The 56,021-nt window shown below is 72.4% G+C and carries 55 protein-coding genes and 1 pseudogene (2 of these 56 only partly in view); 20 read left to right on the top strand and 36 right to left on the bottom strand.

What is annotated here, in order from left to right:
* A protein-coding gene (locus J4557_RS13930; protein WP_208266941.1) for a DUF3817 domain-containing protein crosses the window boundary here: on the bottom strand, positions 1-149 show its start. Its footprint begins 175 nt before the window's first position; the window shows 149 of its 324 coding nt (coding positions 1-149); the start codon lies at positions 147-149; its stop codon lies beyond the left edge, outside the window.
* Between the two features lie 259 nt (positions 150-408).
* On the opposite strand from J4557_RS13930, the gene J4557_RS13925 reads away from it, so the two are divergent.
* The gene (locus tag J4557_RS13925; RefSeq protein WP_208266940.1) at positions 409-1,197 is read left to right on the top strand and encodes a DUF2127 domain-containing protein; all 789 of its coding nucleotides are present in this window, start codon (positions 409-411) and stop codon (positions 1,195-1,197) included.
* A 44-nt stretch (positions 1,198-1,241) separates the two neighbouring features.
* On the top strand, positions 1,242-1,937 hold the full coding sequence (locus J4557_RS13920; RefSeq protein WP_208266939.1) for a DUF4230 domain-containing protein: 696 nt from the start codon (positions 1,242-1,244) through the stop codon (positions 1,935-1,937).
* A gap of 127 nt (positions 1,938-2,064) precedes the next feature.
* Here the strand turns inward: J4557_RS13920 and J4557_RS13915 are convergent, their stop codons facing one another.
* The gene (locus tag J4557_RS13915) at positions 2,065-3,264 is read right to left on the bottom strand and encodes an acetyl-CoA C-acetyltransferase (protein ID WP_208266938.1); all 1,200 of its coding nucleotides are present in this window, start codon (positions 3,262-3,264) and stop codon (positions 2,065-2,067) included.
* A gap of 106 nt (positions 3,265-3,370) precedes the next feature.
* On the opposite strand from J4557_RS13915, the gene mce reads away from it, so the two are divergent.
* The 3 genes from mce (at position 3,371) to J4557_RS13900 (ending at position 7,118) form a co-directional block, all read left to right on the top strand.
* A complete protein-coding gene (gene mce / locus J4557_RS13910) occupies positions 3,371-3,793 on the top strand; it encodes a methylmalonyl-CoA epimerase (protein WP_208266937.1) in 423 nt (140 codons plus the stop codon).
* 402 nt (positions 3,794-4,195) lie between these two features.
* Complete coding sequence (locus J4557_RS13905; protein ID WP_208266936.1) at positions 4,196-5,539, top strand: DivIVA domain-containing protein; 1,344 nt, start codon at positions 4,196-4,198, stop codon at positions 5,537-5,539.
* A 154-nt stretch (positions 5,540-5,693) separates the two neighbouring features.
* Complete coding sequence (locus J4557_RS13900; RefSeq protein ID WP_307799757.1) at positions 5,694-7,118, top strand: AI-2E family transporter; 1,425 nt, start codon at positions 5,694-5,696, stop codon at positions 7,116-7,118.
* 34 nt (positions 7,119-7,152) lie between these two features.
* On the opposite strand, the gene J4557_RS13895 is transcribed toward J4557_RS13900, so the two are convergent.
* The 4 genes from J4557_RS13895 to J4557_RS13880 form a co-directional block, all read right to left on the bottom strand.
* Complete coding sequence (locus tag J4557_RS13895; protein ID WP_208266934.1) at positions 7,153-7,944, bottom strand: alpha/beta fold hydrolase; 792 nt, start codon at positions 7,942-7,944, stop codon at positions 7,153-7,155.
* 116 nt (positions 7,945-8,060) lie between these two features.
* Complete coding sequence (locus J4557_RS13890; protein WP_208266933.1) at positions 8,061-8,783, bottom strand: alpha/beta hydrolase; 723 nt, start codon at positions 8,781-8,783, stop codon at positions 8,061-8,063.
* Between the two features lie 42 nt (positions 8,784-8,825).
* Positions 8,826-9,137, bottom strand: a complete 312-nt coding sequence (locus tag J4557_RS13885) for an Rv1322 family protein (RefSeq protein ID WP_208266932.1) — start codon at positions 9,135-9,137, stop codon at positions 8,826-8,828.
* Positions 9,138-9,215: 78 nt separating this feature from the next.
* Complete coding sequence (locus J4557_RS13880; RefSeq protein ID WP_208266931.1) at positions 9,216-10,820, bottom strand: 3-hydroxyacyl-CoA dehydrogenase family protein; 1,605 nt, start codon at positions 10,818-10,820, stop codon at positions 9,216-9,218.
* 35 nt (positions 10,821-10,855) lie between these two features.
* On the opposite strand from J4557_RS13880, the pseudogene J4557_RS13875 reads away from it, so the two are divergent.
* A pseudogene (locus J4557_RS13875) lies at positions 10,856-11,698 on the top strand (LLM class flavin-dependent oxidoreductase); the annotation flags it as partial.
* Between the two features lie 329 nt (positions 11,699-12,027).
* Here J4557_RS13875 and J4557_RS13870 read toward each other — a convergent pair.
* Together J4557_RS13870 and J4557_RS13865 are read right to left on the bottom strand one after the other, a co-directional pair.
* Positions 12,028-12,414, bottom strand: coding sequence for an SCO5389 family protein (locus J4557_RS13870; RefSeq protein ID WP_208266930.1), 387 nt, complete (start codon positions 12,412-12,414; stop codon positions 12,028-12,030).
* 218 nt (positions 12,415-12,632) lie between these two features.
* Positions 12,633-12,821, bottom strand: a complete 189-nt coding sequence (locus tag J4557_RS13865) for a hypothetical protein (RefSeq protein WP_208266929.1) — start codon at positions 12,819-12,821, stop codon at positions 12,633-12,635.
* A 169-nt stretch (positions 12,822-12,990) separates the two neighbouring features.
* Here J4557_RS13865 and J4557_RS13860 point away from each other — a divergent pair, with 169 nt between their 5' ends.
* From J4557_RS13860 to J4557_RS13835, 6 genes are all read left to right on the top strand, one after another.
* Positions 12,991-14,112: a HEAT repeat domain-containing protein gene (locus J4557_RS13860; protein WP_243775720.1), complete on the top strand. Its 1,122-nt coding sequence runs from the start codon at positions 12,991-12,993 to the stop codon at positions 14,110-14,112.
* Between the two features lie 40 nt (positions 14,113-14,152).
* A complete protein-coding gene (nucS, locus tag J4557_RS13855; RefSeq protein ID WP_208266927.1) occupies positions 14,153-14,833 on the top strand; it encodes an endonuclease NucS in 681 nt (226 codons plus the stop codon).
* Positions 14,834-15,663: 830 nt separating this feature from the next.
* A complete protein-coding gene (locus tag J4557_RS13850) occupies positions 15,664-16,938 on the top strand; it encodes an HNH endonuclease signature motif containing protein (protein ID WP_208266926.1) in 1,275 nt (424 codons plus the stop codon).
* A 1,034-nt stretch (positions 16,939-17,972) separates the two neighbouring features.
* Positions 17,973-18,377, top strand: coding sequence for a DUF3224 domain-containing protein (locus J4557_RS13845; RefSeq protein WP_208266925.1), 405 nt, complete (start codon positions 17,973-17,975; stop codon positions 18,375-18,377).
* Between the two features lie 45 nt (positions 18,378-18,422).
* Positions 18,423-19,007 carry a TetR/AcrR family transcriptional regulator gene (locus J4557_RS13840; protein WP_208266924.1) on the top strand — a complete coding sequence of 195 codons (585 nt, stop codon included), beginning with the start codon at positions 18,423-18,425 and terminating at the stop codon, positions 19,005-19,007.
* Positions 19,008-19,087: 80 nt separating this feature from the next.
* The gene (locus tag J4557_RS13835) at positions 19,088-19,873 is read left to right on the top strand and encodes a site-2 protease family protein (protein ID WP_208266923.1); all 786 of its coding nucleotides are present in this window, start codon (positions 19,088-19,090) and stop codon (positions 19,871-19,873) included.
* Positions 19,874-19,875: 2 nt separating this feature from the next.
* On the opposite strand, the gene J4557_RS13830 is transcribed toward J4557_RS13835, so the two are convergent.
* Complete coding sequence (locus tag J4557_RS13830) at positions 19,876-20,580, bottom strand: TetR/AcrR family transcriptional regulator (RefSeq protein ID WP_307799754.1); 705 nt, start codon at positions 20,578-20,580, stop codon at positions 19,876-19,878.
* A 109-nt stretch (positions 20,581-20,689) separates the two neighbouring features.
* Between J4557_RS13830 and J4557_RS13825 the strand changes: the two genes are divergently transcribed.
* Positions 20,690-21,499 (top strand): SDR family oxidoreductase, encoded by an 810-nt coding sequence (locus tag J4557_RS13825; protein ID WP_208266921.1) that lies wholly within the window; start codon positions 20,690-20,692, stop codon positions 21,497-21,499.
* Positions 21,500-21,595: 96 nt separating this feature from the next.
* On the opposite strand, the gene J4557_RS13820 is transcribed toward J4557_RS13825, so the two are convergent.
* Positions 21,596-22,153 carry a PadR family transcriptional regulator gene (locus J4557_RS13820; protein ID WP_208266920.1) on the bottom strand — a complete coding sequence of 186 codons (558 nt, stop codon included), beginning with the start codon at positions 22,151-22,153 and terminating at the stop codon, positions 21,596-21,598.
* 100 nt (positions 22,154-22,253) lie between these two features.
* Between J4557_RS13820 and J4557_RS13815 the strand changes: the two genes are divergently transcribed.
* Genes J4557_RS13815 through J4557_RS13805 form a run of 3 tightly spaced genes read left to right on the top strand, consistent with a single transcriptional unit; the run spans position 22,254 to position 25,838 of the window.
* Complete coding sequence (locus J4557_RS13815) at positions 22,254-22,841, top strand: hypothetical protein (protein WP_208266919.1); 588 nt, start codon at positions 22,254-22,256, stop codon at positions 22,839-22,841.
* Between the two features lie 25 nt (positions 22,842-22,866).
* Positions 22,867-24,285, top strand: a complete 1,419-nt coding sequence (locus J4557_RS13810) for a carotenoid oxygenase family protein (protein ID WP_307799753.1) — start codon at positions 22,867-22,869, stop codon at positions 24,283-24,285.
* 53 nt (positions 24,286-24,338) lie between these two features.
* Entirely contained in the window at positions 24,339-25,838 is a 1,500-nt protein-coding gene (locus J4557_RS13805) for an aldehyde dehydrogenase family protein (protein ID WP_208266918.1), read from the top strand.
* Between the two features lie 54 nt (positions 25,839-25,892).
* Here the strand turns inward: J4557_RS13805 and J4557_RS13800 are convergent, their stop codons facing one another.
* Positions 25,893-26,573: an SDR family oxidoreductase gene (locus J4557_RS13800; protein ID WP_243775719.1), complete on the bottom strand. Its 681-nt coding sequence runs from the start codon at positions 26,571-26,573 to the stop codon at positions 25,893-25,895.
* Between the two features lie 70 nt (positions 26,574-26,643).
* Here J4557_RS13800 and J4557_RS13795 point away from each other — a divergent pair, with 70 nt between their 5' ends.
* Positions 26,644-27,198 (top strand): TetR/AcrR family transcriptional regulator, encoded by a 555-nt coding sequence (locus J4557_RS13795; RefSeq protein ID WP_208266917.1) that lies wholly within the window; start codon positions 26,644-26,646, stop codon positions 27,196-27,198.
* Between the two features lie 551 nt (positions 27,199-27,749).
* On the opposite strand, the gene J4557_RS13790 is transcribed toward J4557_RS13795, so the two are convergent.
* Positions 27,750-29,339, bottom strand: coding sequence for a GMC family oxidoreductase (locus J4557_RS13790; RefSeq protein WP_208266916.1), 1,590 nt, complete (start codon positions 29,337-29,339; stop codon positions 27,750-27,752).
* A 95-nt stretch (positions 29,340-29,434) separates the two neighbouring features.
* On the opposite strand from J4557_RS13790, the gene J4557_RS13785 reads away from it, so the two are divergent.
* Together J4557_RS13785 and J4557_RS13780 are read left to right on the top strand one after the other, a co-directional pair.
* A complete protein-coding gene (locus J4557_RS13785; RefSeq protein ID WP_208266915.1) occupies positions 29,435-30,076 on the top strand; it encodes a cob(I)yrinic acid a,c-diamide adenosyltransferase in 642 nt (213 codons plus the stop codon).
* A gap of 132 nt (positions 30,077-30,208) precedes the next feature.
* Positions 30,209-31,147, top strand: coding sequence for a DUF4097 family beta strand repeat-containing protein (locus J4557_RS13780; protein ID WP_208266914.1), 939 nt, complete (start codon positions 30,209-30,211; stop codon positions 31,145-31,147).
* A gap of 27 nt (positions 31,148-31,174) precedes the next feature.
* On the opposite strand, the gene J4557_RS13775 is transcribed toward J4557_RS13780, so the two are convergent.
* The 14 genes from J4557_RS13775 to J4557_RS13710 form a co-directional block, all read right to left on the bottom strand.
* The gene (locus J4557_RS13775) at positions 31,175-32,746 is read right to left on the bottom strand and encodes a M28 family peptidase (RefSeq protein ID WP_307799752.1); all 1,572 of its coding nucleotides are present in this window, start codon (positions 32,744-32,746) and stop codon (positions 31,175-31,177) included.
* A 249-nt stretch (positions 32,747-32,995) separates the two neighbouring features.
* Complete coding sequence (locus tag J4557_RS13770; protein ID WP_208266912.1) at positions 32,996-33,472, bottom strand: DUF2550 domain-containing protein; 477 nt, start codon at positions 33,470-33,472, stop codon at positions 32,996-32,998.
* A gap of 29 nt (positions 33,473-33,501) precedes the next feature.
* Positions 33,502-33,888 carry a F0F1 ATP synthase subunit epsilon gene (locus J4557_RS13765; RefSeq protein ID WP_208266911.1) on the bottom strand — a complete coding sequence of 129 codons (387 nt, stop codon included), beginning with the start codon at positions 33,886-33,888 and terminating at the stop codon, positions 33,502-33,504.
* A gap of 76 nt (positions 33,889-33,964) precedes the next feature.
* Complete coding sequence (gene atpD, locus J4557_RS13760) at positions 33,965-35,395, bottom strand: F0F1 ATP synthase subunit beta (RefSeq protein WP_208266910.1); 1,431 nt, start codon at positions 35,393-35,395, stop codon at positions 33,965-33,967.
* 2 nt (positions 35,396-35,397) lie between these two features.
* Positions 35,398-36,297, bottom strand: coding sequence for a F0F1 ATP synthase subunit gamma (locus tag J4557_RS13755; RefSeq protein ID WP_208266909.1), 900 nt, complete (start codon positions 36,295-36,297; stop codon positions 35,398-35,400).
* A 5-nt stretch (positions 36,298-36,302) separates the two neighbouring features.
* Positions 36,303-37,940, bottom strand: coding sequence for a F0F1 ATP synthase subunit alpha (atpA, locus tag J4557_RS13750; RefSeq protein ID WP_208266908.1), 1,638 nt, complete (start codon positions 37,938-37,940; stop codon positions 36,303-36,305).
* Between the two features lie 97 nt (positions 37,941-38,037).
* A complete protein-coding gene (locus J4557_RS13745) occupies positions 38,038-38,865 on the bottom strand; it encodes a F0F1 ATP synthase subunit delta (RefSeq protein WP_208266907.1) in 828 nt (275 codons plus the stop codon).
* Entirely contained in the window at positions 38,862-39,419 is a 558-nt protein-coding gene (locus tag J4557_RS13740; RefSeq protein WP_208266906.1) for a F0F1 ATP synthase subunit B, read from the bottom strand. Before J4557_RS13740 ends, J4557_RS13745 begins: the two co-directional genes overlap by 4 nt.
* Before the next feature lie 31 nt (positions 39,420-39,450).
* Positions 39,451-39,684 carry an ATP synthase F0 subunit C gene (gene atpE / locus J4557_RS13735; protein ID WP_173099009.1) on the bottom strand — a complete coding sequence of 78 codons (234 nt, stop codon included), beginning with the start codon at positions 39,682-39,684 and terminating at the stop codon, positions 39,451-39,453.
* A 105-nt stretch (positions 39,685-39,789) separates the two neighbouring features.
* Positions 39,790-40,584 (bottom strand): F0F1 ATP synthase subunit A, encoded by a 795-nt coding sequence (gene atpB, locus J4557_RS13730; protein ID WP_208266905.1) that lies wholly within the window; start codon positions 40,582-40,584, stop codon positions 39,790-39,792.
* 61 nt (positions 40,585-40,645) lie between these two features.
* Positions 40,646-40,870: a hypothetical protein gene (locus J4557_RS13725; protein WP_208266904.1), complete on the bottom strand. Its 225-nt coding sequence runs from the start codon at positions 40,868-40,870 to the stop codon at positions 40,646-40,648.
* A 78-nt stretch (positions 40,871-40,948) separates the two neighbouring features.
* Positions 40,949-41,365 carry a Cg1360 family ATP-synthase-associated protein gene (locus tag J4557_RS13720; protein ID WP_208266903.1) on the bottom strand — a complete coding sequence of 139 codons (417 nt, stop codon included), beginning with the start codon at positions 41,363-41,365 and terminating at the stop codon, positions 40,949-40,951.
* A 442-nt stretch (positions 41,366-41,807) separates the two neighbouring features.
* Positions 41,808-42,977 (bottom strand): glycosyltransferase family 4 protein, encoded by a 1,170-nt coding sequence (locus J4557_RS13715; RefSeq protein ID WP_190862025.1) that lies wholly within the window; start codon positions 42,975-42,977, stop codon positions 41,808-41,810.
* A gap of 163 nt (positions 42,978-43,140) precedes the next feature.
* A complete protein-coding gene (locus J4557_RS13710) occupies positions 43,141-44,127 on the bottom strand; it encodes a DUF2207 domain-containing protein (RefSeq protein ID WP_208266902.1) in 987 nt (328 codons plus the stop codon).
* A 339-nt stretch (positions 44,128-44,466) separates the two neighbouring features.
* On the opposite strand from J4557_RS13710, the gene J4557_RS13705 reads away from it, so the two are divergent.
* Positions 44,467-44,898, top strand: a complete 432-nt coding sequence (locus tag J4557_RS13705; RefSeq protein WP_208266901.1) for a hypothetical protein — start codon at positions 44,467-44,469, stop codon at positions 44,896-44,898.
* Positions 44,899-45,054: 156 nt separating this feature from the next.
* Here the strand turns inward: J4557_RS13705 and J4557_RS13700 are convergent, their stop codons facing one another.
* From J4557_RS13700 to J4557_RS13655, 10 genes are all read right to left on the bottom strand, one after another.
* Positions 45,055-45,975 carry an L-threonylcarbamoyladenylate synthase gene (locus tag J4557_RS13700; protein WP_208266900.1) on the bottom strand — a complete coding sequence of 307 codons (921 nt, stop codon included), beginning with the start codon at positions 45,973-45,975 and terminating at the stop codon, positions 45,055-45,057.
* Positions 45,976-46,062: 87 nt separating this feature from the next.
* The gene (gene prmC / locus J4557_RS13695; RefSeq protein ID WP_208266899.1) at positions 46,063-46,923 is read right to left on the bottom strand and encodes a peptide chain release factor N(5)-glutamine methyltransferase; all 861 of its coding nucleotides are present in this window, start codon (positions 46,921-46,923) and stop codon (positions 46,063-46,065) included.
* A 175-nt stretch (positions 46,924-47,098) separates the two neighbouring features.
* On the bottom strand, positions 47,099-48,163 hold the full coding sequence (gene prfA / locus J4557_RS13690) for a peptide chain release factor 1 (protein WP_208266898.1): 1,065 nt from the start codon (positions 48,161-48,163) through the stop codon (positions 47,099-47,101).
* A gap of 133 nt (positions 48,164-48,296) precedes the next feature.
* On the bottom strand, positions 48,297-48,515 hold the full coding sequence (gene rpmE, locus J4557_RS13685; protein WP_151544542.1) for a 50S ribosomal protein L31: 219 nt from the start codon (positions 48,513-48,515) through the stop codon (positions 48,297-48,299).
* Positions 48,516-48,721: 206 nt separating this feature from the next.
* The gene (locus tag J4557_RS13680; protein ID WP_208266897.1) at positions 48,722-49,375 is read right to left on the bottom strand and encodes a response regulator transcription factor; all 654 of its coding nucleotides are present in this window, start codon (positions 49,373-49,375) and stop codon (positions 48,722-48,724) included.
* A 60-nt stretch (positions 49,376-49,435) separates the two neighbouring features.
* Positions 49,436-50,821 carry a sensor histidine kinase gene (locus J4557_RS13675; RefSeq protein WP_307799750.1) on the bottom strand — a complete coding sequence of 462 codons (1,386 nt, stop codon included), beginning with the start codon at positions 50,819-50,821 and terminating at the stop codon, positions 49,436-49,438.
* A gap of 179 nt (positions 50,822-51,000) precedes the next feature.
* Positions 51,001-53,196, bottom strand: a complete 2,196-nt coding sequence (gene rho, locus J4557_RS13670; protein ID WP_208266896.1) for a transcription termination factor Rho — start codon at positions 53,194-53,196, stop codon at positions 51,001-51,003.
* A gap of 467 nt (positions 53,197-53,663) precedes the next feature.
* Positions 53,664-54,635, bottom strand: coding sequence for a homoserine kinase (gene thrB / locus J4557_RS13665; RefSeq protein ID WP_208266895.1), 972 nt, complete (start codon positions 54,633-54,635; stop codon positions 53,664-53,666).
* Positions 54,635-55,702 carry a threonine synthase gene (thrC, locus tag J4557_RS13660; protein WP_208266894.1) on the bottom strand — a complete coding sequence of 356 codons (1,068 nt, stop codon included), beginning with the start codon at positions 55,700-55,702 and terminating at the stop codon, positions 54,635-54,637. Before thrC ends, thrB begins: the two co-directional genes overlap by 1 nt.
* Positions 55,703-55,755: 53 nt before the next feature.
* On the bottom strand, positions 55,756-56,021 hold the end of the coding sequence (locus J4557_RS13655) for a homoserine dehydrogenase (protein ID WP_307799748.1). Its footprint extends 1,060 nt past the window's final position; 266 of the gene's 1,326 nt are visible here — the last part of the coding sequence; its start codon lies beyond the right edge, outside the window — the gene reads right to left on this strand; its stop codon occupies positions 55,756-55,758.

Genomic DNA, 56,021 nt, shown 5'->3' with positions numbered 1-56,021 from the left:
AGGAACAGGATGCCGTGGATGGGTCCCATCACCTGGACGGCCACCGGCAGGTCCGCGCCGTACTTCAGCGGCATGGCGATGAGCAGCAGCACCAGGAAGGAGGTCGCCTCGGCGATGGAGACGACACGGAACGCGCGCACGATGTCCACGACCCCCTCAACGCCCCGCCGCCGTCCCCGGTTCCCCCGCCCCTATGGCCCTGCTCACACACGCCGACCGGTCCTCCGGCCTGCGGCGATCCGGGCCGTCGCGATCGCGAGCGAAGCCGGAATCGAGCTTGCGAGAATCCGATCGCGCAGCGAGCCCCAAGGTCGAGCCGGAGCGATGCAGCGATCGCACGCATCGCCCGTTGAAGGAAGGCGCTCCAGCGCCTGACGCCAAGGGCAATGCAGACAATAGGGTGTGCGGGTGGACTGGAGCCTTCTGACCTGTGCGCGCAAGGGGCACATCACCTACGCCCCCGACGAGCGGCCGCTGCGCGAGCGGCTGGTGGTGGCGTCCCCCGTCGGCGACGCGTGGCGGTGCCTGCGCTGCGGTGCGTACGTGCACGGCGACCCGCACGGCTCGGGGCCGGCCGACGAGGCGCCGCTGGTGAAGCGCGGCAAGGAGCTGCGCGACGCCTTCATCATGCGGTTCTTCGCGGTGGAGCGGCTGATCCGCGGGCTGATCGTGGCGGTCGCCGCGTACGGGGTGTGGCGGTTCGCGAAGAGCCGCGGCTCCATCCAGGAGGTCTTCGACAAGGAGATCCCGCTGCTGCGGCCGATCGCGAAGCAGTTCGGCTGGGACCTGGACCACTCCAAGATCGTCACCTCGATCCGGCACGTGTTCGGGCTGGAGGAGCGGACGCTGCGCTGGCTCGCGATCGGGCTGCTGGTGTACGCGGCGATCGAGATCACCGAGGCGGTCGGGCTGTGGCTGCTGCAGCGGTGGGGCGAGTACTTCGCGGTCGTCGCGACGTGCTTCGGCCTGCCGGTCGAGATCTACGAGCTGTCCGAGAAGGTCACCGTGCTGCGGATCGGCGCGCTGGCCATCAATATCGGTCTGATCGTCTACATCATCGTCACCAAACGGCTGTTCGGGGTGCGCGGCGGCCGGGCCGCCCACGAAGCGCATCTCCGCAGCGAGTCGCTGATGGAGGTGGAGCACGCGGCGACCGATCCGGACGTCGCGCGGCCGCCTCACCACGCCGCGGGATGACCGGGATGAGGTGAGGGGGCGACAAGTCCGGGAATGTGGGGGACATGCCGAAGAACGACGCGGCCCGCGAGCCCGCCCCCCAGCGCGTGCGACCCGTCCCCCGGCGGGGTCTCCTCACCCCCCTGGTGCTCATCGTGGCGACCATCGCGGTCGTCCTCGTCGTGCAGCAGGCGGTGCACGGCCTGCCGCACTGGCTGAACCCCTTCCACGAGGAGACCAAGGACCGCAGCGGCCCGGTGCTGCTGCAGTCGATCCGCGACCTGAACCGGTACGAGGCCGCCAGCGGCAACTTCCAGGTCGTCGTCGACCTGGAGAAGGACGCGAAGTTCCTGCCGTCGTCGCTGCGCGGCAAGCGGACCCTGTTCGTGGGCAACGGCTCCGTCGACGCCTACGTGGACTTCTCGCGGATCGCCACCGGCGCGGTCAAGGTGAACGCCGACCGGACCGCCGCGACGATCACGCTGCCGCACGCCCAGCTCGAACCGACCAACCTCGACACGAAGCGCAGCTACGTCTACGCGACCGAGCGCGGCCTGTTCGACCGGTTCGGCGACTTCTTCAGCAGCAACCCGGACAACCAGCAGCAGCTGTACGTCCTGGCGAGCCAGAAGATCCAGACGGCCGCGCAGCAGAGCCGGCTGGCCGCCCAGGCGGACGCCAACACCAAGCGGATGCTGGAGGGCATGCTGAGGGCGCTGGGCTTCCGGACGGTCACCGTCCAGCAGCCCAACGCCCAGTAGCCCCCACATCGACCATCGCGCGGGCGCGACCGAAGGTCTGCTGGGCGAACGAGCCGGAGGCGACGTTCTCCCAGCAGGTCGCGGAGCGACTCAGCGCCCGCCCGTGGACCCGGTCGGGGCCGAGCCGCTAGGCGAGGTCCTGAGCCGGAACGCGAATCAAGAGCGCGTCGCCCTGGCCGCCGCCGCCGCACAGGCCGGCGGCGCCGACGCCGCCGCCGCGCCGCTTCAGCTCGTAGGCGAGGTGCAGCGCGATGCGGGCGCCGGACATGCCGACCGGGTGGCCGAGCGCGATGGCGCCGCCGTTGACGTTGACCTTCTCGGGGCCGACGCCGAGGTCGCGCATGGACTGGATGCCGACGGACGCGAACGCCTCGTTGATCTCGATGAGGTCGAGGTCGTCGACGGTCAGGCCCTCCTTGCCGAGGGCGTGATTGATGGCGTTGGACGGCTGCGACTGGAGCGAGTTGTCCGGGCCGGCGACGTTGCCGTGCGCGCCGATCTCGGCGAGCCAGGCGAGGCCGAGCTCCTCGGCCTTCGCCTTGGACATCACCACGACGGCGGCGGCGCCGTCGGAGATCTGCGAGGACGACCCGGCGGTGATCGTGCCGTCCTTGCTGAACGCGGGGCGCAGCCGCGCGAGCGACTCGGCGGTGGTGTCGGCGCGCACGCCCTCGTCCTTGGCGAACACGATCGGGTCGCCCTTGCGCTGCGGGATCTCGATCGGGGCGATCTCGTCGTCGAAGACGCCGTTCTTGATGGCCGCGGCGGCGCGCTGGTGGGAGCGGGCGGAGAACTCGTCCTGCTCCTCGCGGCTGATCCCGAGCTTCGCGTTGTGGTGCTCGGTGGACTCGCCCATCGCGATGCCGTCGAACGCGTCGGTCAGCGCGTCGTAGGCCATGTGGTCGAGGACCTCGATCGAGCCGTACTTGTAGCCGGCGCGCGACTTCGGCAGCAGGTGCGGGGCCTGCGTCATCGACTCCATGCCGCCGGCGACGACGATGTCGAACTCGCCGGCCCGGATGAGCTGGTCGGCGAGCGCGATCGCGTCCAGCCCGGAGAGGCAGACCTTGTTGATCGTGATGGACGGGACGCTCATCGGGATGCCGGCCTTGACCGCCGCCTGCCGGGACGGGATCTGCCCGGCGCCGGCCTGCAGGACCTGCCCGAGGATCACGTACTGCACCTGGTCGCCGGCCACGCCGGCCCGCTCCAGCGCCGCCTTGATCGCGTGGGCGCCGAGGTCGGCGGCGGAGAAGTCCTTCAGCGCGCCCTGCAGGCGCCCCACGGGGGTGCGCGCTCCGGCGACGATCACGGACGTGGCGGTCATGAGGGGGCCTCCAGGATGGTGCTGCGGCGACGTTTGCCACCATACCCAGGGAAGCGGCGCACGCTTCCGTTCGCCCCCGTTCGGCCGTCCGTAGGGAGAAACGTCCATGCTGACCCGTATCGACCACATCGGTATCGCCTGTCACGACCTGGAGGCCACCGTCGAGTTCTACAAGGCGACCTACGGCTTCACCGACGCGCACTTCGAGGTGAACGAGGAGCAGGGCGTCCGGGAGTGCATGCTCAAGATCAACGAGACCGGTGACGGCGCGGCCAGCTACCTGCAGCTCATCGAGCCGATCCGGGAGGACTCGGCGGTCGCCAAGTGGCTCGCCAAGAACGGCGAGGGCGTCCACCACATCGCGTTCGGCACCGACCGGGCGGTCGCGGACGAGGCGGCGGACATCGCCGGGAAGGGCGTCCGGGTGCTGTACGACGCGCCGAGGAACGGTTCCATGGGTTCCTTGATCAACTTTTTGCACCCGAAGGACTGCCACGGCGTGCTGACGGAGCTGGTCCAGAAGGCGTAGCCGGCGGGCGCGGGGGCCGCGAGGCCCGGCGGGACGGGGCGCGGCGGGCGCATCGGCGCGGCCTCGCGCGCGCGCCGCGCGGGCGCGATCGGATCGTGACGTGTTCGATATCACCCGGCGGGCCGGTGGGGTGCAAGACCGCCGCTCTGTGAGCATTCGGACACATCTGGTGCATTTGCGACCCCCGTACCTGGGCACCTGGGGCACGCGACACGGTAACCGCAAACCGGGACAAAGCACGCAGCGCGTCAAGATGAGCCCCCAACACGGCAGTGTCCGGAGTACGCTTCATCCACCGGAAGAGGTCTGGGGCACCGCGCCCGTTGACGGCGGCCGTCCATGCCAGGCGATCAACCGGTCCCCGGAACCACCCGTAGCCCCGTCACATCAGGATTGAGCCCTATGCAGTCCGACATCGACGCCCAGCTCAGCAACTTCTTCGAGGACACGCCCCCGCGCGATTTCGACGTGGTGCTCCGTGGCTACGACCGGCACCAGGTCGACGAGCACATCAAACAGCTCGAGAACGAGGGCCGGCAGGCACGCGAGCAGTCCCAGGCCCTCCAGAGGGAGCTGTCGGACGCCCATCGGCAGCTGCAGGAGCAGGAACGTCCCACCTACTCCGGCCTCGGCGCCCGCATCGAGCAGTTGCTGCGGCTCGCCGAGGAGCAGGCGACCGAGCTCGTCCAGGCGGCCCGGTCCGAGGCCAACGAGATCAAGGCCGCCGCGAAGGTCGACGCCGCCGAGCAGCGCGCCACCGCCGAGAACGACGCCGCCGAGCTGCGCGCCACCGCCCAGCGCGAGGGCGACGACATGCGGCAGGCCGCCGAGCGCGAGGCCGAGGAGGTGCGCACCTCCGCCCGCCGCGAGGCCGACGAGCTGACCTCGACGACCGAGCGCGAGGTCGCCAAGCTGCGCGCCACCGCCGACCACGAGGTCGCCGAGAAGCGCGCCAGCGCCGAGCGCGAGATCGCCAAGCTGCGCACCACGACCGAGCGCGAGGTCGCGCAGCTGCGCGCGTCCACCAAGCGCGAGCGCGACGAGATCCTCACCACCGCCAAGCGGCAGGCCGACGAGATGCGCGCGCAGGCCCAGCGCATCCTGGAGGAGAGCGAGGCGCAGCGGGCGCAGGCCGAGGCCGAGTTCGAGATCCAGCTGGCCGCCCGCCGCGAGGAGGCCGACCGGCAGGACGCCGAGCGGCACGCCGCCGCGCAGGCCGCCACCCAGAAGCTGGTCGCCGAGGCCGAGCAGCGCGCCGCGTCCGCCGAGCAGCGCGCCGCCAAGGCCACCCAGCAGGCCGAGCAGACCCGGCGCGAGGCCGACTCGCACGCCAAGCAGCTCATGGCCAACGCGCGCAAGAACTCCGACAACGTCATCGCCGAGGCCAAGTCGCAGGCCGAGCAGCTGCTCGCCGAGACCAAGGCCGAGGCCGACCGCGTCCGCACCGCCGCGCAGCGCCAGGTCGACGAGCTGACCCGGCAGCGCGACAGCATCACGAGCCACCTCAACCAGCTGCGCCAGCTCATCGGCGGCGTCGCCCCGGCGATGGGCGGCGGCGAGCCCGAGCTGGCCGCGCCGCCGGAGAAGGCCGCCATCCCGGCCGCCGAGCCGAAGCCGGCCCCGGCGCAGCAGGCCCAGCCGAAGCCGCAGCAGGCCGCCCAGCCCGCCGGCAAGGCCGCGCCCGCCAAGCAGGCCCCGCAGGGCAAGAAGTCCGACGAGGACGACGAGGACTGGTGGCAGGAGTGACCCTCCGGGCCGCCTGACGGCCCGGAGGAACGACGGAGAGCCTGGAGGCGGAAACGTCTCCGGGCTTTCCGTCGTCTACACCCGTAACGCGTGGTCGGCGGCCCTCCGTCCTGACCCGTGAACGATGACGGCAGGACGGCGAAGGAGAAGCGGCGTGCCCGACGACACCCCCAGCGAGGATCGGCCGGAGGCGGCGCCTGGGAAGGCGACCACCGGCACCGCCGGCAAGGTCCCCGCGCCCGCACCCCCCGCCGACACCACCGACACCACGGACGACGCGAGCGACGACACCGAACGCGCGAGCGGCGGGAGCGGCGAGACCGCGGGGGCGCCGACCGGGGCCCTCGACACGGAGGCCGCCGGGCAGGAGCCCGCCTACGAGCTCGATCCGGCCACCGGCGGCCCGCGGACGCGTCCGGCGCCACCGGACGAGCCCGCGGAGCAGCGGCCGCCCGAGCCCGGCGCGCCGGACCCCGCCCACGACGTGGAGCAGCGCCGCCGCGAGGCCGGCGTGAACCCGCTGTTCCCGTTCGGCAGGCCCGGGCAGCCGCTCGGCCGCGCCCACCCCTTCGTGTTCGGGTTCACCGCCGCGCTCGGCGTGATCACCGCGTGGATGCTGGTGAAGGCCGCGACGAACGCCAAGTCGGTGCTCGTGATGATCGTGGTGGCGATGTTCCTCGCGGTCGGCCTGAACCCGGCGGTGGAGCGGCTGCGCCGGCTCGGGCTGCCGCGCGGCGCCGCGGTCGGGACCGTGTTCCTGATCGTGATCCTGTTCTTCGCCGGGTTCGTCGCGTCGCTCGTCCAGCCCGTCACCGAGCAGGTCACCGAGCTGCGGCACAGCATCCCCGACTTCGTCGACCAGCTGCAGAACAACAAGACGCTGGCCGACTGGGACAAGCGCTACGGGCTGCTCAAGCGCGCGGAGAAGGCCGTCAACAGCCCGGGCTTCCAGAACGGGCTCACCGACACCGCCACCGGCATCGGCAAGGTCGCGATCAACGGCGTCTTCCAGACCATCACGATCCTGATCCTGACGCTCTACTTCATGAGCTCGCTGCCGCAGATCAAGACGTTCTTCTACCAGCTCGCGCCGCGCAGCCGGCGGGCCCGCGTCGCGCTGCTGGGCGACGAGATCCTCGACCGGATCGGCGGGTACGTCGCCGGCCAGTTCACGATCGCGTTCATCGCGGGGCTGTGCTCGTACATCTTCCTGTCGATCCTCGGGGTGAAGTACGCGCTGGCGCTCGCGCTGATCGTCGCGGTGACCGACCTCGTCCCGCTCATCGGCGCGACGATCGGCGCGGTGATCGTCTGCCTGGTCGCCTTCCTCACCGGGACGACCACCGACCTCATCGTCTGCGTGGCGTTCTACGTGATCTACCAGCAGGTCGAGAACTACCTGGTGTACCCGAGGGTGATGAAGCGGACGGTCGACGTCCAGCCCGCGGTGACGATCGTCGCGGCGCTGGTCGGCGCCGCGCTGCTCGGCGTCGTCGGCGCGCTGCTGGCGATCCCGACCGCGGCGGCGATCTCGCTGCTGATCCGCGAGGTGGTCCTGCCGAGGCAGGAGACGCTCTGAGCCGTTCCGGCCCGTCCGGTGCCGGCGGGCGGGGTCAGCGGGTGGTGCGGGCCAGCGCGGCGGCGAACTCGGCGACGGCCTGGTTGAACAGGTCGGGCTGCTCGACGGCGCACAGGTGCCCGGCGCGCGGGATGACGAGCAGCTCGGCGTTCGGGAGGGCGTCGGCCATGGCGCGCGCCTCGTCCTCGGTGGCGAGTTCGTCCTCGTCGCCGACCATCACCAGCGCGGGCACCTTGAGACCGCGCAGCGTCTCGAACGACTCGGGACGTCCCGCCATGGCGCGCAGCGCCCACGCCGCGGCGGGCGCGGGCGTCGCCTGGACGAGCCCCCGGACGCGCCCGTAGACGAGGGCGCGCTGCCGGTAGGTGGTCGGCCCGACGAGACCGGGCAGGACCTCGTCCAGCAGGACCCGGACGGTGCCGTCGCCGTCGATCGCGTCGGCCTGGCGCAGCCGGTTCGCGCGGACCGCGTCGGTGTCGGCGGCGGCGCGCGTCGAGGCGAGGACGACGCCGAGCACGAGGTCGGGGTGGCGGCGGCACAGCGCCATCGCGACGTACCCGCCCATGGACAGCCCGCCGACGACGGCGCGCTGGAGGCCGAGCCGGCGGAACAGGTGCGCGACGTCGTCGGCCATCAGGTCGACGGACGGGTCGTCGGTGCCGAGCCGCGAGCCGCCGAACCCGCGCAGGTCCGGGGTGACGACGCGGAACCGGTTCGCGAGACCCTGCCGCTGCTCGAGCCACATCGCCGAGGAGAGCGGGAAGGCGTGCAGCAGGACGAGCGGTGTCCCCGTCCCGACGTCCCTGGCGTACAGCTGCACGGTCATCCGGTTCCCTCACGTCCGCGTCCGCGAAACGCCGCCGCGTTCACGCGGCGGCCAGACAATCGTTACCCGCTATCGGGGGCGGTGGGACAGGAGTGGCCGCGATCGGCCGTGCGCGTTTATCTGTCCGGTTCGTCCCATTCTGTGGGAAGTGGATACGCGTCCGGCGCGACGTGCCGCACGATCTCGTTCAGCACGGTCCGGACGTACGGCTCCCCCACCCACAGGTGCTTGGCGTTGTCCACGCCGATCACCTCCGCCTGCGGCGCGCGCGCGAACCGCTCCCGCGCCTCCGCCGGGCGCAGGTAGTCGTCGAACTCCGGGACGAGCGCGACGAGCGGCCGCCCGTCGGCGCCCCAGGCGTCCAGGTCGGCGTCCCCGGCCCGCTTCAGTGGCGGCGACAGCAGGATCGCGCCCTCGACCAGCGGGTCCAGCCCCCAGCGCAGCGCCAGCTCGGTGCCGAACGACCAGCCGAGCAGCCACGGCCGCGGCAGGTCGTGGTACTCGGTGTACTCCAGCGCCGCCGCGACGTCGAACCGCTCGGTCTCGCCCTCGCCGAACTCGCCCTCGCTGGTGCCGCGCGCCGACGTCGTCCCGCGCGTGTTGAACCGCAGGACGGCGAGGCCGGCGAGCGCGGGCAGCCGGTAGGACGCCTTGCGGAGCACGTGGCTGTCCATCATGCCCTCGGCGGTCGGCAGCGGGTGCAGGCAGACCAGGGTCGCGACCGGCGGCCGGTCCGGCGGCAGCGCCAGCTCCCCGACGAGCCGCAGCCCGTCGGAGGTGTGCAGGGTGATCTCCTCGCGCCGCGCCGGGAGCACCGTCGCCGCCCTGATCTCCGTCATCGACTCCCTCACTCGGTGGTGCCGTGCCCGGTAACGCCGCGCTCAGTAGCGCGGCGCGTTCCTGCTCCGCTGGACGCGCGGCGCCCGGCGGGCCCGCGCCTCCCAGCACGGGCGGTGCCAGTGCCGCCGGTCGTCGGCGCCGCCCCGCTCGTCCGCCGGCCACGCGACGACGTGCGGGGCGCCCGGCGGGATCTCCTGGTCGCAGCCCGGGCACCGGTACGCCTTCACCGCGGCCGCCCCCGCGATCGACCGGACGATCCAGTCGCCGTCCGGCCCCTCCTCCGTCCGCTGCGCCCAGCCGCCGCCCTGCGGCGGCTTCCCGGACACGGCACGGCGGTTCTTGCGGGGGCTCATGCCCACCAGGATATGAGCCCGCGCGGGCCGCCGGTCGCCGACCGGAGGCTCCCGGCGGCCGTGCTCCGGGCCCGGTGGTCAGCGGATCGGCACGCCCGCCGTGACGTGCTCGGTGAGGAGCGGGACGGGCGCCAGCGACGGCTCGCGGGTCTCGGCGTGCAGGGCGCGCAGCACGGCGACGGCGCGGTCGATCCCGAGTCGGTCGAGGTCGGCGATCGGGCCGGTCGGGTAGCCGCAGCCGAGCGTCATCGCGGCGTCGATCGCGTCCGGGCCGGCGTACCCGGCGCCGAGCATCGCGGCGGCGTCGTTGAGGTACGGGAAGCGCAGCGCGTCCACGATGAAGCCGGCGCGGGCGCGGCAGCGGACGGCGGTGAGGCCGAGCCGCCCGGCCAGCTCCGCGGCGCGGTCGGCGACGCCGGGACCCGTCGCGACGGTCTCCGCGATCTCGGCGAGGGTGCCCGCCGCGTCAGCCGCGTCAGCCGCGTCCGCCGCGGGCAGGGTGGGCAGGTGCAGGCCGACGACGTCGGCGGGACGTCCGGACGCCATCGCCGCCTCGGCCACCGGAACGGTCGCGGACGTGACGGCGAGGACCGCGCCCGGCCTGGCCGCCCGCGCCGCGGCCGCGAGCAGCTCGCGCCCGGCGCCGGCGTCCCCGGACGCCTCGACGATCAGATCGCACTCCGCGAGGCCGGCGGCGGCGTCGCGGACCTGCGCGCCCGCGCGGTCGCAGAGCGCGGCGAACGCGTCGGCGAGGGCGCCGGCGCCGAGGACGCCGACGACGGGCGCGGGACCGTCCGCCGGCGCGGGCGCCTCGGCCTTCGGCGCGCCGTGGTCGTAGAAGCCGCGGCCCGTCTTGCGGCCGAGCAGCCCGGCGGTGACCAGCTCCCGCAGCAGCGGGGACGGCGCGTGCCGCCGGTCGCGGGTCTCGGCGTGGATCGCCTCCAGCACCTCCAGGCAGGTGTCGAGGCCGATCAGGTCCATCAGGGTGAACGGGCCCATCGGCAGGCCGGCGCCCACCGTCATCGCGGTGTCGATGTCGTCGCGGGTCGCGTGCCCGGACTCCAGCATCCCGGCGGCCTGGTTGAGGTAGCCGAACAGCAGCCGGTTCGCGACGAACCCGGCGCGGTCACCGATGGTGACCGGGGTCTTGCCGAGGTCCTGCACCAGCGCGGCGACGCGGTCGACGGCGTCCGGCTCGGTGAGCACCGTGCGGATGACCTCGACCAGCCTCATCACCGGCGCCGGGTTGAAGAAGTGCACCCCGACGATCTTGGTGGGCCGCTCCGTGGTGACGGCGATGTCGGTGACCGACAGCGAGGAGGTGTTGGTGGCCAGCACCGCGTCGGCGCGGCACACCCCGTCCAGCGTCGCGAACACCTTGCGCTTGAGGTCGAGGCGCTCCGGCACCGCCTCGATGACCAGGTCGCAGTCGCCGAGGTCGGCGAAGTCGGTGGACAGCGCCACCCGGCCGAGGATCTCGCGCTGCGCGTCCTCGGTGAGCTTGCCGCGCTTCACCGCGCGCCCCGTCGACTTCTCGAGGTGGCCTCGGCCGCGCTCCAGCGCGTCCTGGTTCACCTCGATGCCGACGACCGCCAGGCCGCCGCGCGCCAGCACCTCGGCGATGCCCGCGCCCATGGTCCCCAGTCCGACGACCCCGACCCTGCTGAACGAACCACCAGTCATGGACGGCAGTCTCCCAGAGCGCTCGGCCGGCCCGGATGCCGGGTACGACCGGTGACGTGCGCTTCGGAATCTTCCTGCTCGCCGCCCGCTACCCCGGTCAGGACGACGCCGCCGCCCTCGCCCGCACGGTCGAGGCCGCCGTCGCGGCGGAACGCGCCGGGTTCGACGACGTGTGGCTGGCGGAGCACCATTTCATGTCCTACGGCGTCATCCCGTCGGCGACGCTGATGGCGGGCCACATCCTGGCCATGACCCGCCGCGTCCACGTCGGCACCGCGGTCAGCGTCCTTTCCGACCAGCATCCCGTCGCGCTCGCGGAGCAGGCGGCGATGCTGTCGCTGCTCTCCGGCGGGCGTTTCCGGCTCGGCGTCGGACGCGGCGGCCCGTGGCGCGATCTGGAGGTCTTCGGAACCGGGTTCCGCCGCTACGAGGAAGGGTTCGCCGAATCCCTCGACCTGCTGCTCGCCTGGCTGCGCTCGGAACGGCTCGGGTGGCGGGGCGAGCACTTCTCGTTCCGCGAAGTCCCGGTCGTGCCGAGAACGGACGACCCGCCGCCGGTCTCCGTCGCGTGCACCTCTCCCGCCACCGAGGCGATCGCCGCGGAACGCGGTCTGCCGATGCTCCTCGGAATGCACATCGGCGACGGCGAGAAGGCCGCCGCCGTCGCCCGCCATGGCGTCCCGGGCGCGCCGCACGTCTCCGTCCACCTCGCACAGGTCGCGGACACGCGGGACGAGGCCGTCCGGACGCTGCTCGACGAGATGCCGCGCTGGCTCGGCCCCGGCCTGGACGGCTACGTGCCCGTCGACGACCGGCCCCGGCCGTCCCGCGACCCCGTCGCCTACACCCGCCGGCTGTGCGGCCTGCACCCCGTCGGCTCCCCCGGCGACTGCGCCGCCGCGCTCACCGCGACCGCCGAGCGGACCGGGATCCGGCATCTCGTCCTGCTGGTCGAGGCCGCCGGGGTCGCACCGCGCGACGCTCGAGAACATCGCCCGCCTCGGCGAGCAGGTGCTTCCGAGAACGCGCGCGGCGCTCTCCTGACGCGCAGCGCTCCCCTCACATGCGGACGCGCCGCCCTTCGCGAAGGGCGGCGCGTCCACGGCAACCTCCAGAGCCGATCCGGCAGCGGCGGATCCGGTGCTCGATTCGGCCGCGCCCGATTCGGCGGCCCGATTCGGCGGCCCCGATTCCGGCAGGGGCCGATTCAGCAGTCGCGCAGTTCCGGAGACTGGTTCAGGATCTGCTCGCGCGGCGTCACGAACGTGCGGTACGCCGCCGAATCACCGGACGGGAAGACCGCGACCCGATGGCAGTTCTGGAACGCCAGCTTCACCCCGAAGTAGCGTTCCAGCGTTCCGCGCATCGCGTCGCTCGCCAGCACGCGCAGCAGCTGGCCGCGCGCCCGCTCGTCCGGCGGCGGCGTCAGGTTGTCGGCGAACTCGCCACCGTCCACCTGCAGCCGCGCCACCAGACCGCTGATCAGCTCCCACGCGTACGGGAGGGACGTCCTGATGCATTCGACGAACTCCTTGTCGCCGATCTCGCCCTGCCGAGCCGTCTCGAGGAGTTCCGGGGACACGTCAAGGGACATCGCGGGGGTCCTTTCGCAGACGGATGAAACCCACCACCCGCGACGCTAATCACGGCATCCCGACAATTCCAGGCTTGACAGCGGTCCTTACATGGGCCATACGAGACCCTCGGCCGCCGGCCGGCACGGCCCCGGTCCCCGGGCGGCCGGCGCCGGTCGTCGGCGCCGGTCGTCGGCGCCGGTCGTCGGTCGTCGGCATCCGTCGTCGCCGTCGGCCGTCAGCCGGCCGGCGCCGTTCCGCGCCGCCCGGACGGCCGCCGCACCGGGCGCGCGCCCCGCTGCGCCCGCTCCTCCCAGAACTCGCGCGCCCGCCGCGCCAGCGCCGCGTTCCGCGCCGCCCGCGCCTCCGCACGCCGCTCCCCGGCCCGCTCCCGCATGATCGACCGCATGATGTCGTGGTGGTACACGGCCCCCTCCTTCGTCGCGGGCCGCTGCAACGGCCCGACATCCAAGAGGTTCGTCCTAAGGCCCCCGCCCGGGCATCGGGACGACGCCCTATATCCGGCCTTATCGGGGTCTTAGACGTTCTTATCCAGGTCGACGCCGATGCCGGAACACGCCTGGCAGAATCCCGCCATGGACGAACCCCTGGCAGGGCTCGACGACATCGACTGGTCCGGCCTCCGCCACGCCTACGGCTCCGCGGACGACGTCCCGGGCCTACTGCGGACGCTCCGCACGCCGGACCAGGAGGAGCGCCAGGAAGCGCTGCACACCCTCTACGCGAGCATCTACCACCAGGGCAGCCGCTATCCGGCGTCCGGGCCCGCGGTGCCGTTCCTGCTGGCCCTCGCCGCCGACCCGGCCACCCCCGACCGCGACGACCCGCTCTGCCTGGCGGCCGGGATGGCGATCGGCTCCGACGAGGCGCACCTTCCCTGCGGCGTCGACATCGCCGGATGGCGCCGCGAGGTCGCCCGGTTGCGCGCCTCCGACCCCGCCGAGGAGGAACACCGCCTGGACGCCTGGGTCGCCGAGGCCGAACTCGCCGCCTACGACGCCGTCCGGGCCCGGCTCCCCCTCGTCCGCGATCTGCTCGCCGACGAGGACGTCCCCGTCCGCGCCGCCGCCGCGTACACGCTCGGCTGGTTCCCGGAGGAGGCCGCCGCGTCGCTCTCCGCCCTGCGGGCACTGCTCCGAACCGAGCAGGATCCGGCCGTCGCCGCCAACGCGCTCATCTCCACCGGCCTCCTCGACGGCCGCGACCTGATCCCCCGGCTCCGGGAGCACCTCGACGGCGCCGAACCGCTCACCCGCTGGGCCGCCGCCATCGCGCTCCTCCGCCTGGACGTCACGGACCCGCCCGTCATCGCCGAACTCGCCGCCGCCAGCGCCGACCCGCCTGGCGCGACCGTCGCGTTCATGAACGGCGACCTGCGCCTCTACTCGGCCGCCGCCATCGCCGGGATGGCCGACCCGCCGGACGAGGCCGTCGGCGCCGTCCTCGACGGGCTGGCCCGCACGTCCGATGACGCGTCCTTCCCCATGGCCGCCGTCGCGCTCCGGCTGGCCTTCCGCGCCCCGTCCGCTCCCCTGCCGCCTTACGCCGACCTCACGGCCGTCCAGCGGCGGACCGTCCAGGTCATCGCCGAACTCCCCGAGAGCAGCTGGCGGTGGGGCAACCTCATGGAGATCCTGCAGGAGTGGGACCTGCCCACCGACCGCGACGAGTGCCGCGCATACGCGGGTCTCGCATGACGGCCACGCGGGGTCCACGGCGGAACTAAGGTTGGGCAACGTGCGTCTCGTTATCGCCCGCTGCAGCGTCGACTACGCCGGCAAGCTCACCGCCCACCTGCCCATGGCCCCCCGGCTCGTCCTGATCAAGTCGGACGGGAGCGTGAGCATCCATGCCGACGACCGCGCCTACAAGCCGCTGAACTGGATGAATCCGCCGTGCTCCCTGCGGGAGGAGCCGTACGAGGAGAACGGCGCGGTCGCCCGCTGGACGGTCACGCACGGCAAGTCGGGCGAGCGGCTGATCCTCACCATCGAGGAGATCCTCCACGACACCAGCCACGAGCTGGGGCTGGACCCGGGCCTGCAGAAGGACGGCGTGGAGGCGCACCTGCAGGAGCTGCTCGCCGAGCACATCACCACCCTCGGCGAGGGCTGGTCGCTGATCCGCCGCGAGTACCCGACCGCGATCGGCCCCGTCGACATCCTGTGCCGCGACTCCGACAGCGCCACCGTCGCCGTCGAGATCAAGCGGCGCGGTGAGATCGACGGCGTCGAGCAGCTCACGCGGTACCTGGAGCTGCTGAACCGCGACCCGCACCTGGCGCCGGTCCGCGGGATCTTCGCCGCGCAGGAGATCAAGCCCCAGGCCCGCGTCCTCGCCACCGACCGCGGCATCAACTGCGTCACGCTCGACTACGACGCCCTCCGCGGCATCGAACACGAGGGCACCCTGTTCTGACCGCGCCACCCGCCCGCACGGCGCCGGCGTCGTAGTCGTAGCCGTCATCGGCGGTCAGCGCGGGCAGGTCCATGGTGAGCGGGCAGCTCCTCGGTGAACAGCCGGGTCTGGACAAGATCAGCGAGGACGAACCCGGTCCTGCCTTGCCGAGCGTCTTGCGCAACCGCCGGAACGTCAGCGCGACCTAAGCGCGGATGTCACCGGCGCGGGCGGTGCAACCGTCGTCGTCGCTGCGTGCCTCATTCCCAGCGACGAACGGCCACGCCGCGCGAGCCGCTCGCTCAGGCTTTTCGCTCAGGCTGCTCGGTCAGGTCACTCGATCAAGTTCGCCCGCTGATACCCGATCCAGTCGCCGATCATGCGCCGTTCCATGTCGATGCGGTGCATTTCTCTTAGCTTCGGCGGTGCGGCATCCCTGATCTTTGTCTAGCGAGTCCTTACCCGCCCCGATCGTGAATCCACAGTTTGCCTTTGGGGTGGCGTGGCCTCGCGTGGGGCCATCGGAGAAATGGTGTTCGGGTGGTGGGGTGGCGCTGGCGTACGGGGCCGCCCCTCCAAAGTCAAGGGCGCCTTCGGCGTCGCTTCGCGATGGACTTCGTCCACCCTTGACTTCGGAGCCTCTGCGGCCCCTGAGGCAGCGTTAGGGGCAGGCTCCGCCTGCCCCGCCCGGGTCGCGCCACCCCACCACCCCCCTCCGTCAGGGGCCAGCCTCGGGGTGCTCCATAGAACAAAGACTGCAAGGGCACGCTTGCCTTTCCCGCCAAAAAGATACCGGACGGAATGTGCCGTGGACGGCCATGAATGTCGGTCACACAGGGTACTATTTACGTATGCAATCAGTGACGGTCGAGCTTGAGGCCGCGTCCACCATAGAACTGGTGAACGCGCTCTCAACCATCGCCACTGAACTCGCCTCAAGGGAAGCCCCCGAATCAGCTGCCGCGTGCCTAGAACTCACCGAAACCCTCGTGGCCGCCTCCGATATGCAAGAAAGCGCGCTCGCCGGTTTCATCGGCCGAGTCGATGCCACCAAAGAGCAGGCCCGGTGGGGATATCCCTCCACCCAAGCATGGCTGCGATCCCGGCTCGGCATGCGCGACAACCGGGTGAAGGAGCGCCTCACCCTTGCCCGGCAGCGGCGTCGCCTCCCGCAGGTGGCCGAGCAGCTCGCAGCCGGGGAGCTGTCTTACGGTTACGCCGTCACCGTCGCCGACTCGGTCTCGCGTTTGGACGACCACGACTGCGCCGAGGCCGAGGCGACCCTGCTCGGTTTCGTTGACCAGGGCTTCTCCGCCGGGAAGGTCGCCGCGTTCGGCCGCCGCATCCGTGACCTCATCGCCGACCGCGACGACACCGAAGACGCCCCCGACGAGGACACCAAGCACGGTTACGACAAGTCGTGGCTCACCACCACCCGATCGCTGGACGGCGGCCGATACGTCAAAGGCTGGCTCAACCCCGAAGACGCCGCGATCTGGGACGGCACCCTGGCGCCGCTGGCCAAGCCGGCCGGACCCGACGACCACCGCGACCTCCCCGAACGCACCGCAGCCGCCCTCTCCAGCGTGCTGTCGGGCGGCCATAAGGCATCCAAGGTCACCGTGATCTGCGACCTGGAGACACTCACCGGCGGCAACGCCCCCGCCCGCCTCACCGACGGCACTCCCATCCCCGCCGCGCAGGCCCGCCGCATCGCCCTGGCCGCCGGGGTATCGCCCCTGCTCCTCGGCCGCGGGAACACCCCGCTGTACCTGGGATATCGGGAACGGTTCGCCTCCGCCGCACAACGACAGGTGCTGGAAACGCTCTACCCCTCCTGCGCGGTGCGAGGCTGCGAGGTCCCCGGGACACTGTGCGAAGTGGACCACGTCCACGGGTGGGCACTCGGGCGGTCGCCGACCGACATCGATCAGCTCGCACTCGCCTGCGGGTGGCACAACCGGTTCAAACACGCCAACCCCGACCAGATCCAGATCACCAAGGGTCACGACGGGCGATACCTCTACCGGCTACTCCCACCAGCCGACGCGCGAGGCACGAGGGGGGTCGGGCCACCGGGCAGCATCGGCCCACCCGACAACCCCGCCCTCGACTGGGCCGCATAACCGCACCCCACCCGCCACACCGCACCCGGCTATGCCCTGCGCCGATCCGCCGCCCGCATCCACCCGATGACGGGCAGCCCCGGCACGCCCACACCACAGACAATGGGCGACCCCACACACCGGGCCGCGCACGCCCCACCGGACACTCCCTCAACGGACACCACCCCAACCCACCGGGCCAGCAGCACCGACCCAGCCCACACCACCCTGGACCGGGACGCATAACCACCTCGCCCCCCGCAACGCCACACCCGGCGACGCCCGGCCAATGCCCGTCGCCGGTCCATTCGCACTCACCCGCAGGACGGGCGAGCTGGCCTCCCCGCATGACATCGCGATACCGGTGCAATGGCCGAGACCGCCTGCCGAACGCAGCGCGTCACCCCTCCAGGCCGTAATGCAAGAGCCGTCGCCAACACCGGATCACGGGCGGCTCATATCTGCGGGCCTGGCAAGGGCCGGGAGCGAACTGCCGAGAAGGGACTTCGCCCCTGACGGAAGGGGGTGGTGGGGTGGCGCGACCCGGGGCGGGGCAGGCGGAGCCTGCCCCTTAACGCTGCCTCAGGGGCCGCAGAGGCTCCGAAGTCAAGGGTGGACGAAGTCCATCGCGAAGCGACGCCGAAGGCGCCCTTGACTTTGGAGGGGCGGCCCCGTACGCCAGCGCCACCCCACCACCCGAACACCCCTCTTGCCAAACTCCCGAACACCCCTTGCAGAACACCCCCGCGAAACATGCCTCGCGAAACACCCCTCGCAGAACACCCTTCGCGGCGCCGGGCGCCGGTCACGACGGCTTGATCAATGACTGTCCGCACCACGGCGTTCCAGCCCCAGGCTCCACGTCGGACGACAAGGCGGCTCGGCTAGCGAGAGCATCGTCGGTTTCCGTTGGGGGCGGCTTGAGGACATCGCCTGGCACCCCCCGCTGTCCCGAGATGCCCCCGCTCTCCCGAGGTGCCCCTTCGGCGGGCTTCGGCAGGTGCGCGGTCGGTGGGTCTCGCACGCTGTCGGTGGTGGCGGGCATCATGGCGGGCATGACCTTCCAAGCGAGCGGCGCTTTCGACATCGACGCGTGGGAAGCCGAGAAGCCCTATGACGAGCAGGCCGGCAACAAGCTGACGCGGGTCCACGTCCGCAAGACGTTCCACGGCGACCTGGTCGGCACCAGCACCACCGAGCTGATCACGGTGGAGTCGGCGGCCGGGCCGATGGCGTACGTGGGGATCGAGCACGTGCAGGGGATCCTGCACGGCCGGGAGGGAACGTTCGTGCTGCAGCACAGCGCGGGCACCGAGGACGGCACGCCCGGCACCCAGTGGCTGCGCTGGCTGATCGTGCCGACGTCCGGGACCGGGGAGCTGGCGGGGATCCGCGGCGTCGGGCAGATCACCGTCACCGACGGCGGGCACACCTGGTCGCTGGAGTACACGCTGGACTGACGCGCGGGACGTAGCGGCGCCGCGCCTGCCGGTAATGTTTCGGCCATGCCCCCGGTCAGTACCGACGCGACGCGCGAGCGGATCATCGACGCCGCCGAGGCGTGCTTCTCCCGGTTCGGCGTGGCGAAGACCACGGTGGAGGACATCGCCGCCGCGGCGAAGCTGTCGCGGGCGACGGTGTACCGGGCGGTCAGCGGCGGGCGGGACGAGCTGATCCTCGCGGTGGTCGTGCGGGACCTGCACCGCTTCCTGGACCGGCTGGCGGTGCGGTTGCGCCGCGAGCGGTCGGTGCCGGAGGCGATCGTCGAGGGGACGATGGACGCGGTCGAGTACGTCCGCAACGAGCCGGCGATCGCGCATTTCCTGGTGCCGGAGGCGGCGGGGCACATGCAGGCGGCGGTGGCGGGCGCGGCGGAGCACGTGCTGGCGCTGTGCTGCGATTACGTGCGGCCCTATTTCGAGCAGGCGCAGCGGCAGCGGACGCTGCGTCCCGACATCGAGGTCGAGGGGACGGTGGAGTTCCTGTTCCGGATCATCACGTCGCTGATCGTGATGGACCGGGAGCGGGAGCCGGACGACCTGCGCCGCTTCCTGCGCACGTACGTGGTGCCGGGGATCGCGGGGCTCTGATCCGGCGCGGGGGCGTGTCCGCACCTACGAGACGGTAGCTTTCAAGGAATCGACGGCGCGGACCGGAAGGGGTCGGGGCGATGGTTGCGGATTTCACGAGGCGGGGGCGCTCGGCGGTGCAGCCGAGCCCGGTGTTCCTCGTGATCGTGGCGGCGACCGTCATCTGCGGCCTGCTCGCCTGGCGGTACGGGGACAACCCGGCCAAGGGGGCGCGACTCGCGCTGTTCGGGTTCGTGATCGCGGCATGGGTGCTGTCGCTGTGCGTGCACGAGTTCGGGCACGCCTACATCGCCTACCGGTCCGGCGACCGGAGCGTGGCGGCGAAGGGGTACCTGACGCTGAACCCGCTGAAGTACTCCGACATGCTGCTGAGCTTCCTGATCCCGGTGGTGTTCATCCTGCTCGGCGGGATCGGCCTGCCGGGCGGGGCGGTGTGGATCGAGCGGCACCGCATCCCCGGCCGGCTGCGGCACAGCCTGGTGTCGGCGGCGGGCCCGCTGTCCAACGCCATCTTCGCGATCATGCTGGCGGTGATCTACAAGAACTTCGCGGCGCAGGGCCACGCGGTGTTCTGGCTGGGCCTGGCGTTCCTGGCGTTCCTGCAGGTCACGGCGGCGCTGCTGAACCTGCTGCCGATCCCGGGGCTGGACGGCTTCGGGATCGTCGAGCCGTACCTGCCGCGCCGCCTGGTGGACCAGGTCAGCGGGTACGGCGGCTACGCCTTCCTGGTGCTGATCGCGCTGCTGTGGATCGGGCCGATCAACCGGGGCTTCTTCCGCCTGATCTACCACGTCACGGACGCGCTGGGGATCGGCGCCGTCTCGATCGAGATGGGCCACTCGCTGTTCCTGTTCTGGCAGAGCTGACGCTAGTCCCCCGCGCCGCCCCCGCCGCCCCCGCTGTCCGCCCCGTCCGCGCCGTCCGCGCCGTCCGCGGCGGCTCCCTCGGCCTTCTCCGCGCGGGGACGGCCGGCGAGGTGCCGGACGATCCGCCGGAGCTGTTCGGCGTAGTGCTCCTGGAACTCGGGTGAATCGGGGCTGACGCCGAAGACGCGGTGGACGGCGAGCGGCAGCACGACGGGCGCGGCGACCACGGCCATCATCACGAGCATGACCGCGGCCGGGTCCAGGTCGTCGGCGAGCTCGCCCTCGGCCTGGCGCCGCACCAGCTCCGACAGGTCCTCGCGCTCGATCGGCGGTTCGCCGTCGAAGGTGCCGGTGAGGCCGCGCAGGGCGTTCAGCCGGGTGCCGCGCGGGTCGTCGAGGGCGTGCCGCAGGTAGCGGATCAGCACCTCGTCCAGCCCGATGTCCGGGTCGTTGAACCGGGCCTCGGTCTCGCGCCAGCGGCAGGAGATCTCCCGGTACAGGCCCTCCTTGCCGCCGAAGTAGTAGTTGATCAGCTGTTTGTTCACGCCGGCGCGGTCGGCGATGTCCTGCACGCGCGCCCCCGCGTAGCCCTTGGCGGCGAACTCGTCCAGGGCCGCGTCGAGGAGCAGCCGCCGGGAACGCTCGGCGTCCAGCTTGCGCTCGCCCGGGGCGGGCGCGCGCCGCGGCCGCCTCGTCTCCTCCGTCACGCCGTTCATGGTACCGCCCGGCTGACGGCGTCATACATCCGGCTGGTTGACGACTTCATCCGTTTGGTTGAAGATGGGCGCGACACCTCCGAAGAAGAGAGACCGAACGATGATCCTTGTCACCGGAGCCACCGGCAACGTCGGCCGCCACGTGGTCGGCGAGCTGCTCTGCGCGGACGTGAAGGTCCGCGCGCTGACCCGCGACCCCGCCACCGCGCGGCTGCCCGGCGAGGTGGAGGTCGCCCGCACCGGCGAGATGCCGCTGGACGGCGTCACGTCGATGTTCCTCAACCCCGCCGTGTTCTGGAACGGCCTGGGCGACCTGCTGGACCGTGCCCGCGACCACGGCGTCCGGCGCGTCGTCATGCTGTCGTCGTCGGCGGCGCTCGACGACGATCCGCGCAACGTGATCGGCGCCCACCATCTGGAGTTCGAGCGGGCGATCGAGGCGAGCGGCCTGGAGTGGACGTTCGTGCGCCCCGGCGAGTTCGCGACGAACGCGCTGGCCTGGGCGGACACGATCCGGGCGGGCGAGCCGGTGCGCGAGCCGTACGCGCGGGCCCGCACCACGCCGATCCATGAGCGCGACATCGCCGCCGTCGCCGCGCGGGCCCTGCTGTCGGACGGGCTCGTCGGCGCGAAGCCGGTGCTCAGCGGGCCCGAGGCGCTCACGTACCCGGAGATGGTCGAGATCATCGGCGCCGCGGCCGGGATCCCGGCCCGGTTCGAGGAGATCTCCCCGGAGCGGGCGCGGGAGGAGATGCTGCGCCGCCCCTACATGCGCGAGGCGATCGTGGACGCACTGCTGCGGGTGCGCGCCGAGGCGGTGGACCGCGCGCCCGAGATCTCGCCGGAGGTCGAGCGCATCACCGGACGTCCCGCCCGGACGTTCGCCGAATGGGCCGCGGACCACTTCTGACGGCCGCGCCGCACGAGGCCCCGCCCTCCGCCCGACGGCGGAGGGCGGGCCGCACGACGGCCGGGCAGGCCCCCGCCTTGCCCGGCCGTACGCCCGTCAGCCGCCCGCCGGGCCCGGCGACCCGGCAGGGCGGCGCTCCCTGTACTGCTCGCGCGCCCAGACGAACCAGTCGCGGCGCATGGCCATGAACCGTTTGCCGTACTCCAGGGTCAGCCGGCCGTTGCCGGTGAGGCCGCCCTCCTCCTCCCAGGGGACGATCTCCTCGAGCCGGGCGAGGTCGTCGAGCCGGCCGGAGAGGGCGTCGATCATCCGGTCCAGGTAGCCGAGGGCCTCCTCGGGCGCGATCTGGTCGAGGAAGAAGACCCGCAGCATCACCTCGTCGCGGCGGTTCGGCTTCGGGTCGGTCTCCACCATCCAGTGGCGCAGCTCGTCCCGGCCCGCGGCGGTGATCGCGTACTCCTTGCGGCCGCGCGGCCCCTCGGCGGACACCTCGATCAGGCCGCCGTCGGTGAGCTTGCCGAGCTCGCCGTAGAGCTGGCTCTGGGTCGCCTGCCAGACCGTCCCGAGCGAGATCTCGAACACCTTCATCAGGTCGTATCCGCTGGCGCCGTCCATCTCGGCGAGCAGCCCCAGCAGCGCGTGTCGCAGGCTCATTCCCCGATTGTGACACGTCTGGGTTGACATGTCGAAAGTGACACGTCTAGTTTCTGACATGTCGAAGTTGGAATGTCGCTCCCGATGAGAGGCTCGCGCCATGCTGCTCTACTACGTCCGGACCTTCCTCCCCTGGATCCTGCTCGCCGTGGTGAGCGGCTGGAACGACCGGGCCGGGGCGGCGGCCGGCCTGGCGGCGGCCCTCGTGCTCCTCGCCCAGGACCTGCGCAGGGGCCACCGCCTCGACTCGCTGATCCTCGAACTGTCGGCCACCGTCTTCATGGCGCTGCTGACCGCCCTCGCCTTCGCCGCCCCGGGCTCGTCCCTGCTGGACTACGGCGCGTCCATGGCGATCGGCTGGCTCGCGCTCACCGCCTGGGGCACGCTCCTCGCCGGACGGCCCTTCACCGAGGGCGTCGGCCGCCGCGGCGTCGGCGACGAGATCGCCGCGACGGACCTGTTCAAGCGCATCACCACGGTCATCGCGATCGTCTGGGCCATCAGCTTCACCGTCATGGCGCTCGTCCTGGCGTACGTGCAGCACGCCGCGCCGGACGGCACCGCGCTGCTCGTCGCCGTCAAGATCGCCGGATTCACCGTCCCGATCGTCTTCACCGCCCGCTACCCCGAGATCGCGCAGCAGCGGCACTTCGCCCGCCACGGCATCGACCGCGAGGCCGTCCGATGAGCCGGCCCGCGCAGGGAACGCTCAGGTGACCCCCCTCGGTCGGCTCAGCGAAGGGCAGGACATGGAGACGAAGCCGAACGCCGGCTGGCTGGAGGGCGGCCTCGCCCCGGTCCCGGACGAGATCGACGCCACCGGCCTGGAGGTCACCGGAACGCTCCCGCCCGAGCTGACCGGACGGTACTTCCGCAACGGCCCGAACCCGCTGCCGGGCCGGCCGAGCGGCCACTGGTTCACCGGGCCCGGGATGATCCACGGCGTGCGGCTGCGCGGCGGGCGCGCCGAGTGGTACCGCAACCGGTGGGTGCGGACCAAGACGTTCCTCGACGAGAGCGCCCGGTTCGCCGCGGACGACGGGACGCTGGACTTCGCGGCCGTCCCCGCCAACACCCACGTCGTCCCGCACGGCGGCAGGATCCTCGCGCTGGTCGAGATCGGCTTCCCGTACGAGATGACGCCGGAGGCCGGGACGGTCGGGCCGTGCGACTTCGGCGGGACGCTCACCACCGCGATGACGGCGCATCCCAAGCAGGATCCGGTGACCGGCGAGCTGCTGTTCTTCGGCTACGGCGTGCTCCCGCCGTACCTGACGTACCACCGGCTGTCGGCCGACGGGTCGCGGGTCGTGGAGAGCCGCGAGATCGAGGTTCCGGGCCCGTCGATGATGCACGACTTCGCGATCACCGAGCACCACGTGATCTGGCTGGACCTTCCCGTCGTGTTCGACATGGAGCTGGCGACGGGCGGCGGGGGCATGCCGTTCCGCTGGGACGACGCCTACGGCGCCCGGCTCGGCGTCATGCGGCGGGACGCGCCCGGCGACGTCCGCTGGTTCGACGTCGACCCCTGCTACGTCTTCCACGTCGGCAACGCCCACGAGGACGCCGCCGGACGGATCGCGCTGGACGGGGTCCGGTACCGGCCCGAGGACTTCGCCGCGATCTGGAAGGAGATCGGCGGCTCGGTGGACCCGGCGCGGGACCCGGCGCAGCACGCGGCGCGCTCCGAGAGCGCGCACCTGTACCGCTGGACCCTGGACCCCGCCACGGGGCGCGCCGTCGAGGAGCAGCTCGACGACCGGAACGTGGAGTTCCCGACCCACGACGACGCCCGGACCGGCCGCCGCCACCGCTTCCTCTACACGGTCGCCGGGGGCGCCGTCGTGAAGTACGACCTGCGGGACGGTTCCTCGTCCGTGCGGGAGTTCGAGGAGGACGCGTCGGTGGGCGAGGCGGTCTTCGTCCCCGCCGAGGGGGCGCGCGGGGAGGACGAGGGCTGGCTGCTGTCGATCGTCTCCGGGGCCTCCAGCGCCGAGCTCGTCGTCCTGGACGCGGCGGACCTGTCGCGGACGGCGAGCGTGCGGCTGCCCCGGCGGGTGCCGGCGGGCTTCCACGGCAGCTGGATCCCGGACGCCGGGGACACCCGGCCGCCTAGAGTGATTTACTAGCGAGTACACAAGTGCAAGTAATCACTTACCAGGCTCCTCCCGGGAGGTTCCGCATGTCCGTGGCCACGGAGAGCACCGAGACGTTCGCGTCCCTGAACCCGGCCACCGGCGAGGTCGTCGGTGAGCACCCCGTGCACGACGCCGCCGCCGTCGCGCAGGCGCTCGAGCGGGCCCGCGAGGCGGCCGGCTGGTGGCGCGCCCTCGGCTGGAAGGAGCGCCGCCTCCGCCTCCTGAACGTCAAGGGCGCGCTCACCCGCAACCTCAACCGGATGGCCGAGCTCATCCACCAGGAGACCGGCAAGCCGGTGCAGGACGCCCAGCTGGAGACGATCATGGCGATCTCCCATCTGGACTGGGCGGCCCGCAACGCGCGCAAGGTCCTCGGCCCGCGCACCGTCTACCCCGGCCTCATGGCCATCAACCAGCGCTGCGAGCTGGAGTACCAGCCGCTCGGCGTGGTCGGCGTGATCGGCCCGTGGAACTACCCGATCTTCACCCCGATGGGCTCGATCGCCTACGCGCTCGCCGCCGGCAACGCCGTGGTCTTCAAGCCGTCGGAGTTCACCCCCGGCGTCGGGCTGCTGCTGGCCGAGCTGGTCGAGGGCGTCGTCCCCGAGCACCCGGTGCTCCAGGTCGTCACCGGTCTCGGCCCGACCGGCGCCGCGCTCGCCTCGTCCCCGGACGTCGACAAGATCGCCTTCACCGGCTCCGGCCGCACCGCCAAGCGGGTGATGGCCGCCTGCGCCGAGAACCTCACCCCGATCGTCGCCGAGTGCGGCGGCAAGGACGCCTGCATCGTCGACTCCGACGCCGACCTGGACGCCGCCGCCGACGCCGCGCTGTGGGGCGCGATGTCCAACGCGGGCCAGACCTGCATCGGCGTCGAGCGGATCTACGTGCTGGACGACGTCTACGACCGCTTCCTCGGCAAGATCACCGAGAAGGCGAAGGAGCTGCGGCCCGGATTCGACCGCGAGGCCGCCTACGGCCCGATCACCATGCCGGGCCAGCTCGACATCATCGAGCGCCACATCAAGGACGCCCTCGACAAGGGCGGCACGGCCGTCGTCGGCGGCGCCGAGTCGGTCCGCAAGCCGTACGTCGAGCCGGTCGTGCTCACCGACGTGCCGGACGACTCGTCCGCCGTGTGCGAGGAGACGTTCGGGCCGACCATCACCGTCCACCGCGTCAAGGACCTGGACGAGGCGGTCGAGAAGGCCAACCGGACCAGCTACGGCCTCGCCGGGACGATCTTCTCCGGCAGCAGGTCCCGCGCGATGGACGCCGCCCGCCGGATGCGCTCCGGCATGACGTCCATCAATGCGTTCGCCGCGTTCGCGCAGGTCGCGGCGCTGCCGTTCGGCGGTGTCGGCGAGTCCGGCTTCGGCCGCATCCACGGCGCGGACGGGCTGCGCGAGTTCGCCCGCCCGAAGGCCATCACCCGGCAGCGGTTCGCCACTATGAACCTGACCTCGTTCGGCCGCACCGAGAAGGAGATGGCGCGCGTCCTCGGCCTGATCAACATGATCCACGGCCGCCGCTACAAGCGCTGAGCCAGGCCGCGGCGGCGCCCCCGGCGCGCGGGGGCGCCGCCCCGGCACGGCGGCTCAGGCGACGGTGAAGCCGCCGTCCACGGGCAGGATCGTGCCGGTCACGTAGGTCGCGCCGACGAGGTACGCGATCGCCTCGGCGACGTCCTCGGCGGTGCCGACCCGCTTGACCGCGAGCCCGCCCGCGGCCTCCGCGAACTGCGCCTCCCGGTGCTCGTCCGGCAGGAACGACCACCACGGCGTGTCCACGACGCCGGGCGCGACCGCGTTCACCCGGACCGGCGACAGCTCGGCGGCCAGCGGCGACACGATCCGCTCGATCGCGCCGTTCACCGCGGCGAGCGCCGTCGTCCCCGGCAGGGCCGCGCGGGCGGACGCCGCCGACACGAAGGTGATCGACCCGGTCGCCTTCGCGTGCTGGATCGCCGACAGGTACGGGAACAGCTTCCCGTCGAACGCGGCGCGGACGTCGGCCAGCCTCGCCTGCCCGATCGGGCCCATGCCGACGGCGCCGGGGCTGAAGGCGAGCACCAGGTGGTCGAACTCGCCGGTCCGCTCGAAGAACGCGGCGACCGCCTCCTCGTCGGTGCCGTCGACCTGTTCCGCGGTGGCGGACTTCACCGCGGCGAACTTCGCCGGGTCCCGGCCGGTGACGATCACCTCGGCGTCCCGCGCCGCCAGCAGTTCCGCGGCCGCCAGTCCGATGCCGGACGTCCCACCCATGATCACAACGCGCATTCCGCGCCTCCATTTCAAGACGTGACGTCTCGATATTAAATCGAGACGCCGCGTCTTGTAAACTGCCCGCATGGGACGGCCACGCAGCGAGACGGCACGGCGCGCGATCCTCGACGCCGCGATGGAGGTGCTCCAGGAGCACGGCTACGCCGCCCTCACCATGCAGGGCATCGCCGCCGCCGCCGGCGTCGGCAAGCAGACGATCTACCGCTGGTGGCCGTCCAAGGCCGACGTCGTCCTGGACGGCCTGGTCGAGCTCGCCGACGAGCGCATCACCGTCCCGGACACCGGCTCCCTCCCCGGCGACCTCTCCGAGTTCCTCGCCGCGACGTTCCGGCAGCGCGGCCAGCGCCCCGTCCTCATCGGCCTCATGGCCGAGGCACTCCTCGACCCGGTGTTCGCCCGCGCGTTCCGCGACCGGTTCCTGTTCGCCCGCCGCGCCGCGCTCCGCGGCATCCTCGACCGCGCCGCCGAGCGCGGCGAGATCGCCGCCGGCACCGACCCCGAGCTGCTGATGGACGTCGTCTACGGCGTGCTGTGGTACCGGCTCATGCTCGACCACGCGCCCCTGGACGAGTCCGCCGGGCGCGCCCTCACCGACCTCGTCGTGCGCGCCGTTTCCTGAGGTCGGACCCGTCCGACTAAGGCGTCCGGCACCGCCTACGCCACCCCCTAAGGCGCCTGAGCCTCAGGCGCCGGGAACTAAGGCGTCCTAAGGCGCGCGAATAGGGCGTCGTCCCGATGTGGGCCCCGGGGCCTTAGGACGAACCTTGTACATGTCGGGCCAAGAGGGCCCGGCAGGAACAAGGAGCAGGACATGTACAGCACGGACATCAGCCGGGTCATCATCGCCGACCGCGTACGCGAGCGGCAGGCCGAGGCGCGCAACGCCCGCCGCGCCCGCCTCGCCAAGGCGCTCAAGCGCTGAAGCACGACCCGTCCTGACCGACCGAACGAACGAAGACGAAGGGAGCCGACCATGATCAGCTACGAGTTCATGAAGATCGCCGGGGAGGACCGGGCGCGCAGGCTGCGGGCCGAGGCCCGGGAGGCGCGCCGCGCCCGCCTCGCCAAGGCGCTCAAGCGGTGAAGCCCGCACAGCGACCCGACCCGCCAACGCCCCCGTCACACGACGGGGGCGTTCTCCGTTCACGGGGCCCTGCCGGACCGGCCCGGTCAGCGGCCGGCGGCGCGGAGGGGGGCGCGGCCGCGGATGAGGTCGGCGGCGCGCTCGGCGATCGCGATGGTGGGGGCGTTGGTGTTGCCGCGCGGCACCGCCGGCATGACGGAGGCGTCCACGACGCGCAGGCCGTCGACGCCGCGGACCCGCAGCTCGGGGTCGCAGACCGCGTCGTCCGAGCCGCCCATCGCGCAGGTGCTCGTCGGATGGAACAGCGTCGCGCACTCGCGGCGGACGAACGCGGCGATCTCCTCGTCGTCCTGGACGCCCTCGCCCGGCGCGTACTCGCCGCCGGCCAGATGGGCGAGCGGCCCGACGGCGGCGATCTCGCGGGCCTGCCGGACGCCCGCGACCAGCACGTCCAGGTCCGCCTTCTCGGCGAGGTAGGCGGGGTCGATCAGCGGCTTGGCGTACGGGCTGGCGGACCGCAGCGTCAGCGACCCCCGGCTCGCCACGGCGATGGCCGTGACCAGCACCGACAGCAGCCGCTGGGACGGCTCGACCAGCCCCTGGTCCAGGAACGGGGTCGGCAGCACGTGGTACTGGAGGTCCGGCGCGGGCAGGCCCTCGACCGTCCGGACGAACCCGCCCGCCTCGGCGAGGTTGGACGCGTACGGCCCGCGCCCGAGGGCGGCGTGCAGCGCCAGTGAGCGGGCGTTCGCCAGCTCCCACAGCGCCTTGGTGCGCGGGGTCGCGACCATGACGTTCACGAACGGATGGTCCTGCAGGCCCTGGCCCACCGGGGAGTCGACGACCACGTCGATGCCGAGCGCGCGCAGGTGCCCGGCGGGGCCGACGCCCGACAGCATCAGCAACTGCGGGGTGTTCACCGCGCCGCCGGACAGGATCACCTCCGTCGAGGCCCGCGCCTCGACGGTCTCGCCGCGCGCCTCGTACCGGACCCCGGCCGCCCGCCCGTTCTCGATCAGGACCCGGGTGGCGAGCGCGTCGGTGACGACGGTGAGGTTGGGCCGCCGCAGCGCCGGCCGCAGGTAGCCGTCGGCGGCCGACCAGCGCCGCCCGCGCCGCTGCGTGACCTGGTAGAACCCGACGCCGTCCTGGCCGGCGCCGTTGAAGTCGGGGTTCGCGGCCAGCCCGAACGCCATCGCCGACCGCACCCACGCCTGCGTCAGCGGGTGCTTGTAGCGCAGGTCCTCGACGCGGAGGGGGCCGCCGGTCCCGTGGTACGGGGTCGCGATGCGCTGCTGGTCCTCGGCCCGGCGGAAGTAGGGCAGCAGGTCCTCGTAGCCCCAGCCGTCGCAGCCGTGGGCGTCGCGCCAGGTGTCGTAGTCGTGCCGGCTCCCGCGAATGTAGATCATCGCGTTGGTGGACGAGCTGCCGCCGAGGGTGCGCCCGCGCGGCCAGTACACCGCGCGTCCCGCGGCGTGCTCCTGCGGGACGGTCGCGTGGTCCCAGTCGTACGGGCCCTTGATCAGGCTCGCGACCGCCGCCGGAATCCGGATCTCCGGCGCGTCGTCGGGGGGGCCGGCCTCCAGCAGCAGGACCCTCGCCGACGGGTCCTGCGACAGCCGGGCGGCCAGCACGCAGCCGGCGCTGCCCGCACCGACGATCACGTAGTCGTACACGCAACGAACACTACCGAACGGTTTTCCGACGTCACCGGCCCGTCCGGGCCCGCCGGGCGGCGCCTGCCGCACCGCCCGGCGCTAGTGTGACGGCCATGGCGAAGAACAGGGAGAACCCCGTCGTCCTCTCGCGGATCTACACCCGGACCGGCGACGACGGCAGCACCGCGCTCGGCGACGCGTCCCGGACGAGCAAGACCGACCCCCGCCTGGCCGCCTACGCCGACGTGGAGGAGGCCAACGCCGCGATCGGCGTGGCCCTCGCCCTCGGCGGCCTGCCCGGCGAGCTGAGGACGCTGCTGGTGCGCGTCCAGAACGACATGTTCGACGTGGGCGCCGACCTGTGCGCGCCCGTGGTGGCCGACCCCGAGTACCCGCCGCTGCGCGTCGACCCGTCCTACATCGAGCGGCTCGAGGCGGCGTGCGACGAGCACAACGCGGACCTGCCGACGCTGCGCAGCTTCATCCTGCCCGGCGGCAGCCCCGGCGCCGCGCTGCTGCACGTGGCGCGGACGGTGACGCGGCGCGCCGAGCGGTCCGCGTGGGCCGCGCTGGAGGCGCACGGCGCCGCCCCCGTCGGCGAAACGGGCGACGACGCCCCGGACGCCGCCGACCGGGGCGTCAACCCGCTGACCGCGAAGTACCTCAACCGGCTGTCGGACCTGCTGTTCATCCTGTGCCGCGTCGCGAACGCCGAGCACGGCGACGTGCTGTGGAAGCCGGGCGGCGAGCGCTGACCCGCGCACGGCGCCGGAGGCGGTGGGGTTAGCCCCACCCCCGGGACGCCTGCCCGCCTCCTGTCGGCCCGGCCCCCCGTCCGGCAGGCTGTCGCATGACGGGGTGCACGGCGAGCGGCGGGGAGAGGCGACGTGAGGACACTGGCAGGCGCGGCGGTACTGGCCGGCTCGGCGGTGCTGGCGGGCACGGCGCTGACGGGCTGCGGGCTCAGCTTCAGCCGCCACACCGAGGACCGCACCTACACCGCGCCGGACGGCGTCGACGCGCTCAGGGTGTCGCCGGGCGACGGGTCGGTGCAGATCACCGCCTCCGACTCCCCCGGCATCACGGTCACCGAGCATCTGCGCTGGTCCAACGGGCGCAACAAGCCGCAGCCGCGGCACGAGGTCGGCGGGAGGACGCTGTCGCTGTCCGCGAAGTGCGGGCACAGCGTGATCGGCCCCAACCCGTGCCGGATCTCCTACCGGATCCAGGTGCCGCGCGCCACGGCCGTCGAGGTGGACGGCGGCTCCGGCTCGATCCGCGTCACCGGCCTGGCCGGCACGGTCAAGCTGCACGGGGACACCGGCGCCGTCACCGCGACCGACCTGCGCACGTCCTCGGCGACCCTCAGCGCGGGCTCGGGCAGCGTGCGGGTGTCGGGGCGCGCCCGCACCGCCGACCTCCGCACCGACACCGGGTCGATCACCGCGACCGGCCTGACGTCCGACCGGCTGACGGCCCGGGCCGGCAGCGGCGACGTCCGGCTGGGCGGCCGCTTCACGTCCGCCGAGGTGCGCACCGACACGGGCGCGCTGCGGGCCGACGGCCTCACCGCCGACCGGCTGGCCGTCGACACCAACGCCGGCACCGTCACGATCGGCCTGGCCGCGGCGCCGAGCAGCGTCCAGGCCACCAGCGACACCGGCGCCGTCCGGCTACGGCTGCCCGCCGACCGGCCCTACGCGATCGCGCTGTCCACCGACACCGGCGGCAAGCACGTCGACCCCGGCATCCACCAGGACTCGACGGCGCCCCGGCGCGTCACGGTCAAGACCAACGCCGGCGCCATCTCGATCAACCCCGCCTGAGCCGCCCCGCGCCCCCGCCCGCGGCGCTCACCGGACCAGGTAGGGCCCCTGCCATTCGGGACGGTACGGCGCCGCCGGCACCGCCACGAAGCGGGCCTCCCCGTTCACCGGCAGCGTGCTGGCGGCGAACCGCTGCGTCGCGTACGCGACGCCGTCCACGTTGGTGTCGAGCAGCTTGAGGTCGACGTTCTTCATCCGGTCGCACCTGGCGTGGTAGCACGGGTCGTACGCCTTGCCGGGCCTCCCGCCGTACGCCTTGGCCTCCGCCGCGGTCTTCACGCCCTCCGCGCCCGTCTCGATGCCGCCGGCCGGGATGCCCTTCGCGACGAACGGCCCGTAGTCCGACCGGCCGTCGAACGGCGCCTGCGTCACCGGCAGGTGCCGTCCGGCGAAGTAGTCCCGGAAGACCTTCTCGATCGCGCCGGACCCGGCGGGCGGGGCCGTGCCGACACGCCCGGAGTGGTCGCCGTCGTAGACGGCGCGGGTGCCGTTCGGCGAGCCGAGCATGTCGAAGTTCAGGGCCAGCGCGATCCTGCCGCGCTCGGCGGCGCGGAGCGACCGCACGTAGTGCGTGGACCCGACGAGGCCCTCCTCCTCGGCGCCCCACCAGGCGAACCGCACCCGGTTCCGCACGTCCGTGCCGCGCAGCTTGCCGATCTTCTCCGCGACGGCCAGCAGCGCCGCCGCCCCCGTCGCGTTGTCGTTGATGCCGGGGCCCGCCGGGACGCTGTCGAGGTGCGCGCCGACCAGCACGACGTTGCCCGCCCGGCCGCGCCGCGTGTCGGCGACGACGTTGCTCGCCGACCGCTTCCCGTGCACGGCGTCGGTCTTCACGCGCATCTTCAGGCCGCCCCTCTTCGCGGCCTTCGCCAGCTCGGACCCCACCTGGTACGACGGGCCCACGACCGGGATCGGCGCGAGCCTCTCCACCGTCCCGTTCACCGGGCCCTTCTCGCCCGGCTTGTTGAAGATGATCGCGGCGGCGGCGCCCGCGGCCCTCGCCTTCGCGACCTTCGTGGCGAACGCGCACGTCCCGCGCTGCATCAGCGCGATCGAGCCCTTCCGGAAGCCCGCGAAGTCGCCGCTCTCGCAGCCGCTCGTCCCCTCGCCCGACGACGGCAGGTCCACCGCCGCCACCGGGGCCGTCACCTGGCCCGCGCCCGAGTAGGCGAGCGTCAGGAAGTCCGCCGCCACCTTGTAGGACGCCTTGGACGGCGCGACGCGCGCCAGCACCGGGGCCGACCGCTCCCGCCAGTACGGGAACGTGAAGCGCTGCACCCTCGGCTTGAACCCGGCCTTCTTCAGCCGCCCCACGACGTACCGCACGGAGACCCCGAACCCCTGCCCGCCGACCGCGCGGTTCCCGCCGTTGTAGTCGGCGATCTCCTGGAACGCGGACAGGTGCCGCTGGACGTCCTTCAACGTGACCAGCTTCGCCAGATCGGGCCGCGCCTGCGCCGCCGGGGCGGGAGCGCGCGGCGTCGGCGGCGAGGGCACGGGACGGGACGGTGCCGCCTGCGCACCCGGCCCGACGGCGGCCAGCGCGCCCGGAACGGCGGCGGACAGCGCCACGGCGGCGCCGGTGAGCAGCTTGCGCACGTGCACTCCTGCGGAGACGGGAACGGAGCTCTGACCAGGGCCGATCATGAACCCGCGCCCCGCCCGCCTCAAGGATCGCCGAGGGGACCCGGCCGTATCGATACCGGCGCCTTACCCTGCGCAAGCCGACACGCCCGCAGCGACCCGGCCACGACCCCGCCACGAGCCCACACGAACCGCGTCGCACGGCCGGATCACGCAGCCCGAATCACACGGGCCGGATCAGCGGGCCGGATCACGCGGGCCGGGTCACTCCTGCGGGTGCACCTCCACCGGGAAGCCGGGCGGCGCCGCCTCCAGCCACGCCAGGAACCCGGTCAGCGCCGCCGCGCCCATCGCCAGCTCCATCACGTGCGCGCCGTCCCGCACCTCGATCACGCTCACGTCCGGCAGCAGGCCGTCCGCCTCGTCGGGCCCCGGCACCCGCCGGTTGGACACGACGAGGCCCCGGCGGTGGATCACCTGCCGGGGCCTTCTCCGGAAACCGAACACGCGGTGCCAGTGCAGCTCGTCGCCCCGGTACCGGCCGATACCGAGGCGCCACACCCCCGGAGCGGCCTCCGGGCCGGCGGTCTCCGCGGGCAGCATGCGCAGGCTGCACTCGACCGTGCCGCCGCCGCGGACGAACAGCCAGCGGCGCACGGCCATCACCACGAACACGAGCGCGGCCACCAGGACCAGCCCGGCGAGCACCCCGCCCGCGTCAAGTGCCAGGTGCCCGCCCAAGTCCCCCCGCCGTTCGCTCGCGCTGAAAACTAGACCTCTATGCCCGCCGCGCGCAGCCGCGCCCGGGCCCGCCGCTCCGGCGTCGCGTCCTCGCCGCCGGCGGACAGCGCGTCCTCCAGCGCCTGCCGCGCGTGCTGGACGTCGATCTCCTCACCGATCTCGGCCTGCTCCGCCAGGATCGCGACCTCGTCGCCCGCGACGGAGAAGAACCCGCTGCCGACCATCGCGCTGACCCGCTCGCCGCCGTCCGCCGGCTCGATGGTCACCACGCTGCCGTCCAGCAGCACGCCCAGCACCGGGGCATGGCCCGGCAGGATGCCGAGCGAGCCCTCGATGGTCTGCGCGACCACCATCTTGGCCTCGCCGGACCAGATCTCGCGCTCCGGCGAGACCAGCCCGACCTTCAGGGTTGCCACGTCTCAATCCTCCGAATACTGGAGCGGTTCCGGCGGGGCGCCCGGACGAGCGGTCCGGGCGCCCCGCCGGAGCGGACTACTTCTCCAGCTCCTTGGCCTTCTTCTCGACGTCCTCGATGCCGCCGCACATGAAGAACGCCTGCTCGGGCAGGTGGTCGTACTTGCCCTCCGCCAGCGCCTTGAACGAGGCGATCGTCTCGTCCTTCGGCACCGTCACACCGGGCTGGCCGGTGAACTGCTCGGCCACGTACATCGGGTGCGACAGGAAGCGCTCGATGCGCCGCGCCCGCTGGACGGTGACCTTGTCCTCCTCGGAGAGCTCGTCGATACCGAGGATCGCGATGATGTCCTGCAGCTCCTTGTACTTCTGCAGGATCCGGATGACCTCCTGGGCGACGGAGTAGTGCTCGTTCCCCAGGATCTGCGGGTCCATGATCCGCGAGGTGGAGTCGAGCGGGTCCACCGCCGGGAAGATGCCCTTCTCGGAGATGCTCCGCGCCAGCGTGGTCGTCGCGTCCAGGTGCGCGAACGTGGTGTGCGGCGCCGGGTCGGTGATGTCGTCGGCGGGCACGTAGATCGCCTGCATCGAGGTGATCGAGTGACCGCGCGTCGACGTGATCCGCTCCTGCAGCACGCCCATCTCGTCGGCCAGCGTCGGCTGGTACCCCACCGCGGACGGCATGCGCCCGAGCAGCGTGGAGACCTCCGAACCGGCCTGCGTGAACCGGAAGATGTTGTCGATGAAGAGCAGCACGTCCTGGTTCTGGACGTCGCGGAAGTACTCCGCCATCGTCAGCGCGCCCAGCGCGACGCGCAGCCGGGTGCCCGGCGGCTCGTCCATCTGGCCGAACACCAGGGCGGTGTCCTTGAGGACGTCCGCCTCGTCCATCTCCACCCAGAGGTCGTTGCCCTCACGGGTGCGCTCGCCGACGCCGGCGAACACCGAGGTGCCGCCGAAGTTGCGAGCGACGCGGCGGATCATCTCCTGGATGAGGACGGTCTTGCCCACACCCGCGCCGCCGAACAGGCCGATCTTGCCGCCCTTGACGTACGGGCACAGCAGGTCGATGACCTTGATGCCGGTCTCCAGCATCTCCGTCTTGGACTCCAGCTGGTCGAACGCCGGCGCCTTGCGGTGGATGCCCCAGCGCTCGTTGATCTCCAGCGAGGCGGTCGGGGTGTCCAGCGCCTCACCGAGGGCGTTCCACACGTGGCCCTTGGTGATGTCGCCGACCGGCACCGCGATGGACTGGCCGGTGTCGACCACCGGCGCGCCGCGGACCAGGCCGTCCGTCGGCTGCATCGAGATCGCCCGGACCATGTTGTCGCCCAGGTGCTGGGCGACCTCGAAGGTCAGGGTCTTCTCCTCGCCGCCCAGCGTGACCTGGACGTTCAGGGCGTTGTAGATCTCCGGGATGGCGTCGGCGGGGAACTCCACGTCGACGACCGGGCCGATGACGCGTGCGACGCGCCCGGTCGCGGTCGCCGTCTCTACCTGTGCAGTCATTATCACTCCCCGCCAGACTCGGCGAGCGCGTCAGCGCCACCGACGATCTCGCTGATTTCCTGGGTGATCGCGGCCTGCCGCGCCTGGTTCATCTGGCGCGTGTAGACCCCGAGCAGATCATTGGCATTGTCGGTCGCCGACTTCATCGCCCGCCGCACCGACGCCTGGAACGACGCCGCCGACTGCAGCAGCATGTGGAAGATGCGGCTCTCGACGTAGTTGGGCAGCAGGAGGTCGAGCGCCGCCTGCGCGGACGGCTCGAACTCGTAGGTCGGCAGGACCTGCCCGCCGCCGTCGCCCTCGGTGACCTCCAGCGGCATCAGCCGCCGGACCTGCACCTTCTGCGTCAGCATCGAGACGAACTCGGTGTAGACGACGTGGATCTCCCCGACCCCGCCCTCGGCGTCGGTCTTCAGGAAGTCCCCGGTCAGCCGACGGCCGATCCGCTCGGCGTTGGCGAAGTCGGGCCGGTCGCTGAACCCGTGCCAGGTCTCGGCGACCTCCCGGCCCCGGAACCGGTACCAGGTGATGCCCTTGTTGCCGATGACGTACGGGACCGGCTCGCGGCCCTGCTCCCGCAGCGCGGTGATCAGCGACTCGGCCTCGCGGATGACGTTGGCGTTGTAGGCGCCGCAGAAACCGCGGTCCGAGGTGATGATCAGCACCGCGCTGCGGTTGTCGGTCGGCTGCTCGTGCAGCAGCGGATGGTCGATCCCGACACGGTGGCTCACCAGCGCGGACAGGGCCTGCGTGATCCGGTCGGCGTACGGCTTGGAGGCCGCCACCGCCTGCTGGGCCTTGACGATCCGCGACGTGGCGATCATCTCCTGGGCGCGCGTGATCTTGGCGGTCGACTTGACCGTCTTGATCTGCTGCCGGAGTTGACGAAGCTGTGCGGCCATGGCCGTCAGCCCTTCTTGACGCGGGTGATCGTCTCCTGCTCGACGGCCTCGTCCTCGATCGCCTCGACGGGCTCCTCCGTGCCCAGCAGGTCGCCCTCGCTGGTCTGGAAGCCCTTCTTGAACTCCGTGATGGTGCTCTTGAGGCTGGTGAGGTCGTCGTCGGACAGCTGCCCGGTCTCCCGGATCGAGGTCAGCAGGCCCGCGTCCTCGCGCTCCACGTAGTCGAGGAACTCGCGCTCGAAGCGGCGGACGTCGGCGACCGGAACCTCGTCCAGCTCACCGGACGTGCCCGCCCACACCGAGATGACCTCCTGCTCGACCGGGAACGGCGAGCCCTGCGGCTGCTTCAGCAGCTCGACCAGGCGCGCGCCGCGCTCCAGCTGCGCGCGCGACGCCGCGTCCAGGTCCGACGCGAAGGCGGCGAACGCCTCCAGGTCGCGGAACTGCGACAGCGCCAGGCGCAGCGTGCCGGCGACCTTGCGCATCGCCTTGATCTGCGCCGAGCCGCCGACCCGGGACACCGAGATGCCGACGTTGATCGCCGGCCGGACGCCCTGGTTGAACAGGTCCGTCTCCAGGAAGCACTGCCCGTCGGTGATCGAGATGACGTTCGTCGGGATGTAGGCCGAGACGTCGTTGCCCTTGGTCTCGATGATCGGCAGACCGGTCATCGAGCCGCCGCCCAGGTCGTCCGACAGCTTCGCGCAGCGCTCCAGCAGGCGCGAGTGCAGGTAGAAGACGTCGCCGGGGTAGGCCTCGCGGCCCGGCGGGCGGCGCAGCAGCAGCGACACCGCGCGGTAGGCCTCGGCCTGCTTCGACAGGTCGTCGAACACGATCAGGACGTGCTTGCCCTGGTACATCCAGTGCTGCCCGATCGCCGACCCGGTGTAGGGGGCGATGTACTTGTAGCCCGCGGGCTCGGACGCCGGGGCCGCCACGATCGTGGTGTACTCCAGCGCGCCGGCCTCCTCCAGCGACCGCCGCACGTTGGCGATCGTGGAGCCCTTCTGGCCGACCGCCACGTACACGCAGCGGACCTGCTTGGCCGGGTCGCCCGACTCCCAGGCTTCCTTCTGGTTGATGATGGTGTCCACGCAGACCGTGGTCTTGCCGGTCTGCCGGTCACCGATGATCAGCTGGCGCTGGCCGCGGCCGATCGGGGTCATCGCGTCGATGGCCTTGATGCCGGTCTGCAGCGGCTCCTTGACGGACTGCCGCTGCACGACGGTCGGGGCCTGCAGCTCCAGCGCCCGCCGCTCGGTGCTCTCGATCGGGCCCTTGCCGTCCAGCGGGTTGCCCAGCGCGTCCACGACGCGGCCGAGGAAGCCGTCGCCGACCGGGGCCGAGAGGACCTCTCCGGTGCGGCGGACCTTCTGGCCCTCCTCGATCTTGCTGAAGTCACCCAGCACCACGGCGCCGATCTCGCGCACGTCCAGGTTCAGAGCCAGGCCACGGGTACCGTCCTCGAACTCGAGGAGTTCGTTGGCCATCGCCGAGGGCAGGCCCTCGACGTGGGCGATACCGTCGCCGGAATCGACGACGGTGCCGACCTCTTCGCGCGCGGCGGCCTCGGGCTCGTACGACTGGACGAAGCGCTCCAGCGCGTTCCGGATCTCATCCGGACGGATCGTCAGCTCCGCCATGATTCCTCTCTTGCTCCCTTTGGGGTCAGGATTTCCCGAGGGGGGGCGACCCCCCGCGCCCCCCGGTCCGACTTCGTCGGCGTCATGGCTGCCGGCGTCAGCCGGCGCCGAGCCGCCGGCGGACGTCGTCCAGCCGTCCGGCGATCGTGCCGTCGATGATCTCGTCCCCGATCTCGATCGACAGGCCGCCGATCGCCGTGGGGTCGAGCTCGATGTTCAGGTGTACTTCGTGGCCGTAGGCGGCGGCGAGCACCGCGGCGAGCCGGGTGCGCTGCGCGTCCGTCAGTACGACCGGGGTCCGGACCAGCGCTACCAGCCGCTGCCGCCGCTGGGCGACGATCCGGCCGTACTCGGCCAGCCCGCCCTCCAGGCTACGTCCTCGCGGGCGCAGCACCAGTTCCCTGATCAGCGTCAGCGTGGCCGGCTGGACCTTGCCCTCCAGCAGCGCCTCGACCAGGCCCGCCTTGCGTTCGGCGGGCAGGCCGGGGCCGGCGAGGGCGCCGCGCAGCTCGATCTCGCCCTCGAGGACCCGGGAGAAGCGGAAGAGCTCGTCCTCCAGGTCGTCGAGCCGACCGGCCGCCTCCGCCCTGGCGGACTCGGCGGTGACCGCGAGGGCCTCCACCGCGTCCGACAGCTCCGAGGGGGTGGACCAGCGCATCCGGACCACGTCGGCGACCAGCCCGAGAGCGGCCGGCGACACCTTGCCCTCCAGCAGGATCCGGACGAGCTGCGCCTTGTCGGCACCGTCCCGCGCCGGGTCGGAGACCGCCCGCCGCAGGCCGTGCTCGCGGTCGATCAGGTGCAGCACCGCGAACAGGTCGCCGCCCAGCCCGTCGAGGTCGGGGCCGGCGGAGGAGATGACGGCCTCCAGCCGCTCCTTGGCCTCGGCCAGCGACGCCCTGCTCACCGCTCCCGTGATGGTCATGATGTGATCTGCTCCTGCGTGCGGGCGCGCTCCTCGAGCTCCTCGAGGAACCGGTCGACCACCCGGCTCTGGCGGGCGCTGTCCTCAAGGGACTCGCCCACCACGCGGGAGGCCAGCTCGACCGACATCGAGCCGATCTCGGCGCGCAGCGAGGACAGCGCCTGCTGGCGCTCGGCCTCGATCTGCGCCTTGGCGGCGTCGATGATGCGGCGCGCCTCGGCCTGGGCCTGCTCCTTCATCTCGGCGATGATCTGAGCGCCCTGCTCCTCGGCCTTCTTGCGCAGCTTCGACGCCTCGATCGCGGCGTCCTTCTGCTGGGCCTTGTACTGCTCCAGCGTCTGGCGGGCCTCCTCCTGCGCCTGCTCGGCGCGCTTGAGGCCCCCCTCGATCGCGTCGGTCCGCTCCTCCAGCGTCTGCTGGATGCGCGGGGTGAGGATCTTGCCGACGACGACCAGGACGACGATGAAGGAGAAGATCCCGACGACCAGCTCGTACGGGTGCGGCATCAGAGGGTTGTTCTGCTCCGCGGCCAGCACGGACGCTGACGTGATCATGTGTGCAGCCCTCCTCGGGTCCGGCTCCTGATCAGACGCTCTTGAAGATGAACGGCGCGACCAGGCCGATCAGGGCGAGGGCCTCGGTCAGGACGAAGCCCAGCAGCATGTTGGTGCGGATCACGCCGGTCAGCTCCGGCTGGCGGGCGATCGCGTTGACGCCCTGGCCGAAGATGATGCCGATGCCGATGCCCGGGCCGATGGCCGCGAGGCCGTAACCGATCGCGGTGACGTTACCGTTCACGGCGGCGAGGACTCCCGTCATGGGTTCATTCCTTTTCTGTCGGCCGGCGGAGTGTCCGCCGGTCTGGGCTTTTCGAGGTTGTCGGTTTCGGGGCGCGCGCCGGGGGGCACTGTCCGACCCGGAGGTCTAGTGATCGGCTTCGAGACCGCTCTGGATGTACATCGCGGCCAGCAGCGCGAACAGGAACGCCTGCAGGAACTGGATCAGCAGCTCGAGGGTGGTCATCAGGATGGTGACGATCACCCCGATGATGCCGACGCCGAACCCGGCGACGGTGGGCTTCTCGAACAGGAACCAGAAGCCGACGAGGCTGAAGAACGCGAGGATCGTGTGGCCCGCGAACATGTTGGCGAAGAGCCGCACCGCGTGGGTGAACGGGGCGATGATGAAGGTCGAGAGGTACTCGATCGGCACCAGCAGGATGTAGACGGGCCAGGGCAGGCCCTTCGGCAGCATGTTGGTGAAGTACTTCGCGCCCTGGTGCCGGATGCCCAGGTAGACCTTCAGGACGTACACGAATCCCGCGAGCACGGCCGGGAAGGCGATGTGGGAGGCGATCGGGAACTGGATGACCGGGAAGACGGCCATGAAGTTCCAGACCCAGATCAGGAAGAACAGCGACATCAGCAGCGGCATCCACCGCTCGGTGTTCTTGCCGAGGAACGGCCTCGCGACCTGGTCCCGGACGAACATGTAGCCGACCTCGCCGAGGTTCTGCGCGCCCCGCGGCACCAGCTTGGGCTTGGCGAAGGCGAACCAGAAGAACACGCAGACGAGCACGGAGCCGACGACCGCGAAGAGCACCGGTTTGGTCAGCCAGCTCGGCGCGCCGTCGAAGATGGGCGGAAAGTCGAAGATCTCAGGCCCGGGGGCCTGGAACTCATCTCCACCGGAGGAGGCGAGGACCGTCAGCGCGTTCACGCGGCGTTCCCTTCATCAATGTGGTGATGTTTCACGTAGGCTTCTTCGGCGGCGGGGCCGCTCAGACGGAGTGGCGACCGTACTTGACGTAGACCAGGTAGACGGCGAGCATCACGCCGATGATCAGGCCGATCGGGATCAGCCACTGCCACCCGCTCCACCAGGCCAGCAGCCACCCGATCCCGCCCCAGATGGTCATTCCGGACAGGAGGTAGCTGGGCACGGACCAGGCGACGTCGGCGAATTCCCGCTGGCCGTCCTCCGGCCGGGGCTTCTGCTCGCTCATCGCGCTCCGGACGATAGCAGGCCATGCCTGCGGTGGTCATATTGGAGTAGTCCGCCCGGACCGTGCGAGGCGGGGTCATCACGGACTCCGGTCCAGGGCGCTTTCGGGCTCGTCAACGTAGGGCCTCCGCTGTAGGGCGACGCGGAACTCGGCGGCGATCCAGCACAGGGCCAGGGCGATCACCGCCCAGCCGAACACCGTGGTGTTCCAGAGGGAGACCCCGTCCATCGCCGTGACCAGCACCATCACCGCGAAGATCTTCACCACGTAGCTGGCCAGCGCGGCCAGCATCATCGTCTGGGCGGAGATCTTCCCGGCCCAGGAGACCGCGATCGCGCTGATGGAGAAGAAGATGAGCACCACGACGGTGGCCAGCGCCGCCGCCAGCGCGCCCTTGCCGCCCGCCGTCAGCAGGCCGATCAGGACGGCGCCCACCCCGACCGCCCCGGTCGGGATCGCGGCGCCGCGGAGCATCCGGGCGTCGGAAGGTTGCATGAGGGCTCCGGCTGGTCACGTTCAGTGGTCGTCTCTTGTTCGTGAAAGGTATCACAAGCGTCCGGAATGTCCACAATTACCCTAGAGGTAACGCCCTGCCCGGCTGGTTTCCGGGCTGCGGGCCACACTCGCACCACGGACCTTAACCCAGGTCACGGCACCCGATCCGGGGAACGGCCGGGACGCGCCGCGGGCCGCGGACCGCGGCGGACACGAGGCGTGAACACTGCGAGAGGGAGATCGCTCCGCCCGCTCTCCGCACGTTCGATCCGAATGGTATTCGACGCACCGTAGTACACCGTCCGGACCGCCGGGTGGCGCCCATCACCGCGTCCAGGCACGGTCGCGCAGCCCCAAGGCGAGGTAGAGGCGCAGGTCAGAGGCCGGACGGAGGGTCGGGCTGGGAGACCGTGCGAGAGAGCGGCGTCCCGAGAGGCGTGGATCAGACCGGCAGTTGCGGGCGGGCGGCGGGCTGCTGCCCGGTGTCGCCCGGCTCCGCCGCGGCGTTCCGCCGCCGCCCGCGCGGCCGGCCGAGCCGCAGCATCAGCACGACCCCGGCGACCGCCACCACGACCGTGACCCCGAGGGTGATCCACGCGGCGTCGAACAGCGCCAGCCCGACCAGCCCGGACGCCAGCAGCCCGACCCAGAAGTACATGATCAGCACGGCCCGGCGGGTGGAGTGGCCGAGTTGCAGCAGCCGGTGGTGCAGGTGCTGCTTGTCCGGCGAGAACGGCGACTTGCCCTGGTTCGTCCGGCGCCACACCGCCAGCAGCATGTCCATGAACGGGACCGCCGCCACGGCCGGCACCAGCAGCAGCGGCACGTACAGCGGGAACAGCCCGTTCGACAGCACCGCCGGGTCGAACTGCCCGGTCAGCAGGATGGTCGACGCGCTCAGCAGCAGCCCGATCAGCATCGAGCCGGTGTCGCCCATGAAGATCTTCGCCGGGCTGAAGTTGTGCGGCAGGAAGCCCAGGCACATCCCGAACAGCACCGCCGCGGTGAGCGTCGCCCCGCTCAGCGTGGTCATCCCGTTGGTCTTGGTCAGCAGGTAGGCGTAGCCGAACAGGCCGAGCGCGGCGATCCCGACGACCCCGGCCGCCAGCCCGTCCAGGCCGTCGATGAAGTTCACCGCGTTGATCGTCGCGACCACCACGAACACCGTCAGCGGCACCCCGTAGGCGGGCGGCAGCGACAGCGACTCGCCGTTCGGCAGCGGGATCGAGTAGATCTGGATGCCCTGCATGATGAAGATCCCGGCGGCGGCCACCTGCCCGGCGAACTTGGTGAGCGGGTCGACCTCCCACCGGTCGTCGGCGATGCCGACCAGCACGATCAGCCCGCCCGACATCAGCAGCGCCTTGCCCACGCCGATGTCGCCGGCGGCCAGCACCTTGCGCATCTCCGGCAGCCCGGACGCGACGACCAGCGCCGCCACCATCCCGCCGAACATCGCCAGCCCGCCCAGCCGGGGCGTCGGGATCACGTGCACGTCGCGGTCCCGGGGGACGGCCTGCGCGCCGAACCAGACGGCGAAGCGCCGGACGGCGGGCGTCAGCAGGTAGGCGACCAGCGCGGCGACCAGGATGGTCAGCAGGTACTCCCGCAACTCTCCCGCGCCTCCCTTCGCCGATCACCGCCGTCCGCGACCGCGCCGTCCGCGATCACCCCTGCGACATGCCCCGATTGAACGCACCGTCACCGGGCCGGGGTTCCCGACCGGGTAAGACGATCGTCGATCACGATCGGTTCGCCGTCACGACCGACCAACTCTAGACCCACCGGGCCCCATCCGCCGCATATCGCGCCGTCCCGGACGTCCTGGAGCACATCACGGCCGCTCCGGCGATCATCAGCGCGAGGCCCGCCAGCGACCGGTCCCCCAGCGAGAACGCCCACGGCCCGCGGTCCAGCACGTCGTCCGCGGCGTCCGACAGGACCAGCAGCGCGCCCACCACCGCCAGCGCCGCGCCCGCCCGGCGGTCCGGCCCCGGCCTCCGCGCCGCCAGCCCCACCGAGGCCAGCGCCAGCGCGAGCACCGCCGAGCCCGGCCACGTCCCCGCCCAGTGCGGCCGGGCGTAGTGGGGCGGCGCGACGGCGACCGCGTGCTTCGGCAGCCGGACCCGCACCGTCATCCCCTCGTGCGGGGCGAGGGCGCTCTGCATGAAGTCCACCGCGTACCGCCCGTCGCGGACGCCGAGGCAGCGCGTCGTCGCCCCCGGCGAGCCCGCCCGGCACGTCGCGTGCCGCAGCGGGACCGGCGCCTCCACCCGGACGACGGCGTCGCCGATCGGCACGTCCCAGCTCGTCCCGATCGCGTCCCAGACCAGCTCGTCGTGGTCGGCGTACGGGGTGAACGCCCAGCCCACCGCGTACTCGATCACGTACGCCTGGCGGCCGCGGACCTCGCGGTGCCGGTCCCCGACGGTGATCTGCAGGTCGTTCAGCCACCGCATCGTCCGGGCGCGGGCCGGGGCGCCCGTCGACGAGCCCGCGCTGACGTCCCGCACGTCGAACAGCCGGTTCGCACGGCGGAACGGCACCCGGCGCACGATCCCGTGCTCGCCGCCGCGGTCGAAGTCGTATGTGATCGTCTCCCGGACGCGCACCACCCCGTCGCGGCCCAGCGTGAGGACCACGTCGTAGGTCGGGATGCTCTCGCGCGGGACGGGCGCCGCCGCCGCCGCGGGCAGCAGGAAGACGACGGTCACCAGGACCACGCCCGCAGCGATCACGGGCCCCCGAACACGGCCGCGCATTCCCCGAATGGTCTCACCGTTGCCCCCGCCGTGTCGGCACAACCCGCCGCGCCCCGCCCGGCGGCCGTCCCGCCGGATGAATGAGATCTTCGTCATGATCGGCCGTCCGCGGCGCCTTGGCGCACCAGGGAAGCCCCTCCGGAACCCCCTCTGCAGCGGGGTCCGGCCCCCGCGCGTGCCGCGTCCGGACTGTTGGACGCGGGGAGGGCCGCTCCGGTTCGGTCTCACCGATCTTTTCGGCCGCCACTGGCCGTACGGTAAGAAAACCGTAAAGATGATCTTGATATCACTGCTAGGTTATCCGCCGCTAACCCGTGATTCATGAGCATGGAGGGACCAATGCGGCGATTCGCAGCCGTAGCCCTGACCGCCGGCGCACTGCTGACCGGCACCGCCCTCGCCGGCGCTCCCGCCGACGCCGCCACCACCCACAGCTGGGCGCCCTACAACTCCTACGGCAACGTGAGCGCCTGGGGCACTTACACCCGCCAGGGCGGCAGCACCTACGTCACCGGATACCTCCGGGACGGAGCGAAGAACGGCTGGACCGCCTGCGTCCGCTTCCTCTTCACCGAGGGCACCAAGAAGTACTGGTCCCGCTTCAAGATCGTCGGCTACACCTCCAGCGGCACCCAGTACAACTACGACGGCAAGGCCACCGTCAAGATCAAGACCAGCTCCTCCTACAGCTGGCACCTGTGGGTCCAGGAGTGCGGCCGCAACAAGAAGACCGGCCAGTACCTCTACGGCAAGGGCAAGAAGCTGTTCTGAGCCCCTTGCATCGCCCTCGGCGGTTGCGCACGCGATCGTTGACGCCGAGGGCGGCGCCGGCCGAGCCTCCGGACGCGTCCGTGCTCGTCGGCGGCGGCTGAACCCGGAAACGGCCGGGCAGGTTGATCCTGCCCGGCCGTTTCCGCTCGTCCGGGGTTACTCGTCCTTGGGCTTCGCGGGGGTCTCCGCGGCCTCCGGAAGGACGCTCGGAGCCGCGGCGGGCTCCGGCGCGTCGGCCGCGTCCGCAGGGGCGTCCGCGGGGGCGTCGACCTCCGCGGATTCCGCGGGTGCGGCGGTGGCCTCAGCAGGGGCGGGGGCGGGCTCAGCGGGCGCCTGGGGCGCTTCGACCGCGGGCTGCTTGGTGAGGGAGGGCTTGGACTCCACGGCGGCGGAGGAGGCCGCTGTGAGCTCCGCGGGCTCGGGGGCCTCGTCCTCCTCCGTGAGCAGCACGCCGACCACGGAACGGATCTTGTCCTCGGGGATGGCGCCGACCCGCAGGAGGCGCGGCACCGACCCCGTCAGGTCCACGATCGTGGACGGGTCGGCGTGCCCCGACCGGCCCCCGTCCAGGTACACTTGGACCGAGTCGCCGAGCATCTTCTCCGCCTCCTCGGCGGTGCGCGCGGCGGGCTCGCCCGACAGGTTCGCGCTGCTGACGGCGAGCGGCCCGGTCTCCTTGAGCACCTCCACGGCCAGCTCGTGCATCGGCATCCGGACGGCGACGGTGCCCTTGGTCTCGCCGAGGTCCCACATGAGGTTCCGGTTCGCGCGGAACACCAGCGTCAGCGCGCCCGGCCAGAACTCGTCGATGAGGTCCTGGCCGTAGGTGCCGAGATCCTCGACCAGCGCGGTCGCGGCCCGGACGGACCCGACCAGCACGGGCGGCGGCATGTCGCGGCCACGGCCCTTGGCGTCCAGCAGCGCCTGCACGGCGGCGGGCGTGAACGCGTCGGCGCCGACCCCGTACACCGTGTCGGTCGGCAGGACGACCAGCTCGCCGCGCCGGACGGCCGAGACGGCCTCGGCGATTCCACGGGTGCGCTCCATCGGCTCGGAGCAGTCATAACGTCGGCTCACGGTCGCCCGTCTTCCCATCTCGCGGCGCTCGTCCTCTGGCACGCCCCAGGATAGCCGCGCCGCGCGCGGTCCCCGCGCCGCATGCGGCTAGTCGGCGGCGAGGCGGGCGGTGACGAACCGGTCCCGGTTGGTGAGGTCGCGGCGGTTGCGGACGTCCCGCCAGCCGTTCTCCTCCGCGAAGATCCAGTACACCCCGTTGCCCTGCAGGTCGCTGTGCTCGACGGCGACGTAGCCGCCGGGGCGCAGCAGCCGGCGGGCGGTGCGCTCGACGACGCGGATCGCGTCCAGGCCGTCGTCGCCGCCGCCCCACAGCGCGTCCGCCGGGTCGTGGTCGCGGACGTCGCGGGGCACGTACTCCCATTCGCTCATCGGGATGTACGGGGGGTTGCTGACGACGAGGTCGACGGTGCCGTTCAGCTCCGGGAGGGCGGCGGCGAAGTCGTCGAGGTGCAGGCGGACCCGGCCGCGCTCGTCGAGTTCCTCGATGTTGCGGGTCGCGTGCACGAACGCCTTGGGGTCCTTCTCCACGGCGTGCACGCGCGCGCGGGGCGCCTCCAGCGCGATCGACAGGGCGATGGCGGCCGAGCCCGTCCCGAGGTCGACGACGAGGGGGTCGCGGACGTCCATGTCGCGGAGCGTCTCCAGCGCCCAGCCGACCATCACCTCGGTCTCCGGGCGCGGGACGAACACGCCGGGGCCGACCTTCAGCTCCAGGTAGCGGAAGAACGCGCGGCCCGTGATGTGCTGGAGCGGCTCGCCGGCCTCGCGGCGCGCCACGAACTCCCAGAACCGGGCGTCGAACGCGCTGTCGGGCACGGCGTGCAGCTCGGAGCGCTTCACCCCGTGCACGGCAGCGGCCAGCTCCTCGGCGTCGGCGCGCGGCGAGGCGGCCCCCGCGTCCGCGAGCCGCGCGGTGGCCCTGGCGATCTCGTCCAGCAGCAGCTTCATGCGCTCATGCCTGTGCCTCTCGAGGGGGGGACGACCCCCCACACCCCCCGGTTCGCTGCGCTCATGACTGTGCATTCTCGAGGGGGGACGACCCCCCACGCCCCCCGGTTCGCTGCGCTCATGACTGTGCTTTCTCGAGGGGGGACGACCCCCCACACCCCCCGGTTCGCTGCGCTCATGATTTTTGTGCTTCGGCCAGCCGGCGTTCCATGTCCGCGTCGACCAGCGCCTGCGTCACGTTGTGCAGATCGCCGTCGAGCACCTGGTCGAGGTTGTAGGCCTTGTAGCCGACGCGGTGGTCGGAGATCCGGTTCTCGGGATAGTTGTAGGTGCGGACCCGCTCGGACCGGTCCACGGTGCGGACCTGGCTCTTGCGCTCCGCCGCGGCGGCCGCGTCCGCCTCCTCCTGCGCCATCGCCAGCAGCCGGGACCGCAGGATCCGCAGCGCCTGCTCCTTGTTCTGGAGCTGGCTCTTCTCGTTCTGGCAGGAGACGACGACGCCGGTCGGCAGGTGCGTGATGCGGACCGCGGAGTCGGTGGTGTTGACGCTCTGCCCGCCCGGCCCGGACGAGCGGTACACGTCGATGCGCAGGTCGTTCGGGTCGATCTGGACGTCGACGTCCTCCGCCTCGGGCGTCACCAGGACGCCGACGGCGCTGGTGTGGATGCGGCCCTGCGACTCGGTCGCGGGCACCCGCTGCACCCGGTGGACGCCGCCCTCGTACTTCAGCCGCGTCCAGACGCCCTCGTCCTGCGAGCCCTTGGCCTTCACCGCGACCGTGACGTCCTTGTAGCCGCCGAGGTCGGACGGGTGGGAGTCGAGGACCTCGGTCTTCCAGCCGACCCGCTCGGCGTAGCGCAGGTACATCCGCAGCAGGTCGCCCGCGAACAGCGCCGACTCCTCGCCGCCCTCGCCCGCCTTGACCTCCAGGATCACGTCCTTGGAGTCGTTGGGGTCGCGCGGGACGAGCAGCCGCCGCAGCCGCTCCTCCAGCGCCTCCTTGCGCTTGCCGAGGTCGGCGGCCTCGGCCGCGAACGTCTCGTCCTCGCCGGCGAGCTCGCGGGCGGTGCCCAGGTCGTCCTCGGTGGACGCCAGCTCCCGGTGCGTCTCGACGATCGGCCGGAGTTCGGCGTAGCGCTTGCCGAGCCGGCGCGCCAGGGTCTGGTCGGCATGAACGGACGGGTCGGCGAGCCGCCCCTCGATGTCGGCGTATTCGCTGATGAGTTCGTCGAGATTCACGGTGTGTCCTGGCCCGTTCCGGCCCCGGGGCCGCGGCGGCCTCCGGAAGCCGACTCCGAACGGCCCGGGGACCTGGAGAGTCCCCGGGCCGTCCCTGGTCGCTGTGCGGCGCTCCGCGCCGCGCGGCTCGGCGCTACTTTCCGGCCTTCTTCTTGCCGAAGCGCTGCTCGAAGCGCGCCACCCGGCCGCCGGTGTCGAGGATCTTCTGCTTGCCCGTGTAGAACGGGTGGCAGTTCGAGCACACGTCGGCGTGGATCACGCCGTTCTCGGCGGTGCTGCGGGTCTCGAAGGTGTTGCCGCACGTGCACGTCACGGTCGTGACGACGTAGTCCGGGTGAATGTCGGGCTTCATGGGTTCTCCTCGCATGAGGCGGTCGCCGGGCGCCCCCGCTCGCACGGCCGTCCGGCGTGGTCGTTTCCACGCGACGGCGCCATGGGAGATCCGGGAGGCGTGAACCGGTACCGCAGCGGTTGCAGTCCAAGTGTGCCAGATACCCGAACGTGCCGAGGTCACCGGTCATTCCCGATCTCGGATCGGGGTCCCGCGCCCGGACCGGTTCAGCCGTCGGCGCGGCCCAGGTAGGCGAGGACGGCCATCACGCGGCGGTGCCCGCCCTGCGCGGGCTGCAGGTCGAGCTTGGCGAAGATGTTGGAGATGTGCTTCTCCACCGCGCCCTCGGTGACGACCAGGCTCTCGGCGATGGCGCCGTTGGCGCGGCCCTGCGCCATCAGCCCCAGCACCTCCCGCTCGCGCGGCGTCAGCGCCTCCAGCGGGTCGCCGGAGCGGCGCCGGCCGAGCAGCTGCCCGATCACCTCCGGGTCGATGACGGTCCCGCCGGCGGCGATCCGGCGGACCGCGTCGATGAACTCCGCGACGTCCGACACCCGCTCCTTCAGCAGGTAGCCGACGCCCTCGGCGCCGCCGCCGATCAGGTCCGTCGCGTACCGCTCCTCCACGTACTGCGACAGGACGAGGATCGGCGTGCCGGGCCGGCGCTCGCGGACGGCCAGCGCCGCGCGCAGCCCCTCGTCGGTGAACGACGGCGGCATCCGCACGTCCACGATGGCGAGGTCCGGCTCGTGCTCCTCGACGATCCCGAGCAGCCCCGGGCCGTCCCCGACCGTCGCGACCGTCTCGATCGCCGCGTCCGCGAGCAGCCGGACGAGCCCTTCGCGCAACAGCACCGAATCCTCGGCGATCACTACCCGCATGCGCCCATTATCGGGCCTCGCGGGCGGCGCCGGGCCGCGCCGCCAGGGATCGCCGGGTGGTCACCAGGTGCAGGGCAGGTCCGCCCGGATGATCGTGGGCCCGCCGGGCGGGCTGTCCACGATGAGCATCCCGTCGATGGTGGCGGCCCGGTCGGCCAGCCCGGCCAGCCCGCCCCCGGCGCGCGCCACCGCACCACCGACCCCGTTGTCGGTCACCTCGACGACGACCCAGCGGTCGTCGCGGGCGACGCGGACGGACGCGCGGGTCGCCCGCGCGTACTTGGCGATGTTGGCCAGCGCCTCGGCGACGATGAAGTAGGCGATGCTCTCGACCGCGGCCGGCGGCCGCTCCGGCAGGTCGACGGCGACCTCGACGGGCACGGGCGCCCGCCCCGCCAGCCCGGACAGCGCGGGGTCCAGGCCGCGGTCGGTGAGGATCGCCGGGTAGATGCCGCGGGCGAGGTCCCGCAGCTCGGTGATGGCCTCCCTGGTGCCGGCGTGCGCCTGCTCGATCAGCGCCCGCGCGCCCTCCGGATCGTCGTCGAGCTTCGCGCGGGCGCGGCCGATGTCCATCGCGACGGCCAGCAGCCGCTGCTGCGCGCCGTCGTGCAGGTCCCGCTCGATGCGGCGGCGCTCGAACTCCGCGGCGTCGACGCCGCGCGCCCGGCTGGCCCGCAGGTGCGCGGTCCGCTCCCGCAGCTCGAGGTTCTCCGCCTGGGACGCGCTCGGGCCGAGCATCAGCCGGGCCCACGCCGCGTGCGCGACCGCCATCCCCCGCGTCACGTACATCGCCGCCGCGAGGACGACCAGCCCCGCCGCCGACACCGGCAGCGCCTCGACCGGGTTCCCGGACCAGTACGTCACCAGCCCGAGGTTGATCTCCATGCCGCCGCCGAACAGCACGATCAGCGGCATGAACAGCAGGCTGCCCGTCAGCGCCCACACGAAGGCGGACACCACGAACTCCACCATCGCGATGGGGAACAGCAGGACGAGGTAGGCGAGGTCCTTCCAGGTGGCGGGATCGGCGGCCATCGTCCTCAGCCGGACGAACGGGTTGCGGCTCTCCGGCCGCGGCCGGTACGGGTCGGGCAGGGTGACGCCGAACGCCGCCCGCACCAGCCGGCGCTCCAGCCGCGCGCCGAACCGCCACGCCACCATCAGCAGCGCGAGCAGCGGGAACCCCACCCAGATGATCAGGGTGCCGAGCGACAGCGCCAGCCCGACGGCCAGGACGACGAACCAGCCGAGCCCGAACGCGAGGCTCACCGCCAGGTACAGCGCGGACGTCCAGGTCACGGCGGACCGGGCCATCGCCGCGGGTCGCCACGGGCCGTCCGCCACGGACGCGGCGCGGCCGCCCGCCCGCGTCGCGCCCCCACCGGGGGTCCCGGCGTGCGCCGGCGGGTCTCCCGCGCCCCCGATGTCCCTGCTCAGCTCGCCCACGTCGTCCCTCCACGCCCGTTCCAACCTACGGTGCAAGCCTGCCTTCCGGGGCGCCCGGCCACCATGGAGGTCCCCGCCGGACCGGGGTGGGGCTAACCCCACCATCGGCTTCCGGCACCGGGCGCCGGGACGCGGAACGCCCCCGCCCGGAACCCGGGCGGGGGCGTCGCGGCAGACGATCAGCGGTCGTCGGAGACCGTCGTCTTCTGCACCTGGAGCAGGAACTCGGCGTTGGACTTGGTCTCCTTCATCTTCTCGATGAGGAGCTCCAGCGCCTGCTGGGTGTCGAGGGCGTGCAGCACCCGGCGCAGCTGCCAGACGACCCGCAGCTCCTCCGGCGCCATGAGGATCTCCTCCTTGCGGGTGGACGACTGGTCGACGTCCACCGCCGGGAAGATCCGCTTGTCCGCGAGCGACCGGTTGAGCTTCAGCTCCATGTTGCCGGTGCCCTTGAACTCCTCGAAGATGACCTCGTCCATCCGGGAGCCGGTCTCGACCAGCGCGGTGGCGAGGATCGTCAGCGAGCCGCCGTTCTCGATGTTGCGGGCCGCGCCGAAGAACCGCTTGGGCGGGTACAGCGCGGTCGAGTCGACACCACCGGACAGGATGCGGCCGGACGCCGGCGCCGCCAGGTTGTAGGCCCGGCCGAGGCGGGTGATCGAGTCGAGCAGCACGACGACGTCGTGGCCCAGCTCCACCAGCCGCTTCGCGCGCTCGATCGCCAGCTCGGCGACCGTGGTGTGGTCCTCGGCGGGACGGTCGAAGGTCGAGTGGATGACCTCGCCCTTCACCGTCCGCTGCATGTCGGTGACCTCTTCCGGACGCTCGTCCACGAGGACGACCATCAGGTGGCACTCCGGGTTGTTCTTGGTGATCGCGTTGGCGATCGCCTGGAGCACCATCGTCTTGCCGGCCTTCGGCGGCGACACGATCAGCCCGCGCTGGCCCTTGCCGATCGGCGAGACCAGGTCGATGATCCGGGTGGTCAGGATGCCCGGGTCGGACTCCAGCCGCAGCCGCTCCTGCGGGTACAGCGGGGTCAGCTTGCTGAAGTCGACGCGGCCCTTGGCCTGCTCCGGCTCCATCCCGTTGACGGTGTCGAGCCGCACGAGCGCGTTGAACTTCTCGCGCCGCTCGCCCTCGCGGGCCTGCCGGACGGCGCCGGTGATGACGTCGCCCTTGCGGAGGCCGTTCTTGCGGACCTGCGCGAGCGAGACGTACACGTCGTTCGGGCCGGGCAGGTAGCCGGTGGTCCGGACGAACGCGTAGTTGTCGAGGATGTCGAGGATGCCCGCGACCGGGATCAGGACGTCGTCCTCGCTGATCACCGGCTCCTCGTAGCGCTCGCGGCCGCCGCGGCCCCGGTTGCGCTCGCGGAACCGGCGCCCGCGCCGGCTGCGGCCGCCCTCGTCGTCGTCGTGCTGGCCGCCGCCGCCCTGGCTCTGGCCGCGCTGGCGCCCGCCGCCGTCGCGGTCGCTCCGGTCACCGCGGTCACTCCGGTCGCCGCGCTCGCCGCGCTCGCCGCGCTCGCCGCGCTCGCCGCGCTCGCCGCGCTCGCCGCGCTCGCCGCGCTCGCCGCGCTCGCCGCGCTCGCCCCGGTCACCGCGCTCACCGCGCTCGCTCCGGTCGCCGCGGTCGCGGCCCTCGCCGCGCTCCCGGCCGCCGCGCTGGCGCTGCCGCCCGCTCTCGCGGCCCTCGCGGCCGTCCCGGCCGCCGTCACGCCCGGACTCGCGGCCGCCCTGGGCCTCGCCGTCCTCGGAGCCGCCGCCCTGGGCCGCGGCGGGCTCCCGGTTCTGCCGGTCGTTCTGCCGGTCGCCGCGCTCGCCCCGGCCCTCGGACGCCCCCCGGTCCTGCTTGTCGGCCGTGCGCGCGCTCTGCCGGCCGCCCTGCCGCTCGGCCTTCTCGGGCCGGCCGTCCTGCTTGTCGGCCTGCTTGTCGGCGGCGGGCTGCTCGGGCGCAGCCTCGGCGATCGCGACCTGCTCGGCCGTCTCGCGCTTCGCCGCGGCGCGGGTGCGGCGCGGGCGCTCGGCCTTGGCCGTCTCGGCCTTGCCGGCGTCCTGCGCGCCCTTGCCCGCGTCGGCCTCGCCGGCCCCGGCGGCGGCCTTGGCAGCGGCTCCCTGCTCGCCCGCCGAGCCCTGCCCCTGGCCGCCCTGCTTCTCCTGGATGGCCGCGATGAGCTGGCTCTTGCGCATCCCGGTCACACCGGTGATGCCGAGGCTGGACGCGAGTGCCTTGAGCTCGGGCAGCACCATGGCGGAGAGGCCCGTGCCGCTCCGGCGGCGCCGGGGGGCGGTGGGCTCCGCGCCGTTCTGGGCGGCGTCGGCCGCGGGTGCAGTGCTGGATGCGTCCGTAAGGAGTTCGCTGGATTCGCTCACTAAGGGTCCTTCCCAGGGAGCGGGCGTCGGCCGGCGTTCGGCCAGTCAACCCGGTAATACGGCCCGGCGGGGGCGCCGAGTCGGGCTCCGCTGATCACGATGGGGCCGGGATCGGCGATTTTCTGGGCACAGCCAGATGATGGACGGGACGGTTCGCTCGCACGTGTCCCCGCTACCGCCACGTCCGAAGTTTCGCTGGAATGCCTGACAACGGAATGTCACGGTGTCGGGGAGCCTGGTACGCGGGACCGACACGGCCGGAGGGCCGGACAGGCGACGCGCGGCTGACGAGCACGCTGCCCCGAACGGGGCATCTGGTGCGGCAATCAGCCTAACATCACCAGGGCACACTGCTATTCCCCAGAGGTCGATGTCTTCGCATTTTACCTAGGTGGATCTTGCGGGGACCCGCACCGGCCGGAGCGCCGCGACGGCCCGGGCCGCACCCGGCCCGCCCCGGCGCCGCGTCAGCTCCGGCGGCCGGGTTCACCGGGCACGACGCATGCGCCGCGGGTCGCGACGTCCAACGGGTGTTCGTGCCACCCATTACCCACTCGCGGAGCCATCGAATCAACTCGTGATGCGTTTGTGAAGGCCAGGACAGTGGGTCCTGCCCCCGAAATCACCGCGGGCACTCCGGCGGAACGCAGCCGTTCGACGAGTTCCGCGGACTCCGGCATCGCGGGGGCGCGGTAATTCTGGTGCAGCCGGTCCTCCGTCGCGTCCAGCAGCACGCCGTCGCCGAGCCCGCCCGAGAGCGCGGCGACGAGCAGCGCGGCGCGTCCGGCGTTGGCGGCGGCGTCGGCGTGCGGGACCGTCTCGGGCAGCAGCCCGCGCGCCCGCTCGGTCGCCAGGCGCTGCTCGGGCACGAACGCCACCACCTGCCTGACCTGCGGTTCCAGCCGGACGAGGCGCGCGCCGTCCGGGGTCGTCCACGCGATGGTGAGGCCGCCCGCGAGGCACGGCGCGACGTTGTCGGGATGCCCCTCGATGTCGGTCGCGAGGCGCAGCGCGGCGACGTCGTCCATGAGGTCGCCGTGCGGGTGCAGCGCGCGCGCCGCGACGATCCCCGCGACGATGGCGGCGGACGACGAGCCGAGCCCCCGGCTGTGCGGGATGCGGTTGCGGCACCGCAGCCGGACGCCCTTCGGCTGGCCGGCCGGCTGGCCGGGTCCGGCCGCGGCGAGGTCGTCCAGCACGTCGAAGGTCCGGCGCAGCACCTTCACGATCAGGTGCCGCTCGCCGCGGTCGGCGACCTCGGCGCCCTCGCCGTCCACCTCGATGGACACCCCGTCGCCGGTCAGCGCCACCTCGACGTCGTCGTACAGCGACAGCGCGAGGCCGAGCGAGTCGAAGCCCGGCCCCAGGTTGGCGCTCGTCGCCGGCGTCCGCACCAGGACGGACCGCTCCGGCCGGTTCCCCGGGTCGACAGGGCCCATCAGGTGAGGCCGAGCGCGGAGGCCGCCTCGTGGGCGTCGACGCGGACGACCGTCGGCGCCGGCGCGCCGGAGATCGCCCAGTCGGGGTCCTTCAGGCCGTTGCCGGTCACCGTGCAGACCACCCGCGTCCCGGGCTTCACCACGCCCTGCTCGGCGGCCTGCAGCAGGCCCGCGACGCTCGCCGCGGACGCCGGCTCCACGAACACGCCCTCTTCCCTGGCGAGCAGCCGGTAGGCGGCCAGGATCTGCCGGTCGGTGACCGAGTCGATCGCGCCGCCCGACTCGTCGCGCGCGGCGATCGCGAGGTCCCAGGACGCGGGGTTGCCGATCCGGATCGCGGTCGCGATCGTCTGCGGCTTCAGCACCGGCTCGCCCTTGACGAACGGCGCCGCGCCGCTGGCCTGGAAGCCCAGCATGCGGGGCGTCCGCGTGGCGACGCCGTCGGCGGCGTACTCCTTGTAGCCCATCCAGTACGCCGAGATGTTGCCGGCGTTGCCGACCGGCAGGCAGTGCACCTCCGGGGCGTCGCCGAGCGCGTCCACGATCTCGAACGCGGCGGTCTTCTGGCCCTGCAGCCGGTACTTGTTGACCGAGTTGACCAGCGCCACCGGATAGTCGACGGACAGCTTGCGGGCCAGCTCCAGGCAGTCGTCGAAGTTGCCGTCCACCTGCAGCAGCCGCGCGCCGTGCACCAGCGCCTGCGCCAGCTTCCCCATCGCGATCTTGCCGTTGGGGACGAGCACCGCGCACGTCATCCCGGCCCGCACCGCGTACGCGGCGGCCGACGCGGACGTGTTGCCGGTCGAGGCGCAGATGACCGCCTTGGCGCCGTCCTCGGCCGCCTTGCTGATCGCCATCGTCATCCCGCGGTCCTTGAACGAACCGGTCGGGTTGAGGCCCTCGACCTTCAGGCGCACCTCGCAGCCGGTCAGCTGGGAGATCCGGACGGCCGGCACCAGCGGCGTGCCGCCCTCCAGCAGCGTCACCACGGGCGTCGCGTCCGTCACCGGAAGCCGGTCGCGGTATTCCTCGATGAGGCCGCGCCACACGCGGGCGTTCCCGTTCACGTCAGTGTCTCCTCGGCTGACCTGCGAATGTGGACCCGGATTCTACCGGGATCTCACTCCTCGCCCTCGACGCGCATGACGCTGGCGACCTCGCGGACGCTGTCCAGCCCGCGCAGGCCCTCGACGACCGCCGACAGGGCCGCGTCCGGCGCCCGGTGCGTCACCACCACGAGCTGCGCCTCCTCGCCCAGCCCCACCTGCCGGACGGCCTGGATCGACACCTCGTGCCGGGCGAACTCCGCGGCGACGGCGGCGAGCACGCCCGCCTCGTCCGTCACGTCGAGGTGGATGTAGTAGCGCGTGACGGTCTCGCCCATCG

The sequence above is a fragment of the Actinomadura nitritigenes genome (assembly GCF_017573545.1).
Lineage (GTDB): Bacteria > Actinomycetota > Actinomycetes > Streptosporangiales > Streptosporangiaceae > Spirillospora > Spirillospora nitritigenes.
This window is presented reverse-complemented; position numbering and strand designations above follow the sequence as displayed.

Excerpts from the sequence above, each read along its gene's own strand:
- J4557_RS13745 (WP_208266907.1), bottom strand. The coding sequence starts at position 38,865 with ATGACCATCACGGGAGCGGTGAGCAGGGCGTCGCTGGCCGAGGCCAAG.
- J4557_RS13680 (WP_208266897.1), bottom strand. The coding sequence starts at position 49,375 with ATGCGGGTAGTGATCGCCGAGGATTCGGTGCTGTTGCGCGAAGGGCTC.
- J4557_RS13795 (WP_208266917.1), top strand. The coding sequence starts at position 26,644 with ATGGGACGGCCACGCAGCGAGACGGCACGGCGCGCGATCCTCGACGCC.
- mce (WP_208266937.1), top strand. The coding sequence starts at position 3,371 with ATGCTGACCCGTATCGACCACATCGGTATCGCCTGTCACGACCTGGAG.
- J4557_RS13845 (WP_208266925.1), top strand. The coding sequence starts at position 17,973 with ATGACCTTCCAAGCGAGCGGCGCTTTCGACATCGACGCGTGGGAAGCC.
- prmC (WP_208266899.1), bottom strand. The coding sequence starts at position 46,923 with ATGAAGCTGCTGCTGGACGAGATCGCCAGGGCCACCGCGCGGCTCGCG.
- J4557_RS13885 (WP_208266932.1), bottom strand. The coding sequence starts at position 9,137 with ATGAGCCCCCGCAAGAACCGCCGTGCCGTGTCCGGGAAGCCGCCGCAG.
- J4557_RS13915 (WP_208266938.1), bottom strand. The coding sequence starts at position 3,264 with ATGACCGCCACGTCCGTGATCGTCGCCGGAGCGCGCACCCCCGTGGGG.
- J4557_RS13805 (WP_208266918.1), top strand. The coding sequence starts at position 24,339 with ATGTCCGTGGCCACGGAGAGCACCGAGACGTTCGCGTCCCTGAACCCG.
- atpA (WP_208266908.1), bottom strand. The coding sequence starts at position 37,940 with ATGGCGGAGCTGACGATCCGTCCGGATGAGATCCGGAACGCGCTGGAG.
- J4557_RS13860 (WP_243775720.1), top strand. The coding sequence starts at position 12,991 with ATGGACGAACCCCTGGCAGGGCTCGACGACATCGACTGGTCCGGCCTC.
- J4557_RS13755 (WP_208266909.1), bottom strand. The coding sequence starts at position 36,297 with ATGGCCGCACAGCTTCGTCAACTCCGGCAGCAGATCAAGACGGTCAAG.
- J4557_RS13710 (WP_208266902.1), bottom strand. The coding sequence starts at position 44,127 with ATGCGCGGCCGTGTTCGGGGGCCCGTGATCGCTGCGGGCGTGGTCCTG.
- J4557_RS13890 (WP_208266933.1), bottom strand. The coding sequence starts at position 8,783 with ATGACGGAGATCAGGGCGGCGACGGTGCTCCCGGCGCGGCGCGAGGAG.
- J4557_RS13720 (WP_208266903.1), bottom strand. The coding sequence starts at position 41,365 with ATGCAACCTTCCGACGCCCGGATGCTCCGCGGCGCCGCGATCCCGACC.
- J4557_RS13870 (WP_208266930.1), bottom strand. The coding sequence starts at position 12,414 with ATGTCCCTTGACGTGTCCCCGGAACTCCTCGAGACGGCTCGGCAGGGC.
- J4557_RS13880 (WP_208266931.1), bottom strand. The coding sequence starts at position 10,820 with ATGACTGGTGGTTCGTTCAGCAGGGTCGGGGTCGTCGGACTGGGGACC.
- rpmE (WP_151544542.1), bottom strand. The coding sequence starts at position 48,515 with ATGAAGCCCGACATTCACCCGGACTACGTCGTCACGACCGTGACGTGC.
- J4557_RS13905 (WP_208266936.1), top strand. The coding sequence starts at position 4,196 with ATGCAGTCCGACATCGACGCCCAGCTCAGCAACTTCTTCGAGGACACG.
- J4557_RS13850 (WP_208266926.1), top strand. The coding sequence starts at position 15,664 with ATGCAATCAGTGACGGTCGAGCTTGAGGCCGCGTCCACCATAGAACTG.
- J4557_RS13740 (WP_208266906.1), bottom strand. The coding sequence starts at position 39,419 with ATGATCACGTCAGCGTCCGTGCTGGCCGCGGAGCAGAACAACCCTCTG.
- atpE (WP_173099009.1), bottom strand. The coding sequence starts at position 39,684 with ATGACGGGAGTCCTCGCCGCCGTGAACGGTAACGTCACCGCGATCGGT.
- J4557_RS13785 (WP_208266915.1), top strand. The coding sequence starts at position 29,435 with ATGGCGAAGAACAGGGAGAACCCCGTCGTCCTCTCGCGGATCTACACC.
- thrB (WP_208266895.1), bottom strand. The coding sequence starts at position 54,635 with ATGGGCCCTGTCGACCCGGGGAACCGGCCGGAGCGGTCCGTCCTGGTG.
- J4557_RS13705 (WP_208266901.1), top strand. The coding sequence starts at position 44,467 with ATGCGGCGATTCGCAGCCGTAGCCCTGACCGCCGGCGCACTGCTGACC.
- J4557_RS13820 (WP_208266920.1), bottom strand. The coding sequence starts at position 22,153 with ATGAGCCTGCGACACGCGCTGCTGGGGCTGCTCGCCGAGATGGACGGC.
- atpD (WP_208266910.1), bottom strand. The coding sequence starts at position 35,395 with ATGACTGCACAGGTAGAGACGGCGACCGCGACCGGGCGCGTCGCACGC.
- J4557_RS13840 (WP_208266924.1), top strand. The coding sequence starts at position 18,423 with ATGCCCCCGGTCAGTACCGACGCGACGCGCGAGCGGATCATCGACGCC.
- J4557_RS13835 (WP_208266923.1), top strand. The coding sequence starts at position 19,088 with ATGGTTGCGGATTTCACGAGGCGGGGGCGCTCGGCGGTGCAGCCGAGC.
- J4557_RS13825 (WP_208266921.1), top strand. The coding sequence starts at position 20,690 with ATGATCCTTGTCACCGGAGCCACCGGCAACGTCGGCCGCCACGTGGTC.
- J4557_RS13895 (WP_208266934.1), bottom strand. The coding sequence starts at position 7,944 with ATGACCGTGCAGCTGTACGCCAGGGACGTCGGGACGGGGACACCGCTC.
- J4557_RS13920 (WP_208266939.1), top strand. The coding sequence starts at position 1,242 with ATGCCGAAGAACGACGCGGCCCGCGAGCCCGCCCCCCAGCGCGTGCGA.
- J4557_RS13815 (WP_208266919.1), top strand. The coding sequence starts at position 22,254 with ATGCTGCTCTACTACGTCCGGACCTTCCTCCCCTGGATCCTGCTCGCC.
- J4557_RS13800 (WP_243775719.1), bottom strand. The coding sequence starts at position 26,573 with ATGCGCGTTGTGATCATGGGTGGGACGTCCGGCATCGGACTGGCGGCC.
- J4557_RS13725 (WP_208266904.1), bottom strand. The coding sequence starts at position 40,870 with ATGAGCGAGCAGAAGCCCCGGCCGGAGGACGGCCAGCGGGAATTCGCC.